Source organism: Sphingomonas sp. NPDC092440 (assembly GCF_044754985.1).
Classification (GTDB): Bacteria; Pseudomonadota; Alphaproteobacteria; order Sphingomonadales; family Sphingomonadaceae; genus Sphingomonas.
The window spans coordinates 174,932-230,670 of the sequence record NZ_JBIVQA010000003.1 but is presented as its reverse complement, the minus strand read 5'-3'; the positions used below and the strand labels follow the sequence as shown (position 1 = coordinate 230,670).

The window sequence follows — 55,739 nt, the reverse complement described above, 5'->3', positions numbered from 1 at the left end:
CGGCATTGCCCCCGGAAAGGATCACGAGCAAGCCCGGCTTCACGTCCAGCTTGCCCGCGAGCAGCGCCGCCAGCGCCACTGCCCCGCCCGGCTCCACCACCACCCGCAGCTTCGCCGCGGCCCAGCGCTGCGCCACGCGCACTTCCGCCTCGCTCACCGCCAGCCCGGTCGCGCCGCGCCGCGACAGCACGTCGAAGGTGAGCGGCGAGACGCGTGTGGTCTGCAGCGCGTCGCACGCCGTGGGCGGCGGATTCTCTCCCACCGGCTCGATCCATCCCGCATCGAGGCTGCGGCGCATATCGTCCCAGCCCTCGGGCTCGACGGTGACGATCTCCGCATCGGGCAGCGCGAGCGCCAGGCCCGCCGCCAGCCCGCCGCCGCCGCAGGGCACCAGCACATGCGTGAAGTCGGGCAGCCGGGCCTCGACGATCTGGGTCATCGCCTCGATCCCGGCGCTCCCCTGCCCCTCGATGATCCAGGGATCGTCGAAGCTCGGCACCAAGGTGGCGCCACGGGCATGGGCGAGATGCGCGGCGATCTTCTCGCGGCTCTCGGTCATCCGGTCATAGGACACGATCTCCGCCCCCATCGCCAGCGTCGCGTCGCGCTTCACCCTGGGCGCGTCCGCGGGCATCACGATCACCGCCGGGATGCCCAGCCGCTTCGCCGCCCAGGCGACTCCCTGCGCATGATTGCCCGAAGAAAAGGCGACCACGCCCCGCTCGCGTGCCGGATCGTCCAGCGCGGTGAGCCGATGCCAGGCACCGCGGATCTTGAATGCACCGATCGGCTGCAGGCACTCGGCCTTGAAGCACACCGGCACCCCGCGAATTTCCTGAACGAACAAAGGGGTTTGCGGAAGGATTTCGGCGACCTTGGAAGCCGCGTCGCGAACGCCCGCGCGTGTCGGTTGTCGCACAATTGTCACAATTCACCCCCGCCGTGAAATTCCAGGCCTCGAATCACTTTACACCCCGATCCAACGTCCTTATGTGCCGCCTTCCGCTGCCCCATGGGACTTCCAACCGCAAGGCAGCTTTTGTCAACGATCGCCGTAAGGCACTTGGAGGTCCCTTGAGTTGCACCAGCATCATCGCGCGCTGGGGTTAGCGCCCCTCTCGACCGCCGGCTCCTCCGTGACCGGCATCGACATCGCCAGGCAGGGTCCGGTTCAGCCGGTCACGCTCGTCCGTCCGCATGCCGCGGCACGGGCCGCCCAGTTCTTCGTCGAGAAGTTCCCGGGCAAGGCCATGTATGCCGTGAAGGCGAATCCTTCGCCCGAACTGCTGCAGATCCTGTGGGACAACGGCATCACCACCTATGACGTGGCGTCGATCGGCGAAGTGCGCCTGGTCGCGCGCACGCTGCCCGAAGCCACGCTCTGCTTCATGCACCCGGTCAAGGCCGAGGAAGCGATCGAAGAGGCGTACTTCACCCACGGCGTCCGCACCTTCTCGCTCGACAGCATCGAGGAGCTGGAGAAGATCGTCCGCGCCACCAGCCGCGATGGCGTGCCCGCGACCGACCTCACGCTGTGCGTCCGCATGCGCGTTTCGTCGGATCATTCGAAGCTCAGCCTCGCCTCGAAATTCGGCGTCGGCCCGGGTGAATCGAAGGAGCTGCTGATGGCGGCCCGCCAGGTGGCGGACGCGCTCGGCATCTGCTTCCATGTCGGCTCGCAGGCGATGTCGCCGGATGCGTATTCCAATGCGATGGAGCGCGTGCGCGCGGCGATCGTCGAGGCCGGCGTGACCGTGGACGTGATCGACGTCGGCGGCGGCTTCCCCTCGACCTATCCGGGCATGGAGCCGCCGCCGCTCGAACTGTATTTCGAGACGATCCACCGCGCGTTCGAGAGCCTGCCGATCTCCTATTCGGCCGAGCTCTGGGCCGAGCCGGGCCGTGCGCTGTGCGCCGAGTACAGCTCGATCGTGGTGCGCGTGGAGCGCCGCCGCGGCGCCGAGCTGTACATCAATGACGGTGCCTATGGCGCGCTGTTCGACGCCGCGCATATCGACTGGAAGTTCCCGGTCGAGCTGCTGCGCGAGCCCGAATCGAACGCCAAGCATGTCGAGTTCAGCTTCTACGGCCCGACCTGCGACGATCTCGATTACATGAAGGGCCCGTTCCTTCTGCCGGCCGACACCCGTTCGGGCGATTATTTCGAGATCGGCATGCTCGGCGCCTATGGCTCGGCGATGCGCACCGCGTTCAACGGCTTCGGCACCGACGCGACCGTCATCGTCTCGGACGAACCGATGGCCTCGATGTATGTCGAGCTTTCGGAACGCCAGCCGGCCTGGAACGTCGTCAAGCTGTAACGCAACGCACGCTACTACCTCGTCGCCCCGGCCTTGAGCCAGGGTCCCGCTGCCTTTACAGGCGCCGATAAGCGGGACCCCGGCTCAGGGCCGGGGTGACGAATGCTTTGGGTTTCCGCGTCCCCTTTTCGAAATGACGGCGGCCAAGAAGATGGGAGCAACCCCATGACCGACACCAACACGCTCAACAAGCAGGCGAGCGCCAACGCCCCGATCAATGACACCCGCAAGGCGGAACTGCTGTCTAAGCAGGTCAAGCACATCGACATCACGTCGTTCGATGCGCGCCCGATCGTCGACGCGATGGCGGACATGAGCTTCACCAGCCGCGACCTTGGCCGCGCCACCAAGATCTACAACGAGATGCTGGCCGACAAGGACTGCACCGTCGTCCTGGTGATCGCGGGCTCGACCTCGGCCGGCGGCTGCATGGACCTCTATGCCGAGCTGGTACGCAACAACATGGTCGACGTGATCGTCGCCACCGGCGCCACCATCGTCGACATGGATTTCTTCGAGGGCCTGGGCCACAAGCATTATCAGGCGCTCGAGATCCCCGACGACGACACGCTGCGCTCGCTCTACATCGACCGCATCTACGACACCTATATCGACGAGGAGCAGCTCCAGGACTGCGACCACACGATCAACGTGATCGCGGAATCGCTCGAGCCCAAGCCCTATTCGTCGCGCGCGTTCATCCGCGAGATGGGCAAGTATCTCGTCGAGCATGGCAAGAAGGACAACAGCCTGGTCAAGCTCGCCTATGAGCATGACGTGCCGATCTTCTGCCCGGCCTTCGTCGACTCGTCGGCCGGCTTCGGCCTGGTGAAGCACCAGGTGGACGCCGCCAAGGAAGGCCGCCCCTATATGGTGCTCGACGCCATCGCCGACTTCCGCGAGCTGACCGAGATCAAGATCCAGGCGGGCACCACCGGCCTGCTGATGATCGGCGGCGGCGTGCCGAAGAACTTCATCCAGGACACCGTCGTCTGCGCCGAGATCCTCGGCCATGAGGACGTCGAGGTGCACAAATACGCCGTGCAGATCACCGTCGCCGACGTGCGTGACGGCGCCTGCTCGTCCTCGACTCTCCAGGAGGCCGCCTCGTGGGGCAAGGTCAACACCGGCATCGAGCAGATGGTGTTCGCGGAAGCGGGCTCGGTCATGCCGCTGCTGGCGTCGGACGCCTATCACCGCGGTCACTGGCGCGAGCGCGTCAAGCGCGGCTGGGCGAAGCTGTTCGCCTGATCCTTCGGGCGATCGGAACGGAAAACAGGGCGGCCGGGACATCCCCGGCCGCCCTTTTCCTTTGCGCTCAACGCACGAAGAAGGCGGTGCGCGCGACGCCCGCATTGTTGGTCGGCCCCATCCAGGCGCGGACCTCGATTTCGTAGAGGCCGGGCGCCATGGCCGGGATGCTCGCGCCGAAACTGGCCGAAACGGCGTCGAACTGCAGCTTGTACGGGCCGGCGGGGGCACCGTTGACGGCGACATGGGCCTCGACCTCGGCATCGCTCGCCCGCCACGGGCCGCTCTCCGAGAGCGCGCAGCCGCACAACATCGTCACGCCGGCGCGCAACCGCACGGTCTCGCCCCGCTTTACCCACTGATAGGCCACAGGATCGGCGATATCGACGATCAGCCCGGGCAGCTCGATCAGCCAGCCATCCCCGGCGGTCAAATGATGCCCGGGCAGGATCCATTGCGTGCTGGTCGCAGTCGTCGTCGCCTGGGGCTGGCTCAGCGGACCGGTTACCTGCACCGTCACCCTGCGCGGGCGGTCGATGTCCAGCCGGGCCCGGAAGACGGCGGAATCCGCATCGGACTTCCTGGCACCCCGCTCCCCCGCCATGATCCGCTGGGTATCGCCCGTCGTGCCCGACGTCGTGCCTCTTGCGAGCGTCTCGCCGGTATCGGCATCGGTCATGACGATCCTGACGGGCGCGGCATAGCCGCCGAGGAACTTGGCGCCGCGCGCGATCACGCGGACGTCCACATCGGTCGGATCGGCCATCGCCGGCTGGGCCAGGAGAACGGCCGCGTACATCGCGAGGCCTGGGAGTGAACGCATCGTCATGCTCCTTGAAGAAGAAGGATTGAATCGCATCAGTTGGCGGCGGATGGAGACGCCAGATCGCTGACGATCGCCTTGATGCGCGCATTGCCCGGATCGAGCGTCAAGGCACGCGCATAGCTCGCGCGCGCCGCCTCGATCCGTCCCGCCGCGCGATAAGCTTCGCCAAGGCTGTCCTGCGCGTTCGAGGAACCGGGAAACCGCTGGACGTTCCATTCGAACGGAGTCAGCGCGGCTTCGGCGTCGAGGATCTGCATGGCGTCATAGCCGACGCGATTGACGACGGCCTCGACCACCTCCGGCGGTGCCGCCGCGTCCAGGGAGGCGATCGCCTGGCGCCAGCGCCCGGAAGCGAGGCCGCGAAACAGCATCTCCTCCTGAAGCTCGGCCGCGCGCGCGGCGCCGGGCATCACCAGATCGGCCAGCAACGTCACGAGCCGGTGCCGGTCGAAGGTCGAGCGGCCGCCATTGTCGAAATAGATCACGGTCGCGCAATCGTCCGGATCCGCCGTCCGGAAGAAGTGCCGCCAGACCAGCCGGACGTCGCCGCCATGCCCGACGATGGTGACGTCGCCGTGCCGGTAATATTCCCAGCCATGGCTGTGCCAGGCCGCCGCGCCGCCGGGCATCGGAAAGGGCACCCAGGACGCGCGCAGCACCCCAAGCGGCAGCAGGTCGCCGCGCAGCAGCGCCTGGCTCCACCGCACCATGTCCGCCATCGTCGTGAAGACGCCCGAGGAGCCGAAGCTATAGGCCGGCATCACGGGCAGCACGAACCGTGCCGGCGGCCGATCGCGTCCAGGGACGGGCCGATAGCTCGATACCAGGCCGGGCAGCTGCACCGCGGCGTCCGGATAGCCGGTGTGATAGCCGGTGCGTCGCATCCCGGCGGCCCGGAACTGGCGGGCCGCCAGCGTGGTGAGCGGGGTGCCGGTCGCCTGCTCCAGCGCCAGGCGCGCGAACAGCATGTTGGTCTGGTTATAGTCGTTGCGAGTTCCCACCGCGAAGCGCAGCGGCTTGCCGCGGATCGCGGCCAGCGCCTGTTCCTCGGTCGGCGCGACGAAATCCGGGATATAGTCCGGCAAGCCCGAGACATGGGCGAGCGCCTGCGCCAGGGTAATCCCGCGCCAGGCATCGGGCAGCCCGTCGCGGATCCGGGCGAGCGGCATCGACAGGTCGAGCGCACCGTGCCCGGCGGCCTTCAGCAGCTCGACGATGAGGAACAGCTTGGACACGGAGAAGATGGGATAGACGGATCGAGCCGTGATCCGCGTGCCGGTATCGCGATCCGCCAGTCCCGCGTGGCGAAGATGGACGAGCTTGCCGCGCCGCAGCACCGCCACGGAATAGCCGACCGTGCCATAGCCCGATGCCGTGGCATCGAGCAGATCGTCCAGCCGCGCCGCCACCGACGCGCCAGCGAACGCGCCCGCCGCCGGCACCGGGAGCGCCGACGCCGCCATCCCCGCCAGGCCGAGACCCAGGACGCGGCGCCGGTCGGGCAGGAAAGGGTCATTCTCTGTCAGCATTTGGCGATTCCCTTGCGTGATGCGTGTCGATCGGGAATCGGCTATCCTCTCCGGTCGAAAGGGCCGAATGACATCTCGTGACCTGATCTGACATCGGGCAACCGGACCGGCATGGGCATTTCTTTGTGGTGGACGATGTGATGCTTCGCTTCGACGATTTCCGCCTGGATCCTGCCGCGTTGCAGCTATTCCGGGGAGATGACCGGCTCGATGCGCCGCCCCAGGCGGTGGAAGTCCTGGGCTATCTGATCGACAATCGCGGGCGGACCGTCAGCCGGCAGGAACTGCTCGATCGGTTCTGGCCCCGGGCCGGCACGGGTGGCGACGCTTCGCTCAACACCTGCATCCGCCGCATTCGGGCATTGCTCGGCGACGAGGCCGATGCGCCGCGGCACATCCAGACGCGGCCACGATCGGGCTATCGCTTCATCGGCACGGTGCACGCCGCACCGGCGGCCGGGGCGCCCCGCCGCTCGCGCCGCCTCGCCATGGCGGGCGGCCTGCTCGCCACGCTCGCCGTCAGCGGCGCCGTCTGGGCGCAGGGCGCCGTCTTCCGGCCCCAGCACCGTATTGCCATCGAGCGGGTCCAGGGCCTGTGCGAATATGTGCTCTTCCCGAAGTTCGACGCGGGCCTGCGCGAAAGCTTCGTGGCCGAGGTCAGCAACACCCTGCCCAAGGGCTATAGCATCGCCGCGCCGGGCAGCGGCGACGGCGCCGATCTCCTCGCCCGCATCAGCGTGCGGCAGACCCCGCGACAGACGGTAGTGGTGGTCAATCTCGTCGATCGCGGCGGCGGGCGCCTCCTGTGGTCGGGGCAGTTCGTCGGGGCGACGGACACCAACGACTATCTCCCCCTGCAGCGCGCATTGGCGCAGCACATGGCGCGTGGGCTTCGCAAGGCCCTGGCCGAACACGCCTGAGGCGCATCCCGCCGCCCGGGAGGAACCGCGCGCCACCCTCCGCCCCCGGGCTCCGTCGCTGCAACATGCCGGCATCAATCCGGATGCAGTGCACCGGTTGACGCAGCAGTGAGAGATGAATGCCCCGTCTGACCGAAGCGACGGCCGCCAAGCGGCGCATGCACATATTGGACGCGACCGCCCACTGCCTGTTCGAGCGCGGGCTGCTCGCCACTTCGATCGATGATGTCTGCACCCGGGCGGGAATCAGCAAGGGCGCCTTCTACAGCCATTTCCCGAGCCGCGACGCGCTGATCCACGCCGTGACGGACATGCTCGCCGCCGAACTCGGCCCGATCGACGACAGCAGCATCGCCGCGCTGGCCGACTCGCTGTTCGCTCACCAGATCGCCCCTGCCCTCTCCCCGGCCCATGCCCGGTTCGGCATCGAGATCACTGCCGCCAGCACGGGCGATCCTGGCCTGCGCGAGCGCAACTCCACCAATCTCGAGCGGCTGCGCCACGCAGTGGAAGCCGCAGCCCGCAGCCTGATCGCGGCCGGCAAGGCACGCGCCGATGCCGATGCGGCGGCGACAGGCTGGCTGGTCCAGGCGCATGTGATGGGCGTGCTCTGCCGCAACGCGGTCTGGCCGGCGCAGGACGAGGCCGCGTTGCGCCGCTCGACGCACCTGCTCCTCGAAAGCCTGCTCGCCCCGGTTTAGTTGCATTTGCGAACCGATTGGGCCAGCCTCCCGGCTTCACAGCTATGGGAGGGGCTGCAATGCATAGTCAAATCCTGGCGCCGGTGGTGGTGCTTGTCGCCTGGACGCTCGTCATGCTGGTCTGGACGATCGTCACGCGCGTTCCCGCGATGAAGGCGGCCGGCATCGACATGGGCAAGCTGGTCGGCAGCAAGGGCACCGATGCCGACAAGGTGCTGCCGCCCGCGGTCCAGTGGAAGGCGCACAACTACAACCATCTCCACGAGCAGCCCACGCTGTTCTACGCGATCGCGCTGACGCTCGCCCTGCTCGGCCAGGGCGACGGCCCCAATCTGTGGCTCGCCTGGGCCTATGTCCTCCTGCGCATCGGGCACAGCCTGGTGCAGGCGACCTTCAACAAGGTCTCGGTCCGCTTCCTGTTCTTCCTGCTCTCCACCCTGGCGCTGGTGGCGCTGACGGCGAGCGCGGGGATGGCGATTATGCTCAACCGCTAGGCCTAGAATCCTCCCCCGAAGGGGGAGGATTTGAGGACTATCCGAACAGCCGGTTCAAACTCCGCTCCAGCATCAGCAGCTGCCACAGGGTGCGGCCATGCTCCGCCCGCCCCGCCTTGTGGTCGGCGGCCAGCTTCTCGATCGCATGCAGGTCGAACCACCCGGTGCTGGCGAGCAGCCGCGAGCGGCCCAGCGCGGCCGCCTCCTCCGCCAGCGCCTTGCGGAACCAGGCGCTGATCGGCGTCACGAAGCCCATTTTCGGCCGGTAGAGCACGTCCTTGGGCAGATAGGGCTCCAGCGCCTTCTTCATCAGCCACTTGCCTTGCCCCGCCCGGATCCGCAGCGACGGGGGCAGCGTCGCCATGAACTGGACCAGCCGATAGTCGAGCAGCGGCTCGCGCGCCTCCAGGCTCACTGCCATGCTCGCGCGGTCGACCTTGGTGAGGATGTCGCCCGGCAGCCAGTGCCGGATATCGGCATATTGGGCCCGGTCCAGCCCGTCGCGCGCCGGAGCCTGGCGCATCGTGTCGATATAGCGCTGCTCGGCCGTGTGCCCGGCCAGCGCCTTGCGCATCGCATCCGAATAGAGCGCCTGGCGCAACGCCGGCCCGGTGACGCCCACCGCCTTCGGATAGGCGAACTCGCCCCCCTCGGCCAGCGCCAGCAACGTGGTCTTGGCGCGGAACGGGCGCGGCGCCCAGTCCGCCTTGGGATAGAGCCGGCCGAGCGTGCCGAACACGCGCTCGCGCAGCCCCTGCGGCAAGAGCGCCCGCGCGCGCTCCTCGGCGGCGAAGAACCGGTAGCGGCGATAGCCGGCCAGCGCCTCGTCCGCGCCGTCGCCCGACAGCGCCACCGTCACGCTCTCGCGCGCCAGCTGGCACACCCGGTAGGTCGGCAGCGCCGAGGCATCGGCAAAGGGCTCGTCGAACGCGCCCACCAGCGTGTCGATCAGCGCGAAATCGTCCGCCGCCACCTTGCGCGTCCGATGCGCGGTGGCGAAACGCTCGGCGACCATCCGCGCATAGGCGGTCTCGTCATGATCCGCCTCGTCGAAGCCGATCGTGCAGGTCTTCACCGCCGCCTTGCTCGCCTCGGCCATCAGCGCGACCACGGCCGAGCTGTCGACGCCGCCCGACAGGAACGCGCCGAGCGGCACATCGGCGATCATCCGCGCGCGCACCGCGCTCCGCATCAGGTCGATCAGCTCGGCCTCGAGGTCGCGCAGCTTGCCGCTCGCGCGCTGCGAGAAGTCGATGTCCCACCAGCGCTGCGGCTGCGGCACCGGCTTGCCGCGCTCGATCAGCAGGAAATGCCCCGCCGGCAGCTTGCGCACGCCCGCCAGGATCGAGGCATCGTCGGGCACATAGCCGAGCCCCAGATAGTCCTCGACTGCCTTGAAGTCCGGCGTGCGCCGGAACAGCGGATGCGCCAGCAGCCCCTTCAGCTCGGAGGCAAAGGCCAGGGCCCCGTCCGACAGCTCGGCATAATGGAGCGGCTTCACGCCGAACCGGTCGCGCGCCAGGAACAGGCTCTGCGCCCCGGCGTCATAGAGCGCGAAGGCGAACATGCCGTTCAGCCGGTCGAGCATCCTGGGCCCCCAGGCCCGCCAGCCGTGCAGCAGCACCTCGGTATCGCTGTCGGTGGCGAAGCGGGCGCCCTTGGCCTCCAGTTCGGCGCGCACTTCCTGGAAATTGTAGATCTCGCCATTATAGGTGACGACCACGCCCTGGTCGGGCGTGGCCATCGGCTGGATGCCCCCCTCGAGGTCGATGATCGCCAGGCGCCGATGGCCCAGCCCCACGCCCGCGCTGGTCCACACGCCCGAGCCGTCCGGCCCGCGATGAACCAGCGCATCGGTCATCTGCACGATCCGCGCGGGGTCCACCGGCTTGGCCAGCGCGGGATAGTAAAGGCCGGCGATGCCGCACATTCAGCGAAGATTCCTCATATGCCCGGGCTTAGCCCGCCTCCCTTACTTCGTCATCCCCGCCTTCGCGGGGATGACGGAAAGAGGGAAGTCAGCGCACCCCCGTCATGCGATCGGCGAGGTTCTCGACGGGACCAAGCGCGCCCAGGAAATCCTGGATCGCCGCATGGGCGCCATTGTCGCTCCCCTGCTCGGCCGAGAGCAGCACCGCCACGCCCGCCTGGCTGCCGCCGAGCAGCTTGGTCTTCAGCGTCTCCAGCTTCACGCGCTTGTCGCTGCCGGTCAGGACGCCGCCGATCCGGTACCAGGTGACCACCTCGCGCTCGACGCGGCCGGGGCCGGTCATGCGCAGCGCCGCGCCGCGGCGGATGGGGCCCAGGTCCTCGATCTTCACCCAGCGGTCATTCTCGCGGATCGCGCCGATGCCGAATCCGACCAGCTCGCGCCCCTCGTGCTGCGTGGCATAGACCGCCACCGCCAGATCGACGCTGCGTCCCGTCGCATCGGCATAGCGGCCGATCAGGAAATGGTCCGCGCCCGGGAAATTGGGCGACCAGGCCGCGCGGATGCTCGAGGGCGCGCGGTGCCAGCCGGGAACCTCCGGCAGCGCCACTCGTGCCGGCACGGGCGCCGCGCGCGCGTCGTTGAGGCTCGACCAGCCGAGGAACAGGCTCGCCACCAGCAGCACCAGCAGCCCCGCGACCGGCGCATCCACCCGGCGCGCCGGCACCGCCCGCAGCGCCGCGGGATCGAACCAGCGCGCATCGGGATCGCGATCGAACCATTTCCAGCCGATCGCCAGCACCGCGGCCATCACCAGCGCGAAGAACACCCAGCCATAGATGATATGGTCGAACCCCGTCGCCGCCTCCACCGAGGTCCACCAGGCGGCATAGATCGTCCCGAAGGCGCGCAGGCCGTTGGCGAGGATCGGCACCACGATCGCCGCGACCAGGAACGCCGCGCGCCGCCGCCACGAGACGTAGCAGACATTGGCCACCAGCACGCCGAACGCGATCATCGCGATCACGAACTTGGCGCCCGAACAGGCCTCGGCCACTTCGAAATAGCCGTTGGAGGTGGTGATCAGCACGCCGTCCACGCTGGCGGGCACGCCGAACAGATGCAGCATCGGCATCACCATCGCGATGGTGATGTCCTGCAGCGGCCCCTCGAGGAAATCGCCAAAGGGCACGAGGAACGCCATGTAGCAGAGCGGGAAGAGCAGCGCCCGGGTGACGTTCGGCCCCAGCACGGTCACCACCGCGCCCTGCAGCATCAGCGCCAGCCCGGCATGGCGGAACAGCGCCACGCCGGCGGCGTCGCCCACCATCCAGCCGAACCCGCCGGCCGCGACGATCACCAGGCCGGGCCACCAGCCCTGGGGCGCCACCTCGCTCAGTTCCGCACGGCGCTGCCACACCAGCCAGGCGATCACGGGCGCGATGAACAGGCAATGGCCGAAGGTAGTGTTGGTCCAGTAGATCGTCGCCAGGTCCGCGGTGTCGCGGTGGAAGATCGCCAGCAGCGCGAGCCACACGCCCGCCAGGATCGCGGCATGCCGCTTCCAGCGCGCGTCGAAAGTGACGGCGGCCCGCACCTCGCTACCGGCGTCTACGCCCGAAGGAATCGATATCTCGGCCAAACAAGATCTCCCGTCATCCCCGCGCAGGCGGGGATCCAGAGCCAAGCAGGACGTCGCTCGATACCCTGGATCCCCGCCTGCGCGGGGATGACGAAGAAATAAGCGAGAATGACGAAGAAAAGAGAAACACCGCGCGTGAAATCACGCCGCCCGCCGCGGCTTCTTCGGCACGTCCGTGATGCGGGAGACGCGCTCTTCCTTGGCAGGGCGCAGCGGCTGGCCGAGCACTTCGTCGAGCGGGCTCAACCGCGCTTCCCAGCTGTAGCGGTCGATCACGCGCTGCCGCGCCGCCTCGCCCAGCTCGGTCGCCTTGCGGCGGCTGGAGAGCAGCCGGGTGACGTGCTCCGCCATCTCCCCCACGGTCGCGCCGACCAGGATCGTGCCGCCATGGTCGATGCCCGTCGCGGCCGCCTCGGACGCCACCACCGGCCGCGCCATCGCCATGCCCTCGAGCACCTTGTTCTGGATGCCGCGCGCCAGCTTGAGCGGCGCGACCACCACCGCGGCCTGGGCCAGCCAGCCGCGCACGTCGGGCACCTCGCCGATCACCGCCACGCCCGGATGCTTGCCCAGCGCCTTCACCGCATCGGTCGGGTTGCGGCCGACGATGATGAAGCGCGCGTCGGGATGGACCAGGCGGATGTGCGGCAGGATCGTCTCGACGAACCAGGTCACCCCCTCGATATTCGGGCGATAGTCCATCTGGCCGGTGAAGACGATCGTCGATCCCATCACGTCGACGCGCTTGAAATGCGCCGAGGGATCGAAGAACTCGGTGTCGATGCCGTTCTCGATCACGTGCACCCGGTCGGCGCCGGTGCGCTGGCGGAACAGCTCCGCCTCCGCCTCGCTCACGAACAGGTTCGCATCGGCGCGCGCCGCGATCGCCTTTTCGTGCGCGAGCAGCAGCCGCGCCTCGCGGCCGAGCATCCAACCCATCGGGCCCTTGCTGCTCTTGGCATAGGCGGCGAACTTGGCCGAATCCATGTCGACAAAGTCCATGATCACGCGCTGGCGCGGCCGGGGCGGGAGATATTGCGCCATCTGGCTCGAAAAGACGTAGATCGTGTCGATCCGGTGGCGCTCGAGGATGTTCTCCACCGCCTGGCGCAGCGCGTCGTTGTCGAACGCGGTGAGCGACACCGGCCGATGCTGGACCATCGCCTGGAATCCCGCCACCAGTTGCGACTTGGCGCGCCACACGATCGAGCGGTTGCCGGTATATTTGGTCAGCCCGCCCTTCTGCTTCAGGTCGGCGGGATCGTCGGCGAAGGCGATCAGGTGGACGCGCTTCTTCGTCGAGAGATATTTCAGGATGTTGAAGCCGCGGATCTTGTCCCCCCGGTCGGGCGGATAGGGCACGCGGTGCGCAAGGAAGAGTATGTCGCCCATCAGCCAAGGCCCTTCGCGATCAGGGGACCCGCGCGATTGGCGATCCACAAGGGGAGCTTGCTCCAGACGCGCACCTGGAGCGAATATTTCGGGTTCACCGGGCTCGCGTCGCGCGCCTTGGCGCCCTCGGCCACCCGCTCGTAATAGGTCAGCGGCTGCGGATCGAAGCCCCAATTCTTCTTGAACGCCGCGGCCCCCGTGCCGGTCTTGGAGCGGCCGAAGTCGAAACGCGTGCAGCCGCGGGCGCGGGCATGGCGCATCAGCTCGAAATACATGCGATCATTGGCGCGCAGCGCGCGCGCGTCCCGGGTGCCGCCTCCCCAATAGGGATACACCGTGCCGTTCCAGTAAAGGCTCAAGACGCTCGACACTGCCACCCCGCCGTGGCGGACTATAAGCACGTCCGCCGAATTGCCAAATTCGCGTAAAACCTCGGAAAACAGAGTCCGGGGAAATACGGGCGTGCCGAGATTGCGGACCGACTCGGCATAGACGGCATAATGGGCTGCGATGTCGGCGGGGTTACAGCCGGTCGCGATGTTCAGGTCGTTCTCCAGTGCCTTGCGCACCTCGGCGCGCTGCTTGCGCGGGATGGCGGCCAGCAGCGCCGCATCGTCTTCCGCCAGCGAACGCACGAAGCCAAGATAGCGGGTGTCGTCCACCTGCCATTCCGGCCCGGGCAGCGGGCCGCCGCGCACTTCCACCACCGGGCATTTCCGCTCGACGGCGAGCGCCCAGGCCGCCTCGGCCAGCTGCGAAACGACACGCGCGTCGTGGGTCAATATGCCGCCGCCCACGCCGAACCCGGCCGAGGCCAGCACGTTGCCGAACAGCGGCGAGCGGACCTCGGTGAGCGGCATCACGCCGGCCAGGTCGCCCCGGGCATTCTCGGCGACCAGATAATGGCTCCGCTGCCCGCAGCCCCGCGCCACCGCGACGCTCCAGGCCGGCAGATGGAAGGGCGTGCCCTCCGGATGATCGTGCACGAACGCTCCGATCCGCGCCCGCTCGATCGCGTCGCCGAGATTCGCGACGCGCAGCGCGACGGGCTGGTTGCGCAGGGGAGCGTTCACGTCGCCGTCTCCGTCTCCAGGCGCGCCGCCTCGCGCGCCGCGACTTCGTCCATCCGCCCCCAGGCATGCCCCGCGATCAGCGTCTCGAGCTTGCCCGCCATCGCGCCCAGCCGGCTGTAATGGCGCAGCTTCGACTTGAACGGCGCATCCTGCACGCGCGGCTGCCCCCGATCGATCTCCCAGGGATGGAAATAGAAGATCGCCGGACGCGCCGCGTCGTTCGCCGCCCGCACCGCGCGATAAGTCACTTCGCCCGGCAGCAGGCGGAAGAAGCCGCCGCCGGTGGTCACTTCGCGGCCGAAGAAATTCGCCAGGGTGATCGGGATCTCGATCAGCCCGGCGCCCGGCACCGGCCGGAAGGCCTCGCGCGGCGCATCGTGCCAGCCATAATGGTCATGCTTCACCGGCGCGACGCTTGAGGAATAGGCATAGCCCGCCTCGGCCAGCACCTCGTGCGCCCAGGGCGTGCGGCGATCGATCGAGAAGCTCGGCGCGCGATAGCCGGTCACCCGGGTTCCGCTCGCATCCTCCAGCGCCGCCCGCGCGGTGGCGAGATCGGCGCGGAACTGCTCCGGCCCCATGGTGAAGACGCGCTGATGGTCCCAGCCATGGCTGGCGACTTCGTGCCCCGCATCGGCGATGCGGCGGATCAGCGCGGGATAGCGCTCCGCCACCCAGCCGAGCGTGAAGAAGGTCGCCTTCACGCCGCCCGCTTCGAACAGGGCCAGCACCTTGTCGGTGTTCGCCTCGACCCGGTGCTCGAGCGAATCCCAATCGTCGCGCCGGATCGTGTTCTCGAAGGCACCGACCTGGAACCAGTCCTCGACATCGACCGAGAGGGCGTTGACCACCATGCGGATCAGGCCGCGTTCCCGCGGATGGCGGAAAGGTCGGGGCGGCGCCCCTGCCCTTCGCCCTGCTCCACCCAGTCGACCAGCAGCCCCAGCACGCGGCGCAGCGCCTCGTCCTGGTCGCGCACCTGGCTCTCCAGCTCGGTGATGCGGCGTTGCAGCGCCGGATCGTTCGCGGGCGCTACGGCCTCGGGGCGCAGCGGCACCGGATCGGCGGGGTGCGGCGGCGGCACCGGCGCGCCCATCGGCATCGGCGCCACGTCGGTCAGTTCATAGGGCTCCGGCTGCCGTGCCGGCGCGGGCATGGGCGCGGGTGCCGATACAGGCGCAAACCCGGGCGCCGGTGCCTGAACCGGTGCCTGTACCGGCGCCGGTGCCGGCGTCGCCACCGGCGCGGGCCGATAGCCCGAGACCGGCGTGTCGTCGTTCAGGTCCGCGATCACCGCGGCCAGCTCCTGCGCGCCGAACGTCTCCATCTCCTCGACCGCGCCGAACAGCAGCACGCGGCTGGCGAGCTGGTTGATGCGGCGCGGGCTGCCGCCCGACCAGCGATGGATCGCCGCCACCGCATCGTTGGTGAAGCGCGGCTTGCCCCGCCAGCCGACGCAGGAGAGGCGGTGGATCAGATAGGGCTCGACTTCGTCCGCCTGCATCGGATCGAGATGGTGCATTGCGATCACGCGCTGGCGCAATTGTTCGAGACGGGGATCGCTCAGCTTGAGACGGAATTCGGGCTGGCCGAGCAGGAAGATCTGCAGCAGCGGATAGCCGCCCGCCTGGAAGTTGGAGAGCATGCGCAGCTCCTCCAGGCTCTCGATCGGCAGCGACTGCGCCTCGTCGACCACCACCAGCGTGCGCCGGCCGGTGCGTGCGACGGCATGCAGCCCGCGCTCGATCTCGCCCAGCATCTCGGCCTTGTTCAGGCCGGAGCTGTCGATCCCCAGCCCCTGGCAGACCAGCCGCAACAGGTCCTCGGGGCGGAGCTGGGTCGACACGATCTTGATCACGTTCAGCCGCTCGCGGTCGATCTCGCCGAGCAGATGGCCCATCAGCGTGGTCTTGCCCACGCCGGGATCGCCGGTGATCACGACGAAGCCCTCGCCCTGGCTCAGGCCATAGCCGAGATAGGCCATGGCCTTGCGGTGCGTGGCCGTGTCGAACCAGAATTTCGGATCCGGGGTCAGCTGGAAGGGCCGGCCGCTCAATCCGTAATGGTCGTCGTACATCTGTTTCGTCCCGACGCTTAGAAACCGTAACGCAATCCCACCAACGCCTGCGCGCTGGCCGAGCTCTGGCCCTCCCGCTCGAAGCCGAACACGCCCGCGGAAAGGGTCGCGCCCAGCCGCCCGAAGCGATGGGTATAGGCCGTATTCGCTCCCCAACCGTAAATGCCGTCATTCCCCGGGATGTCGCTGTTGTAATAGCTGCCGAGGATGCTGCCCTGAAGCGCCCCGTTCGGGCCGACATCGGTGGAAGCGAAGAGCTGGGCGTAGATGCTGGTGTCGCTGGTGCCGTTGGTGGTGAAGGCGGTGCCGCCCGCCGGCGCGATGAAGTCGCGCCGCGCCCAGCCGCCGCCGATGCCGAAGCGGGTGCCCCCGCGACCGGCCACCGCCACCGCGGTCACGCCGCGCGCGCGATAGGCCGAAGTCGCCGCCGAGGCGAAGACCCCGTTCATGCAGCCGCCCGCCGCCGCGCCCGTGGTGCCGTAGATGCAGCCCGAAAACTGGTTGCCGAACGGATCGGTGGTGCTGGCCAGCGCGGTCGGCAGCGTTGCGAGCTGGCCGTTCAGCTGCTGGCCGAAGGTCTGGACCGTGTCGTAGACGCCGATCTGGATGCCGCTGCCCGGGCTCGCCTGATAGCTGAGCGAGCCGGTATAGCTCATCGATCCGTAGCGCCGGCCGACCCGCGCCTCGAGGAAGGTGCGCCGGCTGGGCTTCCAGATCACGCCCGCATCCCAGAACACGCCGTCCAGGTCATAGGCGATGCGGCGCGGCGAGTTGGGATCGGTCTTGAAGCGGCCCGCCCCGTCGACCACCGGGTTGCCGGCGGTGTCGCGCAGCGGATCGCGCTGGGTGATCTTGATCTGCTCATAGCCGACGCCGCCGGCCACCGCGAGGCCCTGCGCCACCGGCAGCACCACGTCGCCGCGACCATATTTGCCTTCGAAGCGCTGGTCGAGCTGGCCGGCATCCTCGCGCGTGTAGGATCCGCTGGCGGTGATGCCGACGGGCAGCACCGTGCCCGATTTCACACCGACGCTGGCGGTGGCGACATGCACCTTCGAATCGTCGTAATTGTCGAGCCGGGGCTGGCCCGGCGCCACGCCGGTCTGCCCGGGCGCCTCGACCTTGGTATAGCCGAAGCGATAGGCGCCGTTGACGAACATCGGCCCCAGATGCGTCGCCACGTTCGGCCCGATATAGCCCGAGAAGACCTGGGCCGAATTGCTGAAATTGCCGACATTGCTGGTCTGCACGTCGCCGCGGATGTCCGATCGGGTGCGGGTCGCGATGCCGCCCGCCTCGATCGAGAAGCCCGGTGCCACCTTCGCCTTCACGGTCGCCAGGCCGCTATGCGTGTGATCGTTGTTCAGCTTGTTCTGATAGTCGAACCGGCGCTCGTAGCGATAGCTCACCTGCACCTCGACCCGGCGCGACTGGACCGACGCGTCGATCCCCGCCCCGATCGTCGAATAGGTCAGCACGTCGCCGCCGTTGAGATCGGCCGCGACCACCTGGCTCGCATCGATATACGGCGTGATGCGCGCGCGCTGCGCACTGGCCGGAGTGACGGCCATGGCGGCGGCAAACGCCGCGCCCGTGACGATGAGCCGCTTCACCGGCTTTCCTCCCCATATTCGTAATAGCTGCCGAACCGCCGCCCGCCCGGCTGGAACGACACGGAATTGAGCACGAGCTGGATATGCTCGCAGCCATCGAGCGTGTTCACCGCGGCGCGCAGGTCCCCTTCGCTGGTCCTGTCGGCGCGCACGACGAGCATCACCTGCCCCACGTGCAATGCCAGCACCGATGCCGGCGAAGCGGCCAGCGCGGGCGGCGAATCGAAGATCACGATGCGGCGCGGATTGGCCTGGGCCAGCCCGTCGAGCAGCGCGCGGGCACGGTCGCTCGCCAGCAGCTCGGTGTCGCTGATCGAGCGCGCGCCGGCCGGCAGCACCGAAAGCTGCGGCACGTCGGTGTCGATGATGCACTCCTCGACGCTCGCCACCGAACCCGCCAGCACGTCAAGCAGGCCGGGGCCGGACGGCAGGCCCAGGCGGGGCAGCAGGTCGGGCTTGGGGAAATCGGCATCGACCAGCAGCACCTCGACGTCCTTCTCCGTCGCCATCGAGAGCGCAAGGTTGATCGCACAGAAGGTCTTGCCATCGCTCGGCTGGGCCGAGCAGACGAGGATCATGCGGGCGCGGTCGGCGGCCTTGGCGGTATCCTTGGCGGCGACGGCGCGGGCAGTGAGCAGCAGCTGGCGCTTCACCATGCGGAATTCCTCGGCCAGCGGCGTGATCGCCGCGCCGGGCATCAGCATCCCGCCCTGTTCCAGCACTTCGCGGTCGAGCGGCGCCGTGCGGCGGCCGGCCGGGCGCGCCGTGGCGATCTGCGGCTCGGGCTCGGCGGGGATGCCGCGCGCGAGCGCCGGCTGCACCGGTTCCGGTTCCGGAGCGGGCTCCGGCTCCGGCACGACGATGGGTTCGGGCACCTGCTGCACCGGGGCCGGCTCGGGCTGCGGCGGCGCGAGTGCCGGCTCGACCTGCACTTCGGGCGGCGGCACCGGGGCCTGCGGTACCAGCGGCGGGATCACCATCGCGGGTTGCGCCACCGGCGCCGCGGCGCGCTTGCGCACCGGCGGCGGCGTTGGCGCTTCCTCGGGCGGCTCGACCGGCGGGGGCGCATAATGGAACGAGGGCGCCGCCCGTTCGAGCAGCGACCCCTTGAGCCGGCGGGGAGTCTGGTCGTTCATCTCAGGCTCCCATGCCGCGCTGGAGGAATTCGACGCCGATCAGCCCGACATAGGCGAAGCACAAGGCGGCCAGCCCGCCGGCGAACAACACCAGCTTTCTGCGGCGCATCGCGGTCTGCGCCGCGGTCACCACTTCGCCGATCGAGCCGATCACCGGCATGCCGCTCGCCTTTTCGAGCTTGGCGGCGGTCGGGAAGGTCGTGGTCAGCTTGCCCAGCGCGAAGGCGGCGGCCAGCCCGGCGCCCAGTCCGGCGATCAGCACGCCGGTGAGCAGCAGCGGCCGGTTGGGCGAGCTTGGCGCGCGCGGCTGGGTCGGCGGATCGACCACGTTGAACTTGTCGGCATCGGCGACATTCTGCGCCTGGCTCGCGATCTTCATCTGCTCGCGCTGGGCGAGCAGCGTGTCATACTGGCCCTTGAGCACCTGATATTGGCGCTCGATCTCGCCCTGTTCGGCGGCCACGCCCGGCGCTTCGGCCATCTTGGCCTGGAGCAGGTTGAGGTCGCCCTCGATCTGCGCCTTGCGCTGGATCAGCGCGGCGACGGTCGCCTGCTTGTCCGCCCGCATCGATTGCAGGCCGATATAGACCGGGTTGGAGGCGCCGGCCGATGCGCCGCTCACCACCGGCTCGCGCGCCGCCGCGCTCTGCGCCGCGGCAAGCTGGTTCTTCAGCGCGATCACATCGGGATGGCTGTCGGTATAGCCCTTGGCCCGTGCATCGGCGAGCTGGCCCTGGATCGCCGTGAGCCGCGCCCGCGCCGGACCGGTCACCGCGCCGCCACCGGCGCCGGCGATATTGGCCGGGGTGCTCGCCATCTGGGCGTTGACGACGTTGAGACTCGATTGCGCCGCCGCCAGGTCCGACTGGATCTGGGCGAGCTGGGTGCGCGCGGCGGAAACGCGATCGTCGATCGATCCGGTGCCGGGCAGCGAGCCGAGATAGCGGTTCTGGAAGTCCGCCCGCTTCGCCTCGGCATCGGCGAGCTGCTTCTGCCGCGCATCGAGCTGCTGGTCCATGAAGTCGAGCGACTGGCTCGACTGGTCGCGATTGTCCGACAGATTCGCCTCGACGAAGATGTCGATCAGCTTCTGGGTGATCTGGCGGGCAAGCTTGCCGCTCGGTGCGGTGACCGCGATCTCGAACAGATTGTCCTGCTGCGCGGTCAGCTTGATCGCCTTCTGGAGGCCGGCCACCCGGTCCGCCACGTCGCGGTCGGTCGCGACGGTACGGGCCAGGTCGGTGCCGCGCACGACTTTCTCCAGGTTGACCGCCGCAGTGAGGGTCTGGCGGATGCGGTCGAGGTCCTTCTGCTGGTTGAGGGCCGCCGTCCCGTCGGTGGGGATGATCTGGCGCAGCTGCACGAAGATGCGCGCGCGCGATTCATAGTTGTTGGGCATCTGCGACACCACCAGCCAGCCCGCCAGGCAAATGCCCCAGGCCACCGCCAGCGCCACCCAGCGCCGCTGCCAGATCGCGTGCAGTGCGCCGCGCAGCTCGTCGTAGAGGCTCCCCACCCGCGCTACCTCAGAACATGCTCGTGGGGATGATGATCACGTCGCCCGGCTCGAGCTTGACGTTCGCCTTGATGTCGCCATTCTTCAGCAGATCGCCCAGGCGCACCTTGTATTCGGTCTGCTTGCCGGTCTGCCGGTCGTAGCGCACCAGCCGCGCGCGGTTGCCCGCGGCGAACTCGCTCAGGCCGCCCACCGCGATCATCGCGTCGAGCAGGGTCATGTTGGCGCGGTACGGGATCGAGGCCGGCTTCTCGGTCGCGCCGACGACGCGGACCTGCTGGCTGTACGTCCCGTTGAAATTCTCGACGATCACCGAGACGATCGGATCCTTGATATACTCGCTCAGCGCGAATTTCAGGTCGTCCGCCAGCATCGCCGGGGTCTTGCCCACCGCCGGCATGTCGCTGATCAGCGGCACGGTGATGCGGCCGTCGGGGCGCACCTGCACCTTCGCCGACAGCTCGGGATTGCGCCACACGAAGATCTGAAGCTGGTCCATCGGGCCGATGACATATTCATCGCTCGGCACTTCGCGCTGCGTCACCGCCGCCGCGGGCGGCAGCTCCGGACGGCCACCGCCGCCCCCGCATCCCGCCAGCAGCGCCGCCGCCGCGCCGAGAGCCAGAAATGTCCTGCCGAAACCGATGAAACGCATGCCGAGCTCCTTTCCCGGCGGGCAGGCGCGCCGCCGACGTCTCGGCAGCAACCCGCACAGGATCACGCTCAGCTATGGAGGCGAGAGGTAAATATCGGGTTAGGCCTTGCGGACCGTTCGTCGCTCTATCCCGATGGGACACGCGATCCCGGCGTGGGACATGTCGAACGCGAGGGAATGGGCGCCGATGGCCCGCCCGGATCGATGGGCGATTGCTTCACCAACTCGTCCTCCCGCTTGCTTTCGTCACCCCCGCCTGCGCGGGGATGACGGTTGAAGGGATGGCGGGGATGACGCTGGAGAATATGAGTCCCCAACCTAGCGTTGGAACCAATCCCGCAAACCCGCGTTCAGGCACGGATTGTGTTGCGTTCGCGCAACAATGCGCAACTCCATTTTTCCCCGCGCCAAACTTTCCTTTGTACCAATTCCTAGTGAGTTGATAGAGATTTTGCTCACCATAAGAAAAGGTGGGCCCTCCATGCGTTTCCGTTCCTCGTCGCTCCTCGCCATCGCCACCACCCTGGCGTTTGCCGTGCCGCCTGCCTTCGCGCAGGACACCGCCGAGCCGCAGGCCGATCAGGGCCCGGCGTCCGAAGACACCCAGATCATCGTCACCGGCACGCGCGCCCAGGGCCGCTCGCGGCTCGACACTGCCTCGCCGGTCGACGTGCTGAGCGGCACCGCGCTGCGCAACCAGGGCACCACCGAGCTCGGCGCCGCGCTTGCCGCCATCGCCCCCTCGATCGACTTCCCGCGCCCCTCGGCCGTGGACGGCACGGACGCGATCCGCCCGGCCACGCTGCGCGGCCTCTCCCCGGACCAGACGCTCGTCCTGATCAACGGCGTGCGCGCGAACGCCTCGGCGCTGCTGAACATCAACGGCTCGGTCGGCCGCGGTTCGGCAGCCGTCGATCTCAACACCATTCCCGCCACCGCGCTCGAGCGGATCGAAGTGCTGCGCGACGGCGCTTCGGCCCAATATGGCTCGGACGCCATCGCCGGCGTGATCAACGTCCGCCTGCGCGAGGCGCGCTCGGGCGGCGGCGCCACCGCCACCTATGGCTTCTATGCCACCGACATCGACACGGCGCGCGGCAGCCGCTCGATCACCGGCGAGCCTGCCTTCACTGCCTCGGCCTGGCAGGGCATCGGCTTTGGCGAGGACGGCTATGTCACGCTCTCCGGCGAGTATCTGAACCGCGAGGCGACCAACCGCGCCGATTTCGATCCGCGCGTCACGCCCAGCCGCGTCACCGGCCGCTTCGGCGATCCCGCGGTCGAGCAATATACCGGCTATATCAACGCCGGCACCGGCATCGGCGACAATTTCAAGCTCTATGGCTGGTTCGGCTATCAGGACCGCGACAGCCGCAGCGCCGCCTTCCCGCGCCTGCCCAGCGCCGCCGGCGCCGTCTCGGGCATCTACCCGAACGGCTTCCTGCCGATCATCAACACCAAATCGACCAACGCGAACGGCGCACTCGGCATCAAGGGCGATCTTGCCGGCTGGGACGTCGACCTCAACGTCGCATATGGTCGCAACAAGATCGCCTATTACACGCGCAATTCGGCGAACTATGCCTATGGCAACGCCTCGCCCACCAGCTTCTACGACGGCGCGCTGATCTACGACCAGTGGGTCGCGGGGCTCGACGTGTCGCGCAAGTTCGACGTGTTCCAGTCGCTGAACGTCGCCTTCGGCATCGAGGGGCGCCGCGAGGGCTTCAAGATCACGCCGGGCGAGCCGGCTTCCTGGAATTATCCCACCACGGGCGCCGTGCCCGGCCAGGCGCCGGGCGCGCAGGGCTTTGGCGGCTTCTCCCCGCTCAACGCCATCGAGCGCAGCCGCAAGAATGTCTCGGGCTATATCGATCTCGAAGCCCAGATCACCGACAAGCTGCTGATCGGCCTGGCCGGCCGCGGCGAGCATTATACCGATTTCGGCGACACGGCGACCGGCAAGGTCTCGCTGCGCTATGATTTCGCGCCCTGGTTCGCGCTGCGCGGCACTGCCTCGACCGGCTTCCGCGCGCCGAGCCTGCAGCAGCAATATTTCACTTCGATCGCCTCGGTGGTCCAGAACGGATCGCCGGTCCTCACCGGCACCTTCCCCTCGGTCAGCGCCGTCGGCGCGGCGCTGGGCGGCCTGCCGCTCGAGCCCGAGCGCTCGACCAACCTCTCGGTCGGCACGGTGATCCGCTCGGGCGGGTTCGACCTGACGATCGACGCCTATCAGATCCGCCTGCGCAACCAGCTCGCGCTGTCGGAGAATATCCAGGCGAGTTTCAGCCCCCAGGTCGCGGCGCTGCTCGCCAGCACCAACACCGGCGCCCAGGCCGCGCGCTTCTTCATCAACGGCCTGCGCTCGCGCGTCCGCGGCATCGACGCGGTGGCGCATTACCGCCTGCCCACGGATGCCGCCGGCACCTTCGACTTCACGATCGCGGGCAACCTCAACCAGACCAAGGTCGACCGCAGCAGCATCCCCACCTCGACCGGCACGATCAACCCCGCCCCGATCCTCTTCGCCCGCAGCCGCATCCTGACGATCGAGCAGGGCACGCCGGGCCAGAAGGTGACGGGCTCGATCGACTGGTCGCTGGACAAGCTCGCGATCACCGCGCGGGCGAGCTATTATGGCGACGTCAACCAGCCCGGCACCACCCCGGCGGCGGACATCCATAGCGGCCGCCACACCATCACCGATCTGGAATTGCGTTATCAGGCACTTAAGGGCGCACAGTTCGCACTCGGCGTGAACAATCTGTTCGACGTCTATCCGGACTACACCATCGCCGCGAACAACAGCACCGGCGTGGTCGGCTTCCCCTATTACTCGCCCTTCGGCTTTGGCGGGCGCTATGTCTATGCGCGGCTCGGCCTGAGCTGGTAGCTTTGTTGGGGAGCGGTCTTCGGGCTGCTCCCCGGTCTCCGGAGTGGCGGAGCCGGCGCATTGACGCATGGTCCAGGGAGCCTATTTTCCGGCCATGCTGCACGATCTCCCCGTGGGCAGGGCGCTGCGCCGCTTCCGCATCCTCAACGGAATCAAGCAGGGTCATGTCGCCGAGCACCTGGCCGTTACCCAGGCCAGCGTGTCGCGCTGGGAAAGCGGCGCGCACGCGCCCGAGGCTGCAATGCGCGAGCGCATCCTGGCGATGATCGCCGCCAATGCCGGCAACGACGCGGACGTCGCGCTGAAACGCCTCGTCGAGTCTTCGAGCGCGCCGGTGCATCTCGTATGCGACGCCACCCATCGCCTGCTCGCCGCCTCGCCCAGCCGGACGAAAGCCTGGGCGGACAGCGCCGACAGTTTTCTGAACCGCTCGCTCTGGAGCTTTGCCAGCCCGGAGATCGTCGCCGCCGAAGCGGGGCTCGCCGATCGCGGCTGGTATGATCGCCCGTTTCAGCGGCTGGAATTCCACACCGGCCATAATGGCAGCGCCGTGATCGCGGTGCTGCCCGGCATGATGCGCTGGGAGACGGTGCCGCTCGCCGACGGCCGGATCGGCCGCATCACCACCACCATCGCATCCTGCCCTTAGGTTGGGAACCCAAACAAATATCTGATCTTTCACCGTTATCCCGGCCTTGCGCCGGGATCCCGCTTCTTCCCGCGCTGGCGAGATAGCGGGACCCCGGCGCAAGGCCGGGGTGACAGAGGAAGAATATGGGTCCCCGACCCAGGATCATGACCCAATCAGCAAACCGCGTCATCCCCACTTTCACGGGGATGACGATAGATGGAATGGGACGCCGCATCCCGGCCCCCCGTATAATCTATTCGTGGCCATCGCCGGCGCCTGCTCCTAGCAGGGCGGCATGCGCACGCCCTGGCCCCGAATCATCACGCTCTGGCTGGTCGGAATCCTCGCTGCCGCGCAGCTCGCCAAGATCTCCGCCATCGCGCCGATCCTGCGCGAGAGCTTCCATTTGTCGCTACCCCAGATCGCGCTGCTGATCTCGCTGCTCGAAGTGGGCGGCGCGCTGTTCGGCTTCATTGCCGGCCTTGGCCTCGCCCGCTTCGGCATGCGCGCCTTCCTGCTGCTCGGGAGTGCGACGCTCGCCGGCACCAGCCTGGTCGAGGCGATTGCCCCAGACCCGGCCATTCTGTTCGCCGCTCGCGCAGTGGAGGGCATCGGCTATCTCCTGATGGTGATCGTCGCGCCCACCGCCATCGCAGCGCTCGCCACCGACCGGAGCCGCGGCCGCGCGCTCGCCCTGTGGAGCACCTTCGTGCCCGTCGGCCTCGCATTGGGCAGCGCGGTCACCGCGTCGCTGGTCACGCTGGCGGGCCCGCGCGGCGTGATGCTGGTCTGGGCGGTCGCGCTGGCCGCGATTACGGCGCTGCTCACGCGCTTCCCGCTCCCCGGCGCCAGCGGCCGGCGGATCACCCTCCCGGCCCCGGCCGCCTGGATCTCCACCTTCGCCTTCGGCCTCTACACCCTGTTCGTCTGCGCCCTGCTCATGCTGCTGCCGAGCTTCCTGGTCGAGCGCAGCGGCGCCCCGATCGAGCAGGTCGGGCTGGTCACCGCGCTGGCCTCGCTTGCCGCCCTGCCCGGCTCCGCCGCCGCCATGTGGCTGATGCGGGGCGGCGCGCTGGGCCGTGGCCGGATGATGCTGGTCTCGACGCTGGCCCTGCTCGCCACCCTGCCCCTGGTCTTCTGGCTCTATCAGGGTACCGGAGCGAGCCTGGCCGAAAGCGGCGCCATCGCCATCGGGGCCACGCTCATCAGCGGCCTCGTCCCGCCGCTGATGTTCGCGCGCCTGCCCGCCCAGTCCGGCGCCACCACGCCCGACGATCCCCGGATCGCGGCGGCGAACGGCCTTATCACCCAGTTCGGCGCAGGCGGCGCGCTGTTCGGCCCGCCGCTCGCCGGCATGGTCGTCGCCACCTGGGGCTGGCCGGCGCTCGGCATCGCCCTGATCGCGCTGGTACTGGCGATGCTCGCCTGCCTGCTGTTCGCCGAAAGCCTCTGACGCGGTTTGACAACCCCCGGCCCAGGCCCCATTCTTCCCGCATGATGCTTCGCGCACCCACGCTGCGATACCGCATTCACGCGGGACAGTCCCTGGCAGGCAACTAGCCCCGGGTTCTCCTCAGGCATGTCCCGGAGATCCGGGGCCAAGCAATGCGCCGTCCGGCGCCCCGGCGGCATCGCCGCCTTTGCCTGGGAGTTCCAGAATATGAGCAAGACCCGCAAGGCGGCCAGCCGGCCGCCGATCGACATGATCGATTCCGAAGCCGAACGCCTCGCCGGCCTGGCGCTCAGCGTCGAGCGCCGCTTTCCCGCGGTCAGCGCGCTGCTGCTCCGCGAGACCGAGCGCGCCAGGCTGCACAGCGCGGCCGCCATTTCGCCCGATACGGTGACGATGGGTTCCACGGTGGAGTTCGTCGACGACAGCAACGGCACGCGGCGCACCGTCACGCTCGTCTACCCGTCCGACGCGGATATTTCCCGGGGGCGGATCTCGGTCCTCACGCCCGTAGGCGCAGCGCTGATCGGGCTGCGAACGGGCCAGTCGATCCTGTGGCCCGATCGCCACCTCACCGTGCTGGGGGTCCGCCAAGCCGCATCGGGCTGATCGCGGCTCAGACCAGCAGTTCTTCCACCGGCGGATGCCCCAGGAACGCGCTGGGGCTCGCCGTCGCGCCATAGGCTCCGGACGCGAACACCGCGATCCTGTCCCCCACTTCGGCGCGGGGCAGCGCCACGCGGTCGGCCAGCCGGTCCAGCGGCGTGCAGAGCGGCCCGACGATCGTCACCACTTCCTCGGGCGAATCCTGGATACGATTCGCCACCGCCACGGGATAGTTGCGGCGCACTACCGTGCCGAAATTGCCGGTGGCGGCGAGATGATGGTTCAAGCCGCCTTCGACCACCAGGAAGGTCTCGCCCTGGCTCTCCTTCCGCTCGATCACCCGGGCAAGGTACACGCCCGCCTCGCCCACCAGCCATCGGCCAAGCTCCACGGCATATCGGGTGTCGAGGCGCCGGATCGCCGTGCCCAGCGCCGCGCCCACCACCGCCACGTCGAGCGGTGCATCGCCCGGGAAATAGGGAATGCCGAAGCCGCCGCCCAGGTTCACCAGCGGCGGCCGCGCGCCCGCCTCGTCCGCCAGCCGCGCGGCGAGCGCCACCGTGGCGGCCTGGGTCTCGATCACCGAAGCGGCGTCCAGCGCCTGCGATCCGGCGAAGATATGGAAGCCGCGCCATTCCGCGCCGGCGTCGATCACGCGCCGCACCAGCGCCGCCGCCCGGCTCGCGTCCACGCCGAAGGGCGAGGCGCGCCCCCCCATCTTCATCCCCGATCCACGCAACTCGAAATCGGGATTGACTCGCACCGCGAGCCGCGGCGTCACGCCCAGCCGCGCGCCGATCGCGAACGCGCGCTCGGCCTCGGCCTCCGATTCGAGATTGAGCGTCACGCCCGCGCCCAGCGCCGCCTCCAGCTCGAAATCGCGCTTGCCGGGGCCGGCGAAGCTGATGTCGGCCGCCGCCATGGCGTCACGCGCCCGCGCCAGCTCGCCCGCCGAGGCAACGTCCATCCCGTCCACCAGCGGCGCGATGCGGGCGAGCAGCGGCGGGAACGGATTGGCCTTGATGGCATAATGGATGCCGATACCGGCGGGCAGCGCCGCGCGCAGCCGGGCGATGCGCGCCTCCACCACCGCAAAGTCATAGACATAGGCGGGGGTCCGGACATTCGGCCATGGAAGCTCGCGCAACGCGGCGAATTCCGGCGGGATCGGGCCATGCGGTTTTGCGGTGATGGTCATTTGTCCCCCAAGCTCGCCCTGAGCGCCGTCCGGTCAAGCTTGCCATTGGCGTTGCGCGGAAGCGCCGCGCGCCAGTCATAGCGCGCCGGCTGCAGGAAGCTCGGCAACTCGCGCCGCAGCCGCTCGCGCAGCTCGATCTCGCGGCTGCCGTCGCCGCGCGCGATCACCACGATCGCCTGGCCCAGCCTTTCGTCCGCGACGCCGAACGCCGCCGCCTCGCCAGTCTCGCCGCCCGAGAGCACGGCTTCCTCGATCTCGGTAGGACTGATGCGGTTGCCGGCCGATTTGATCATCTCGTCGTCGCGGCCGACGAAGCGGAGCAGCCCGTCCTCCCCAAGCCGCACCGTGTCGCCGGACCATACCGCCATGCCGCCGCTCCCGGCAAAGGCGGGCGCGGGGCGGAAACGCTGCGCCGTCCGCTCGGGGTCGCGCCAATAGCCCTGGGCGACCAGCGGGCCCGCATGGACCAGTTCGCCCTGGGAAGCGCGCGCGCCGTCCGGGCCGACCACGAGGATCTCGGCGAACGGAATGGCCGTTCCGATCGCATCGGGGTGCGCGTCGACCAGCCCGGGATGCAGATAGGTCGACCGGAACGCCTCGGTCAGCCCATACATCGGATAAAGGTCGGCATTGGGGAAGCGGGCGCGCAGGTCGCGCACCATCCTGGGCGTAAGCGCGCCGCCTGAATTGGTTAGGCGGCAAAGCTTGGATGCGATCTCAACCGGCCACTCCGCCTCGAGCAGTTGCACCCAAAGCGGCGGCACCCCGGCCAGGCTGGTGATGCCGAAGCGCTCCACCGCCTTTATGACGTCGCGCGCGGTCAGGTAATCGAGCGGCACCACCCGCGCGCCCGCCGCCCAGGTGGAGAAGAGCTGGTTCTGCCCATAATCGAAGCTGAGCGGCAGCACGCCCAGCACGCGATCCTCAGGTTCGATCTCAAGATAATGGGCTACGCTGATGGCCCCCAGCCATAAATTGGCATGGCTCAGCATCACGCCCTTGGGCCTGCCGGTCGATCCCGAGGTATAGAGGATCGCCGCGAGCGTATCGGCGCCGGCCGCGGAGGGCGGAAGCCTCCGCTCCGAGAAGAGTGCGCCTTCCTCCACCACCCGGCAATCGGCGCCGACATCGCCGGCTTCGAGGGCGGCGAGCCGCGCCGGTTGGGAAACCAGCGCCCGCGCGCCCGAATCGGCCAGGATGTGCGCCACCTGGGCGCGCTTGAGCACCGGGTTCACGGGCACGTGCACCAGTCCTGCCCGCACCGCCGCCAGCGGCATCAGGCACGCGGTCCGCGTCTTGGGCAGCCAGCTGGCCACCCGGTCGCCGGGCTCCAGCCCCAGCGCGCGCAGGGCATGCGCCATGCCGCCCACCGCCGCCTCGAGCTCGGCATAGGTGAGCGTGCCGGCCTTGTCCTCCAGCGCCACGGCCTCGGGCCTCCCGCGCGACGGCAGGGTATCGAGGGGCCTGGGAACGGGGTCGAGCGCTATCACCCGCACACCCTTATACTTGGCAGCGCCCGCGCCAACCCTTACGGGAGCGAAAAACCGGCAGGGGAAGTGCATTGCAACCCGATGGGTCGCTCCAAGTCGAAGATACCGTCCGCGGCGTGCTCCGCGACGTGCTGGGCCTGAGCGCGGAGCGCGTGGCCGATTTCCGCGCGGACACGCCGCTTTTCGGCGCGCTGCCCGAACTCGATTCGCTCGCCGTGGCGGGCGTCCTCACCGAGCTCGAGGACCGGCTCGGCATCCTGATCGAGGATGACGAGGTGGACGGCGAGATGCTCGAGAGCTTCGGCGCCCTCACGCGCTTCGCGACGGCCAAGGCGCTCCGGTGATCGATCACTATGACTGGGCCGGCGGGCGCGAGGCGATGCTGCGCTTCGGCCCCGCCGCCGGCCCGGTCGTGGTCGCGGCGCCGCCGCTGTTCGAGGAAGCCAACCGCACCCGGGCCTTCCTGGTCACGATCCTGCGCCTGCTCGCGCAGCGCGGCATCGCCGGGGCGCTGCCCGACCTGCCCGGCCAGGGCGAGAGCCTGGTGCCGACCGACCGATCCTCGATCCTCAAGATGCGGGACGCCTTCAACTTCGCCTGCGACAAGTTCGATCGCGAGGGGCGCAACTGCTACGCGCTGGGCGTGCGCAGCGGCGCGCTGCTCGACACGCTCGCGCCCGTCGCCGGCCGCTGGCATTTCGCTCCCATGCCCGGAGACAAGCTCCTGCGCGAGCTGAAGCGGGCCGCGATCGCCGCCGACCCGCAGCGCCATGACCTGGATTCGCCGGTTCTGGGAGGTTCGACGCCGATCGAGATCGCCGGCAATCCGCTCGCCCCGGCGCTGCTGGCGGAACTTGTCACCGCCCGGCCCGCGCCGGACGCGCGGGTAGTCCGCCTTGCCTCCGACCCCGCCGATGCCATCCGGCGGGTGGACGGCGCGCCGCTCTGGCGCCGCGCCGAGCCGGACAATGATCCCGCGCTCGCCGCCCTGCTCGCCGAAGACATCGCCGTCTGGATCCGTGCATGCGAAAGCTGATCGCATTTCCGTGCGCCGGCGAGACCTTGCTCGGCACGCTGGACGAAGCAGCCGAGACCACGGGCCTGCTGATCGTCTCGGGCGGCAACGAGATCCGCATCGGCGCGCATCGCGGCATGGCGTTGCTGGCGGAGCGGGTCGCCCGTGCCGACTATCCCGTCCTGCGCTTCGATCGCCGCGGCATCGGCGATTCGACCGGCGAGAATCGCGGGTTCGAGTCGAGCGCCGAGGATATCGCCGCCGCCGCCCGCGCCTTTCGCGAGACCGGGGTCGAGCGGATCATCGCCTATGGCAATTGCGACGCCGCCACCGCGCTGGCCTTCTTCCACGCCCAGGCGGGCATCGACGCACTCGTGCTCGCCAATCCCTGGACCGTCGAGGCCGAGGACGCGATGCCTCCCCCCGCCGCGATCCGCGCGCATTATGCGGCCCGGCTGCGCGATCCGCGGGAGTGGCTGCGGCTGCTGCGCGGCGGCGTGAACGTCGCCAAGCTGCTCAAGGGCCTGCGCAAGGCCTCGCGCCAGCCGCCTCGGGCCGCTGGCGGCCTCCCCACCCGCCTCGCCGCCGCGCTGGCGGAAGCGAAGGTGCCGGTGGCGATCCTGCTGGCGAAAGGCGACAATACCGCGATCGCCTTTGCCGATGCCTTCAGGGCTCCTGCCTTCGATGCGGCGCGGGGGAAAGTAGCAGTCGAGCAGCTCGACAGCGCCAGCCACAGCTTCGCCGGCGCGAGCGACAAGGACTGGCTGCTGGCGAAGGTGCTGGATCAACTCGTCATCCCAGCAAAGGCCGGGAGCTCGGTCGACTAGGTTGAGAACCCAAACAAGTATCTGATATTTCACCGTCATCCCGGCCTTGAGCCGGGATCCCGCTTCTTCCTGTGCTGGCGAGATAGCGGGACCCCGGCTCAAGGCCGGGGTGACGATGGAAGGTATGAGGCCTCAACCTAGGGTGAGGACCCATATTCTCCAGCGCCATCTCCGCGATCCCTTGAACCGTCATCCCGCGCAGGCGGGGATCCCGGGCCAAGGGCAAGGACGGCGAGGCTCGCCTTGCCGTTTCCGGCAAGCATCCGCGTGATCCCCTGGATCGCCCCCTGCTACCCTGGATCCCCGCCTGCGCGGGGATGACGAGGGAGGGATAGCGGGGATAACGCTGGAGAATATTGAGTCCCCAACCCAAGGTTGAGAACCCAAGCAAGTATCTGATTTACTACCGTCACCCCGGCCTTGCGCCGGGATCCCGCTTCTTTTGCCTTCAGCAGGACAGCGGGACCCCGGCGCAAGGCCGGGGTGACGATGGAAGGTATGAGGCCCCAACCTGGCGCTTGTGGCACGAGAACCCGGCGTTCGCCGGGATGACGGCACCCCTCACTCCGCCGCGTGCTGGACCACCGTCTCGAAATCCGCCTCGGCCAGGAAGCGCTCGGCGTCGAGCGCCGCCATGCAGCCGGTGCCGGCGGCGGTGACCGCCTGGCGATACTGCTTGTCCATCACGTCGCCACAGGCGAACACGCCGGGCACGCTGGTCTTGGTCGTGCCCGTCTCGACCCGGATATAGCCATCGTCGTCAAGATCGATATGGCCGCGGAACAGCTCGGTCGCCGGATGATGCCCGATCGCGACGAAGCCGCCATCGACGTCGATCTGCGAAAGCTCCCCGGTCTCCATGTCCTTCAGCTCGATCCCCACCAGTCCCTCGGGCTGGCCGCCGGCGATGAAGCGCTCGACCTTCTTGTTCCACAGCACGTTGATCCGCTCATTGGCGAACAGGCGCTGCTGCAGGATCTTCTCGGCGCGGAACGAGTCGCGACGGTGGATCACCGTCACGTCGTGGCTGTGGTTGGTGAGATAGAGCGCCTCTTCCACCGCGGTGTTGCCGCCGCCGATCACCGCGACCTTCTTGCCGCGGAAGAAGAAGCCGTCGCAGGTGGCGCAGGCGCTCACGCCCTTGCCCTGGAGCAGCCGCTCCGAATCCAGGCCCAGCCACTTGGCCTGGGCGCCGGTGGCGATCACCAGCACATCGCCCAGATAGACGGTGCCGCTGTCGCCCACCATGCGGAACGGACGCTGCGAGACGTCGACCTCGACGATCGTGTCCCACATCATCTGCGCGCCGACATGCTCGGCCTGGGCCTGCATCTCCTGCATCAGCCAGGGGCCCTGGATCACGTCGCGGAAGCCGGGATAATTCTCGACATCGGTGGTGGTCATCAGCTGGCCGCCAGGCTGGATGCCCTGCACCACGATCGGCGACAGGCCGGCGCGCGCGCCATAGATGGCGGCGGTCAGGCCGGCCGGGCCGGAACCGAGGATCAGCATGCGTGTCGAATGGGTGGCGGTCATCATGGTTTCCGAAATGGCTGAGCCCCGCATCTAGGGGCTCGGCAAGGGTCGAGGCAACATGGGTAGTGTGGCACCGTCCGCAATGACTGTGGACAACAGCAAGCCTATCCCCTTCCCAAGCCCGGCTAGCCGCCCACCGGTTGGATCGGCCCGGTCGCGATCTTCGCATCCGCCGCGGTGTCGGCGAGCCGGAGGCAATCAGCGAATGCCGATCCCGCCCCTCCGATTGCCGTTGCAATGTTGGATTTCGATTGTTCTATATTTGTTCTCAACCGCCCGTTGAAAAAGAACATATCATAGCAAGGGTATCACATCATGGCAGCGTCCCTCAGCTTCTCCACTATCGCGGATCTGATCGCGTCCTCGACCACCGGTCTCTCGGACGGGCAAACCGCAAATGTCAGCGACACCAGGCGGGGCGGCATCTTCCGCTTCGAGTCCGCAGCAAGCGCCACCGTCAACAACGGCACCGTTTTCGCGGCGTCCGGCGGCGGGCGCTGGCTCCGCGTCGATGCCCAGCCTCTCAGCGTGCTGTGGTTCGGCGCTGCCGGCGACGGCATCGCCGATGATCATGCCGCCTTCATGGCCGCGCATGATGCGCTCCTCCCCGAAGGCGGGACGATCAATATCCCCAAGGGATATTACCGGCTCTCGAAAACGATCAACCAGCATTGCGCGATCACCTGGCAGGGCGACGGCAATAGCGCAGCCTATGCCAACCGAACCATCGGCAGCTTCACGATGAATGCGCAGGGATCGGTTCTGCTGACCGACTCGGGCATCCAGGCGTTCATCATCAACGCTTCCAACACCGACGGCACCGGGACCGCGCCCGACGGCACCTATCCCAACGGCGCCAGCTCCGCACTTCGCGACCTCTATATTCGCTCGAACGGCGGGGGCTCGGGCGTGGACGGCATCTGGATGCGGGCGACCACGGCGATCGAGAATGTGACGATCCGCGGCTTTTCGGGCAGGGGCCTGCGGATCGAAGCCTCGATCAGCGCCGGCAATCCAGTCAAGGGCAACGCGAACTTGTGGACGCTGACCAACGTCAGCCTGATCGCGAATGGAAGCCACGGGCTGCACGTCAAGAGCAACGATGCCAATGCGGGCGTCGCCGCCCGACTCGACTGCACCGGCAATGGCGGATGGGGCGTCCTCGACGAGAGCCTGATCGGCAACACCTATATCGGCTGTCATCAGGCGAACAACATACTGGGTGCGATCAAGACGATCGACACCGCCCCCAATACGGTGATCGGCGACTATATCGAGATCGGCGCGGCCGGCGACAATGCGGATTTCGGCGACGGGACGACGGTGATTGGTGATCTCGCGGGCCAGAGCCCCTCGTCCTCCGCGAGCAGCCGCGCCTTCGTGATGACGGCGGGTCTTTCCGTGGCCGCGCCCTATCGTCACCTCAATCGCCGCGCGACGCCCAATATCGTCAGCGTGCTCGGCTCGCTGCAACCCAATTACGGTGCGATTGGCTGGGGCTCCAGCAACGACGTGATCGGCGCTGCCAACCAGGCGGACTGGCAAATCCAGTACAACACGTCGTCGCAGTGGTGGGACTTCCAATATCAGAGCGGCGGCAACCCCTTCACGGTGATGCGCTTCCCGACCGGCTCGACGCTTGCGAATCCGAGGAAGTTCGCGGCCGACTTCCCCAATGGCCACTTCCTCGGCGGCCTGTTCCGAGGCGTCGGATCGGCTGCTCCGACGACGGGGGCATGGCTGCAGGGCGACGTCATCCAGAACAGCGTTCCGACCGCCGGCGGGAGTGCGGGCTGGATCTGCACCACGGCGGGCTCGCCGGGGACCTGGAAGTCCTTCGGCACGATCGCCGCATAAATCGACCCATGTTTCCGAGGGGGGGGTTTCGGCCCCTCCCCGACCAGGGTGCGGTGAAATACGAGACGATAGGGCGGCCCGGCGCCATGCGTCGGCGGCGCGATCCCGAATGGAGCTGGCACAGGCTTCGACAACATCCCGCATCGGCATTACCGATCCCCATCGCCCCCTCACAGCCGATGGAGAACCATCCATGTCGCATGCCCCGGAAACCTACGGCCTGGCTGCCTATGCCTATCTGCGCGCGCTGGTGGCAGAGCTGCGGGAGGCGGAGCCGGGCCTGCATGCGCGCGCCTTGGAGCGGGCGATCGCCAGCTATGGCGACAAGCCGCGCCTGGGCGACCGGCCGATCATCCAGGCATTGAAGGAACTGGAATAGGCGGCTGCATCCTCGCCCTTCGGCCCAATCCGGGATCGGTTTTTTCGGCCGCCGCCTGAAACCGATCGCCGCCTTGCGATTTCAGATAGTCTAGGGCCGGATGGCTGCCGGGCATGGCGGGGGAGATGGGGTTCTGGACGTTTTCGACCTGACCAGGCAGCCCGATCTGATCCGTCCGGCCTATGCGTTCGACCTGCTCTTCCTGGCGATCGGCCTGGGCATGATCGGCGAGGTGCTGTATTTTTGCTGGCGCCGGCAGTGGAAGATCCTGTTCTACCTCCCGATCGCACTGGCCTGGACGGCCGGGGCGGTGTGGATGACCTGGCACGACATCCGGCACAGCCAGGCCGTGAGAGCACTGGTCCAGAGCGGCCGGTTCGCCAGCGTCGAAGGGTGCCTGGATCAGTTCCATCCGGGATTGGCCAACCCGAACGAGGCGGATTCCGGCCTCGAGCGCTGGAATGTCGCAGGCCAGGAATTCCTCTATGCCGCGGACGAGGTGCGGCTCGGCTATCATCGGGTCGAACCGGGAGGCGGCCTGGTCCATGCCGATTCCTGGGTCCGGGTCGGCTATGTCCGTGACCATATGCGCGGGCACAACGACATTGTCCGGCTCGAGGTGAAACAACATGCCTGCCCGACGGCGCCGGACCTCTGGCCGAAATGACCCCCGCAAACCCGCATCAAGCATGGGAGTATCGATGCTTCGCACCCTTTTCGTCACCCCGATCCTGTGGGGAACCCTCTTCGCCGCACCTGCATCGGCGGACCCGTTCTACGAGGCCGCGCTCTGCAAGCCGCCCTATACGACGGATACGGCCACGGCACTCTATGAGGCCGCCGAGAAGCTCGCCAAGCCCGATACGTCGATGCTGGGTGCCTATGTCTATCGGCTGCCGCGCGCACTCGGGCAGGACGGTTTCGCCAGCAGCGAAGTCATCTTCGCGGGCACGGCGGTCGGCGTCCTGATCGAAGGCGCGCGGGCCGATGCGCTGGCCGAGCGCTATGGGCTGACGAAGGAGCGCTCCACGCTGCTCGGCACCGCCACCAAGGGCTATTCCCGGGCCCTGCCCCAGGACCAGCAGCCTCAGCCCGATCTGGGCATTGTCTCGATCGTCGCACGCGAGAGCCCCGCGCTGCCCGGCAAGACGCTGCTCGCATGCGAGTTGGTCTTCAAGGCGGATCAAGAAGCGCTCGATCGCTACGAGAAGTCCCGCACGCCATAGCGCTGCCGCACGACATCCGGCGCCGGCTCCCTCTTCCCGCCAAGGACTGCCATGGTCATCCTCTCGGCAATTTCATACTTCCTCACCCACCACCCCTTCTGGGCCTGGCCGGTGATCGTCCTGGTAGGGGCGCTGCTGGCCCATCTGCTGGCAAAATGGCGCGGAAGCAGTGGCTGGTACGGGCTGATCCTGGCCTTCTTCATCTATGGCCAGATCAACCTCTTCACCGCGCATATCTTCAATGCGCTGTTCCTCGAGGCATTCGGGGTCAACGGCACGGCGGTGATCACCCAGTCCGAGGAAACCAGCTCCACCCTGAACGACCAGAATATCTGGGCCTATGACGCGGTGGTGAAGACGGCGGACGGCAAGGACGTGGTGACGCGATTCGATACCATGTCCGCCAGCATCTATCCCATCACGAACGCCATCATGGTCCCGCCCAGGGGCGAGAGGTTCGCGATCAGATATATTCCGGGGTTTCCGCGCAATTTCGTCATCATGCGCGACCTGTCGCCCTATGGGAGGGAATATCTGCTCGAGGAGGATCGCAAGCCGGTCGAGAAGGCCGCAGCCCAATTCGCGACCAGTCCGGGCAACAAGGCCTTCATCGCGGAATACCGGCAGGCGCTGGCCGCGTTCATCGCCAGGCATCGCGACGATGCCGATCCGGCCCTGATCGCGAACTACCATGCGCAGCTCGATGCGCTGCCCCGGACGGACTGAGGCGGCGCGCCGGGGCCGGCGCGGCAGTCGCAATATCCGAAGATCGAGAATGGTAGCGGAGGAGGGACTTGAACCCCCGACACGCGGATTATGATTCCGCTGCTCTAACCAGCTGAGCTACTCCGCCCCAAGAGGCTGTCGCCGAAGCGAGGGGGCCCAATAGGTCCGCCCTCTCCCCAGGTCAAGCGAACATGTGACGCGAGTGCGTTTCCCAGGGTCCGCCGCGATAATGCCAGCTCGCCAGGCCCGCGATTTCAACTTCCCGGGCCGTGAAATCGCGCGCCAACGCGGCCAGCACCGCCTTGGCGAGCACCGGCCGGACCTTGTTCTGGATGGTGACGTGCGGGCGCCAGCGGCCGGCATCCTGGGGCGTGAGCAGCCCGGCGAACGCATCGACGAGCCCCTCGCGAATCGCCATCAGCTCAGGCGCCTCGATTCGATAGGCGACGCCGCCGCCCAGCGACATCAGCCCCGTCACCTTCGCCCGCGGCGCGCGCACGCCGCGGGTCTCCACCGAAAGCCGGTGCTTGAGCTCCTCCGCCACCGAGGGCGGCAGCTGATGGAACAGCGTCAGATGCGCGTCGAGCAGGTTCCGCTCGGGCGGGTAATGCTCGCGGCGCAGCGCGTTGAACCAGGCCTGGTCCTGGCGCCCGAGCAGCGCCGTGACGATCAGCGGCGCGGCACGCTCGGTCAAATCTCGACCTGGCTGCCCAGCTCGACCACGCGGTTGGTGGGCAGGCGGAAGAATTCCATCGCGCTTTCGGCGTTGCGCAGCATCCAGGCGAACAGCTTCTCGCGCCAGATCATCATCCCCGGGCGCGACGACGGCAGCAGGGTCTGGCGCGCCAGGAAGAAGCTCGTCTCCATCATCTTGAACTCGGCCCCGCAGGCGTTGACCGACTTCAGCGCCGCAGGAACATCGGCCTCCTGCATGAAGCCATAGGCCAGGATCATGCGGTGGAAGCCCTTGCCCAGATCCTCGATCATCATCCGGTTCTCGTCGGAGACATAGGGCACGTCCTTGATCTTCACGGTGAGGAGGATCACCCGGTCGTGCAGCACCTTGTTGTGCTTGAGGTTGTGCAGCAGCGCGTGCGGCACACCCTCGGGCGTGGAGGTCATGAACACCGCGGTGCCCGGCACCCGCGTGGCCGTGGTGGCGGCCGAAGTGATGAAGATCTTGATCGGCATCGCGCTCTCGCGCAGCCGGTTGATCATCAGCTGGCGCCCCTTCGACCAGGTCGTCAGCAGCGTGAACACCACGAAGCCGACGAACAGCGGGAACCAGCCGCCATCCGGCACCTTGGTCAGGTTCGCGGCGAAATAGGCCAGGTCGACCGTGAAGAACACCGCGAGCAGCGGGATCGCGTAGCGCTTCTTCCACTTCCAGAGCCCGAACAGCACGACCGCGAGCAGGCAGTTGTCGATGAACATCGCGCCGGTGACGGCGATGCCATAGGCCGCGGTGAGGTTCGACGAGGTCTGGAACACCAGCACCAGCAGGATCACCATGATCATCAGCGCCCAGTTGATGAGCGGAATGTAGATCTGGCCCGCGGTGGCTGCGCTGGTGTGCTCGATTCGCAGGCGCGGCACGAAGCCGAGCTGGATCGCCTGCTGCGTGACCGAGAAGGCGCCCGAGATCACTGCCTGCGAGGCGATCACGGCGGCCATGGTCGCCAGGATGACCAGCGGAAACTGCAGCACTTCCGGCGCGAGCATGTAGAAGGGGCTGCGCAGCGCGGCATGCCCCTCGCGCATCAGCAGCGCGCCCTGCCCCATATAGTTGAGGATCAGCGCCGGCAGCACGAACCACAGCCAGGAGATGCGAATGGGCTTGCGCCCGAAATGGCCCATATCGGCATAGAGCGCCTCGGCACCGGTCACCGCCAGCACGACCGAGCCGAGCGCCAGGAACGCCCGCACCGGATCCTCGGCAAAGAACAGGAAGGCATGATGCGGCAGCAGCGCGTTCAGGATCGTCGGCGTCTGGACGAGGCTGAGCGTGCCGAGCGTCGCGATCGTCAGGAAATAGAGGAGCATGATCGGCCCGAACAGCGTGCCGACCCGCGAGGTGCCGGTCCGCTGGATCGAGAAGAGCAGCACCAGGATCACCACCGCGATCGGCAGCACCAGCCTGCTAAAGCCCGGCGCGGCGACGGCGAGCCCCTCCACCGCGGACAGCACCGACACCGCCGGCGTGATCATCGAATCGCCATAGAAGAGCGCGGTTGCGAACACGCCGAGCAGCACGATCCCCTGCGTCCAGCGCTTGGGATTGCCGCTGCTGCGCGAGATCAGCGCCAGCAGCGCCAGGCTGCCGCCCTCGCCCTTGTTGTCCGCCCGCATGATGATCGTGACGTATTTCAGCGTCACCACCACCATCATCGACCAGAACATCAGGCTGATCACGCCCATAATGTGGAGCGTGTCGAGCGCCAGCTTGTGGTGCCCGTCGAACGTCTCGCGAAAGGCGTAGAGCGGGCTGGTGCCGATATCGCCGAAGACGATGCCGATCGCGCCGATGGCCAGCTTCCACGTCGCGTCATGGCTGTGCGCATGCGCGGCGGGCACGTCGATCTGTGCCGGAGCCGACTCGGCGGCTCCCTCGGAAGGGGTGTTCACGGGCGCGGGTGTCGCGTCAGAGAGGAAGCGGACCTGGTCATGCGACCTGCGTTCTCGATCTTCAAAGTGCGCGGGCGGTTAGCACGCGCAGCATCTGCAATCAACGAATGTCGTTACGCGAAGGGCGACGTGCAAGGGGGCGGAAGGCTCCGGGAAGACACCCCGGAACCGGGCCCGGGAGGCGGCCGGGGCAGTCTCGCAAGCCGCCCTACCGCCCGCCCCCGAACAGCGCCTCCGCCTCGCTGCGGGTCGGCACGGCACGCAGCACGAAGCTGGAATTGATCGTCACCACGCCGGGCAGCCGTCCCAGATGCTCGCGGTGCAGCCGCTCATAATCGTCCAGGTCTCGCGCCAGGATCTTCAGGCGATAATCCTGCCCGCCCGAGACCAGCGCGCATTCCACCACGCCGTCGATCTGCGCCACCGCAGCCTCGAAGCGCGCGAGATCCTCCTCCACCTGGGTGCCCAGCGTGATGTCGACCAGCGCGGTGATCCGGAAGCCGAGCCGGCGGTGCCCGAGTCGCGCGCCATAGCCCTGGACATGGCCCGACGCCTCGAGCGCCTGGATCCGGCGCGTGCAGGCCGATTGCGACAGCCCCACCTGCGCGGCGATGGCGCTCACCGGTGCCCGCGCATCGGCGGCGAGCGACTTGAGGATAGCTGCATCAATCCTGTCCATGTTGCATGGATAGCCGATTTCCATGTTCATTGCAGCGATTCCATGCGCGCAGTGCCTATCCTTGTCATATCTTTGCAAGGATTCCCGGCACGCCATGCTATATTCTCCGCGCCAATCACATTCACGGAGAGGTTCCCATGCGCATTGGCGTTCCCAAGGAAATCAAGAATCACGAATATCGCGTCGGCCTGACCCCGGCTTCGGTCGCCGAGCTGGTCCATGCCGGCCATGAGGTGCTGGTCGAGACCAAGGCCGGCACCGGCATCGATTTCGACGACGAGGCCTATGTCAGGGTCGGGGCGAAGATCGCGCCGGATGCCGCCGCGGTGTTCGCCGGCTCGGACATGATCGTGAAGGTCAAGGAGCCGCAGCCCCAGGAGATCGCGCTGCTCGAGCCGCGCCACATCCTCTTCACCTATCTCCACCTGGCCGCCGACAAGCCCCAGGCCGAGGGCCTCATGGCCTCGGGCGCGACGTGCATCGCCTATGAGACGGTGACGTCGAACTCGGGTGCCCTGCCCCTGCTCAAGCCGATGTCGGAAGTCGCCGGCCGCATGTCGATCCAGGTCGCGTCGCACTATCTCGAGAAGGAGCAGGGCGGCCGCGGCGAGCTGCTCGGCGGCGTGCCGGGCGTGGCGCCGTGCAAGGTCGCGATCCTGGGCGGCGGCGTCTCGGGCATCAACGCCGCGCAGATGGCCACCGGCCAGCGCGCCGACGTGACCATCTACGACATCAACAACGAGCGCCTGGCCGAGCTCGACATGCATTTCGGCAGCCAGATCAAGACCGCCTATGCCAGCAAGGCCGCGATCGCCGAGGCGGTGAAGACCGCGCAGGTCGTGATCGGCGCGGTGCTGGTGCCGGGCGCCGCGGCGCCGAAGCTGGTGACGAAGGACATGCTCAAGACGATGATGCGCGGCTCGGTGCTGGTCGACATCGCGATCGACCAGGGCGGCTGCTTCGAGACCAGCCACGCCACCACCCACGACAACCCGGTCTACGAGGTGGACGGCGTGATCCACTATTGCGTCGCCAACATGCCGGGCGCAGTCGCCCGCACCTCGGCCTTCGCGCTCAACAACGCGACGCTGCCGTTCGTGCTCAAGCTGGCGAACCTCGGCGCCGAAGGCGCGATGCAGGCGGACCGGCACCTCGCCAACGGCCTCAACGTCTACAAGGGCAAGATCGCGTTCAAGGCGGTCGCCGACGATCTCGACCTGCCCTACCAGGCCTGGGCGGGCTGATCGCGCGTCGAACAGGATCGCGAGCCGGGAAACGACCGTCGTTTCCCGGCTCGTTTCATTCGGGCACGGTATCCCGGCCGGGATCGAACTGCTTCACGTAGAGAATGGTCGTGAAGCCGCTGTCCCATTCCTCGTCCGGATAGCGGGCCTGCTCGGCATAGCCGCGGCCGAGATAGAATGCCTGGCTGGCGACATTGAAGCTGTCGGTCTCGAGGCGCGCCGCGGCGAAGCCCTCCGCCGCCATGGCGCGCTCGGCGCAATCCATCAGCAGCGTGCCGACTCCGTGGCGCCGATAGTCCCCATGAACATGGAGACCTTCGACGAAATCGCCCTGCCAATGCACGAAGCCGGCGACGACACCCGCGATCTCCGCAACCCGGAATGCGGCGAGGCTGGCCTCGACATAGCGCGCGCCGCGATCCTCGGCGCGATAGCTCTCTGCGGCGGCCGGGGTCAGAACCGGCAGCCAGGTGCCCTCGAAACTATATTGGAATATCGCCTCGAGGCGGGCCGCATCCGCGGCATGCGCGCGGCGAATCCGGATGGGCTGGCTGGTGCTCATGCCGTCCAGCTAGCGCGGTCCGGAACCGGGATCGAGTCCATGCCCCAGGTTGAGGACTCCTATTCTTCTTTCGTCGCCCCGGCCTTGAGCCGGGGTCCCGCTGCCTTACGGACGGAAGAAGAAGCCGGATCCCGGCGCAAGGCCGGGGCGACGGCAGAAAATCAAATACTTGTTTGGATTTTCAACCTAGCGGGCCGGGCCGGGCATCGGCCGCCCCTCCCGCCGCGCCTGCTCCTGCAGGAACACCTCCAGCATGAGCAGCCGCGCCATCAGCGCCTGGCGATAGCTCGCCTTTTCGGGCGTGAGCGCCACCGCCTTCTCCCACCAGGGCTCGGCTTCGGCAAAACGGTTCGCGCGGACCAGCGCGAGCCCATAGAAAAAGGGCGGCCCCGGATGCTCGGGGGCCAGCGCGAACGCCTTGTCGAAGGCGAATTGCGCGGCCGGCGATATCTGGTTGCCGTCATATTCGGCGAGCGCCGAGCCGAAGCCGGTCCACAGCGCGACGTCCTCGGGCACCTGCCGCACCGCGCCCTGCCACACCTTCACCGCCCGCTCGCGATCGCCCTGGCGGAGCATGGCGTCGGCCAGATTGCCGTAGCTCCAGGCATAGGTGCCATATTTCCCGAACATCGCGTCGCGCAGGTCGATCAGGCCCTGGTCCACCTCGACTCGCTGCCCGCCCGGCGCGACCGGGTGGCCGGGAAGGCCGGGGCTGCCCTGCCAGGCATAGCCCGCTGCACCGAGCATGATCGCGGTAGCGGGGACGGTCCACAGCCGGCGCGGATAGCGCAGCAATGCGAGCGCCAGCACCGCGACGACGGCAACCGTGGCAAGCATCCCCCAGCCCATCACGCCGCTCCCTTGCGGAACAGGCGCCGCGCCAGCAACAGGCCGATGGCGAGCAGCAGCACCGGCGCGATCCAGAGCGGCGCGGTCACCCAGCTGAACGGCGGATCATAGGTGACGTAATCGCCATAGCGCTGGATCAGATACTCGCGGATCGCCGCCGGCCGCTCGCCACGGGCGATCCGCTCGCGCACCAGCGCGCGCATGTCCCCCGCCATCTCGGCATCGCTGTCGGCGATCGACTGGCCCTGGCAGACCAGGCAGCGTAGCGTCTCCATCAGCGCCCTGGCCCTGGCCTCCTGCGCCGCATCGGGCAGCTGGGAATAGGCCAGCGCCGCCGGCGGCCGGTTCGAGTCCGCCGCCGCGGGCCCCGCCAGGAGCAGGGCGAGGATGAGGGCGGCACGCTTCATTTCGCCGCCTCGAGCTTGCGCAATATCGCGGGAATGTCTTCCGCCCGGATGTCGCCGACGTGCTGGTCGACGATCTCGCCCCGGCCATTGATCAGGAACGTCTCGGGCACCCCCGACGAGCCGAGCGCGATCTGGGCCTTGCCGGTCGGATCGTCGCCGATCCGGGCATAGGGATCGCCGTTCCGCGCCAGAAAGGCCCGCACCGCGTCCGGCGTGTCGCGGATCGCGATCGCGTCGATCTCCACGCCCGCCTGCTTGAGCTTCAGCAGCTGCGGCGCCTCGGCGATGCAGGGAATGCACCAGCTGGCGAACACATTGAGCAGTCGCGGCTTGCCGGTCGCGAAGTCGGCGCTCGCGATGCCGGGCCGGTCGGAAAGCAGCGGCTTCATCGCGAGCGCAGGCAGCGGCTTGCCGACCATCGCCGAGCGGATCGTCCGGTCCGCCGGCTTGATCAGCCCGCCGGCAACCAGCCCGAAGATCAGGGCGAACAGCGCCAGCGGCGCCCAGATCAGCAGCCGCCTCATGCGCCATCCTCCGCATCGCGCCGTTCCCGCCGCACCCGGCCGATCAGCGAGAGCAGCCCGCCCAGCGCGATCATCGCGCCGCCCGCCCAGATCAGCGTGACGAAGGGCTTCCACCATGCCCGGATCTGCCAGCGCCCCTCGCCGTCGCCCTGGCCGATCACGGTATAGAGCTGGCCGTCCAGCTCGGTCGCGATCGCGGCTTCGTTGGTGTTGGTCGGCGGGTTGGCGAAGAAGCGCTGCTGCGGGAACAGGTCGAACGGCACGCCCCCGGCGCGCCTCGCCTTGAGATGCGCCTCGAGCGCGGACCAGTTGGGCCCCACCGCCGGCCGCACCTCGAGCAGCTCCACGCGATACGGGCCGACCGTGACGTTCTGCCCCACCGAGATCGCCGCCAGCCGCTCGACCTTGAAGGTGCTGTCCGCCGCCATGCCCGCGATGCTCACCGCGATGCCGAGATGCGCGACGACCATGCCGTAGATGTGCAGCGGCGTGCGGCGCAGGTTGCGGCGGATGAGCGGGATGACGCTGGCGACGGCGAGCCCGGCGGCCAGGCCGAGCACCAGCGCCGGCAGCCACTGCGCCCCGCCCAGCGCGAAGACCAGTGCGAAGGCGATGCCCGCCACGCCGACGGGCATGAGCAGCTTGCCGAACAGCGCGTTCCACTGGTCGCGGCGCCATTTGAGCAGCGGCCCCGCCGCCGTGGCGGCGACGAGCGCGAGCGCGACGGGAACCGCCGCCTTCTCGAAGAAGGGCGCGCCGATCGAGAGCTGGACGCCGGCGGCCTGAGCGACGAGCGGATAGAGCGTGCCGATGAAGACGACGCCGAGGATCACCGAGAGCAGCAGGTTGTTGAGCACCAGCGCGCCCTCGCGGCTGACCAGCTCGAAGGTGGTGCCCTGCTTCACCGTGCCGATCCGCGCGCCGAACAGTGCCAGCGCCCCGCCGATATAGAGGCCGAGCAGGGCGAGGATGAAGCCGCCCCGGGTAGGATCGACGGCAAAGGCATGGACGCTGATCAGGATGCCCGAGCGGACCAGGAAGGTGCCGATCATCGACATCGAGAACGCGACCACCGCGAGCATCACCGTCCAGGCGCGCAGCCCGTCGCGCGTGGCGAGCACGCTCACCGAATGGAGCAGCGCCGTCGCCGCCAGCCAGGGCATCAGCGAAGCATTCTCCACCGGATCCCAGAACCACCAGCCGCCCCAGCCGAGCTCGTAATAGGCCCAATAGCTGCCGGCGGTGATGCCGATGGTGAGGAATATCCAGGCCGCCAGCACCCAGGGCCGCATCGCCCGGGCAAAGGCGGGGCCGACGTCGCGCATCAACAGGGCGCCCACCGCGAAGCTGAACGCCACCGACAGGCCGACATAGCCGAGATAGAGCGTCGGCGGGTGGAAGGCGAGCCCGGGATCCTGCAGCAGCGGGTTGAGCCCGCGCCCGTCGAGCGGCGGCGGGCTCACCCGGACGAACGGGTTGGAGGCGAAGGCGAGAAAGGCGTAGAAGCCGATCGCGATCGCCGCCTGGGCACCCAGCGTCGCGGCGAGCGTGCCCTGGGGCAGCCGCTTCTCGAACAGCGCCACGCCCGCCCCCGATATCGCCAGCACGGTGACCCACAGCAGCATCGAGCCTTCGTGATTCCCCCAGGCCCCGGCGATCTTGTAGATCAGCGGCTTCATCGAATGGCTGTTCTCGACGACCAGCAGCACCGACATGTCCGACCGGACGAACAGCACGACCAGCAGCACGAAGGCGGCAAGCGCCAGCAGCCCCTGGACGATCGCGACGCGGCGGAGCGCCGTCATCACCATCGGCGCGCCGGCGCTCGCCTGGCCGGCGCCCTTGGCCGCGCCCCAGGCGAGCAGCACCTGCACGAGCGCGAAGCCCGTCGCGAGCCATAGCGCGGCGAGACCGGCTTCGGCGATCACTGCCCATCCCTCATTTGGCTAGCGTCTTCGTCTCGTGCATGTTGCCGGCGGCCTGGGGCGGCATGTAGCGCTCGTCATGCTTGGCCAGGATATTGTCCGCGACGAAGCTGCCGTCGGGCTGGAACCGCCCCTCCGCCACCACGCCCGATCCTTCCTTGAACAGATCGGGCGTCACGCCCTTGAACGCGACCGGGACCGCCGCCTGGCCGTCGGTCACCATGAAACGGATCGAAACGCCGTCGGCCGCGCGCCGGATCGAGCCCTTCTCGACCATGCCGCCCAGGCGGACGTGCCGGTCGAGCGGCAGCGGCTTGCCCTTCACGTCGCCCGGCGCATAGAAGAACGCCGCCTGGTCGCGAAGCGCCGACATGGCGAGCGCCGACGCGCCGAGGATCGCGCCCAGCGCGAGCAGCACGAGGACAAGCCGTTGATGCTTGGGCTTCATTCGCGGCCGCCCCGCAACGCCGCGGCCGCGGCTTCGGCGCGGCGCATCGCCGCATAGCTGAACGCCGCCAGCCCGCCGGTGCCGAGCAGGACCACCAGATAGGCAGCAGTGATGAACGGCCAATGGTTCATGCCGCCGCCATCCGCCGCAACCGCGCCTCGACCTTCTGCGTCGCCAGGATCGCGCGCATCCGCATCAGCACCACCCCGGCAAAGACCAGCGTGAAGCCGCCCAGGGTGAAGAAGAGCGGCCAGAGCAGCGACGGATGGATCTTCCCCGCCAGCACGCTTTCGCCCTGGTGGAGCGTGTTCCACCAGACCACCGAATAATGGACGATCGGCAGCAGCGCGCTGCCGGCCACGCCGAACAGCGCCGGCACGCGTCCGTCGCCCGCCCGCTCGGCGTCGGCGCGGTCCAGCGCGATCCAGGCGATATAGACGAAGAAGAGCAGCAACATGCTAGTCAGCCGCCCGTCCCACTCCCACCAGGTGCCCCAGGTCGGGCGCCCCCAGATCGAGCCGGTGAGCAGGCAGAGCGCCGCGAAGGTCGCGCCCGCCGGGGCGATCGCCCGCGCCGCGACGCTGGCCAGCGGATGTCGCCAGACGAGATAGCTCAGGCACGCGATCGCCAGCCCGCTCCATCCGCCCATGCCCAGCCAGGCGCTGGGCACATGGATGTAGAGGATGCGCGCGCTTTCCCTCTGCACCGCATCGGGCGGCGTGAGCGCCAGCCCCGCCCAGCAGCCGAACGCCACCAGCGCCGCGCCGAGCCAGAAGAGGATCGGCGTCAGCGGCCGCGCAATCTTGAGGAAGCGCGCGGGATTGGCGAAGGCATGCAAGACGGGCACGCGCGATGACTAGCGAGGTTCCGGGCGGGAATCCATGGCCTCCCGACATCCAACGACAGGCGCCCGGCCGCGGAGCGAAACGTCGCGAACGTCGCCCATGGGGAGAGATGAGTTCCCCATCAATTTTCCCTGATTTCCCGCGAACCGCGCGCATCGCGCAACTTCCTTGCGCGCGCGTGATCCTATTTCCCCAACCGGTCAAAGAGCGGCCGGAGCGATCCGGCCGGGTGAGGGAAACAGACGAAATCCTACATTGCAAGCAGGATGCCCCGATATCGTCACCCGAACCCGCCTTGCCCGCTCAGAGATGATCGGCCGAAAGCGCGCCGGACAGAGCCGCATCGGCAATCTGGCACAACGGCCCCGTCAGGACGCCATGCGGAACGGGGGCATAATCGCTCGCAGCCGCCCTGCCGAAGGTAATCGCATGAAAATGATGCACCGATCCCTGGCTATGCTCATAAGTCACCACCCAGGAATATCTGCCCTCCACGGCGCCGACGAACCGTCGCGTCGGCAAGCCGGCCTGCTCGATCACATCGCCCCTCTGGAATTTTGCGCCGGCAGGAGCAAGATCGGGCACCATCCGCTTCACTTGCCCCTGGATCGATTGCGGCAGCCCACCCATTGCCGCGACGATCGCCGACGATCGCAGGGAGGAGCAGGCCGACAGCGGGGAGGACGAACCCGAATTGCCGGGCAGAGCGATGGCAAGGGCGCCGAGCACAAAGACGATCATATCCCATTCCTCACACAGAAAAGGCTAGGTCCCGCAGGTTGGCCGCACGGTACCCAGATCGAAGGTCGTGCTGTCGGTATTGGCGACCAGATAGGCACTCCCCTCCTCGGAAGTCGCGCCGCGATTGGCGCCATAGCGCGTACCGGTATTGGCGTTCAATTCGCGAGCCAGATCGATGCGGAATTTCACACCATGAAGTTAAAATCACTATTGATTTCAATTACCTACATGGAAAAGTAAAGTCACTCTGTGACGCCATCATGAACCGAACATGGGTTCCGCCATTTTGGGTATAATTCCTGGCGAACCATCAGGTACGTCGCGCGGGCCCCGATCATTGACTCACTACAGGATGGGTAACGGCTGTCGGGCAAGCACTTGCGGCCGGATCGGCGCCGCTGCCGAATGGCCCGGAAGCCTATCCCGCTTGCGCAATATCCTCCGCCCAGATCCCCGCCTGCGCGGGAAGACCGGAGGAGGAGCAGCGGGAATCACGGTTGATGCAATATGAGTCCCCAACCTAGGTTGAGAACCCAAACAAGTATCTGATTTTCCACCGTCATCCCGGCCTTGAGCCGGGATCCCGCTTCTTCTTCCGTCAGCAAGGCAGCGGGACCCCGGCTCAAGGCCGGGGTGACGAAGGAGGAATATGAGTCCTCAACCTAATGCACCGCCCCCAGATGCCCGAGCTTGTCCGGATTGCGCATCACATAGATGCCGACGATCCGCCCCTCCTCGATCGCCAGCGCGGTGGTCTGCAGCACCCCGCCCGGCTCGATCGTGACGAAGCCCGGCAGGCCGTTGATCATGCCGTAGCGCACCACGCGCGACATCTCCTTGGCGAAGAAGCGCGCGAGCGAGCTGTGGAGCTTGATCATGTCCTCGATGCCATGGATCGGCTTCAGGCCCGCGGGCACCTTGCCGCCGCCGTCCGACCAGAGCGAGACATCGGCCGCCAGCAGGCCGCGCAGCGCCCCCATGTCGCCGCTGCGCGACGCGGCGAAGAAGGCGGCGGCGATCTCCAGCCCCTTCTCCTTCGGCAGGTCGTAGCGCGGCCGGGCGGCGCGGACATGGGTGCGCGCCCGGCTGGCGAGCTGGCGCGCGGCGGCGGGATCGCGGCCGATCGTCTCGCCCACTTCGTCGAAGCTCACGCCGAACACGTCGTGGAGCAGGAAGGCCGCACGCTCCAGCGGCGAGAGGCGCTCGAGCGCCATCAAGAGCGGCAAGGTGACGTCCTCCACTTCCTCAGCGCCCTCGACCACGGGCTCGGGCAGCCAGGGCCCGACATAGGTCTCGCGCCGGGCCCGCGCCGACTTGAGCTGATCGAGGCACAGGCGCGTCACCACCCGGCGCAGGAACGCCTCGGGCTCGCATATCCGGTCGCGATCGGTGGCGAGCCAGCGCAGGAACGCGTCCTGCACCACGTCTTCCGCATCCGCGACCGAACCGAGCATGCGATAGGCGATGCGCGCCAGCCGCGGACGCAGCGGATCGAAGCTCGCCGCCGCGTCCGCGCCGCTCACGCCGCCGCCACCGCAGGCTTGCCCTCGTAGAAGAGGTTGAAGGCCACGGCGAGGCGGTTCCAGCCGTTGATCGTGTTGATCATCAGGGTCAATTGCACCTGCTCCTCCGCGTTGAATTCGAAGGCGAGCTCCCGATAGAGATCCTCGGGCGCCCGCGCAGTGGATACCAGCGTGAGCGCATCGGTCCATGCCAATGCGGCGCGCTCGCGCGGGGTGTAGCACGGCGCCTCGTGCCAGGCGCTGAGCAGATAGATGCGCTGCTCGGTCTCGCCGGCCTTGCGCGCATCCGCGGTGTGCATGTTGAGGCAGTTGGCGCAGCCGTTGATCTGCGAAGCCCGGATCTTCACCAGCTCGAGCAGGCTGTGCTCGAGCTTGGGCGCGATCTTGAGCGACATCTCGTACCACGCCTTCATCTCGGCGGGGGCGGCGGCGAACAGGTCGAGTCGGGCAGTCATCATGCATCTCCTTGGTTGGACGCATGCATGACGAGATGGCCGCGCCGGATGTGACATGCGGCGCGAAATTATTTCGAGCCGGATGCGGGCCGCCCGCGCGCCGCTGGCGGACGGGCGGCCCATGGACCCGCTCAGGGCGTCGTCCAGGCCTGGCCCTTGTAGAGCCGGGTCGCGCTGTTGGTGTTGGTCAGATCGATCTCGACGGCCCGCGAGCGCGCCGTGCTGAACATCGTAGAAGTGCTGATATCCTGCTGGAACCAGACAAGCACCGTGTCGATGGGCGTCAGCTGCGCCTCGCCCGTGACGATCGCCCTGGGCGCGACATAGAGCGGCGTCACCTGGCGCACCCCGTTGAGCACCGATATCTGGCTGAGCGCGGGGTGGATCGCGTCATAGTCGTTGTTCAGGGTGATGCTCGTCGGCGGCCCGCCGGTGCTGGCCGGCCCCAGGATGCCATTCTCGTCCAGCGTGCACTGTTCCCCGAGACCGACGGTCTGCTGGTTGGTCTGGGCGGTCACGGTGACATTGTCGGCGAAGATGTTGGTGCCGAACAATGAATATTGCGGGGTCCAGGAAAAGCTCGTCTGGGCGAGATAGCGCGTGAGCGACTGCCAGACGACGTTGTAGCTGCCCTCGCCCGAACCCGAAGCCACCTTCTTCGCGAAGCAAAGCGCGTAGTCGTTGGTCTTCAGGAAAGCGAGGTCGTCGAGATCGATCATGATCGAGACGTTCTTGGAAACGCTTTCCAGCGCCGCATAGAAGCCGGCCAGGTTCTGCAGGGCAATTTCACGCTCCTGCATCAGCAGCGCATTCCCGGCGCTTACCGTGAAGGTCGCCACCTTGCCGTGCACCCCGGAGCAGTCGCAGAGCGTGCCGGTGGGCGATTGCCCCTTGCGCACGTCGTAGGTGTTACCCCTGGATACGCTGCCGTTCGTGATCGTAATATCGAATGGATCATTCTTATCCACTTCGCCGTCCCCGTCGGCGACTTTCGACCAGATCTTTCCGATCTTCTTGTAGATATGTAGCTTGGCCATAGTCATTCTCCTATATTTATCGAGAAACAACGCACGGCGACCGATATATTATTGAGAGCGAGCAATATCCCTGGAGGAATACATGAACACTCCGAGGATATATTTGCATTCCCCGGAAACACTGTCCCATGGCGGGCGTCCCAGAAACTTGTCGATGCGTTCCAGGAGAAGGACGCGCATCACGCAAGCGTCAGTTCGCGAAGCCATTGGTCGAGCAGGTTCCCGCCGCCCGCCGATGGCATCAGCCAATGCGCCTCCCCCCTGCGCGCCGCCGCTCGCGCGGCGCGCGGCGACAGCCCGAAGCTTTCGCGGAAGATGCGACTGAAATGCGCCTCGTCGGTAAAGCCCAGCGAATAGGCAATGTCGCTGATCCGGCGCGGGGAGGCTTCGCGCCGGCTGACCAGCTCGAGCGCGCGACGAAGGCGCCGCCCCCGGATGTAACGATGGACGCCGCCCTGGCGCTCGAACAGCCGGTAGAGCTGGCTGCGCGATAGATGGAACGCCTCGGCCAGGGTTGCGGGGCTCAGGCGCGGATCGTGGAGATTGGCCTCGATATGATTGCGGGCCTGCCGCCCGACAATGCCGCCAAGCGCGCCGCTGGCGGAGGCGGCGGACATGCGCGCGCCTCCTGCGGCCAGGCAGGCGGCGGCGAGGTGCGCGGCCGCCTCGGCATGTCCAAGCACATCCCCGATGCGCATGGCGGAAGCATGGCGCGCCAAGGCGAGCAGATGCCGCCCGAGCAAGGCGCCGGCCGGCGTATCCCTGCGGAGATAACGGCCGTGCAACCCCTCGGCATCCTCGATCAGCGGCGCCAGACGCGCACGTGGCAGGATCAGGCTGATCCCGCGCCCCGCCCCCACCGAGACATCGAACGGCGTCGCCAGATCGGCGATCGCGATATCGAGACGGCGCAATCGATATGCCACTTCGGACGCAATGAACGTCGCCCCGCCCGACTTCGGCATATACAAAATATAATGATCCAGATCATCCGTCTGGATCTTTATAGATGACCTGACATATCGCGCACGACCGCTGTCAGTCACTATAAGTAAAGCACCTATAAGATTGTAAACCATTGCCTGAGCACGGAATTTACATTCCAGAGCGCATGGTATCCTTTTTACATCCAGCAATGGGTGAACGAAGTTTTTCCATGAGTCCTCGGCACCATGGATCATGGTCGCCGACATATAATCGGCATGACTGAATGTTCTTGCACAATCTTGAGATATTTCGGGGCATGAATCTGTAGAATTCATCCGATCCCCGGCAACATCAATCAGGCAATTTACTATTATCCATAAAATAACATGCAAGACATTATGCAAGCATCCAATCTGATCCAATATTTCACCGGGGTCCGCATCGATCCATGAATCCCTCAACCGATCGCGCGGGCCATTCGGGAAGCGCCACACGACCACCTCCCGCGCGGATCGCGGAAGGGCCAGGCGCTCGCGCGGTTCGGAAATGCAGTGGGAGGCGCGTGGGTACGCGCCTTCGAAACGGGTATCCGGCAAGGCCCCGCGCCGGCGTGGCGGACGGGCGAATCTCGCGCGCGATCCCCCGGGGCCGGCCCCCGGCTTTCGCCGGGGAACCGGTAATCCCTAGCCCTTGCTCGGCCGGCTCAGCCCCGGCCGATCAGCCGCTGGGCGATGCGATCGGCGACTTCGCTCTGCGGATCGCCGGTGCGGGCGCTCTCGTCCCACACTTCGATCAGGCGCTCGGGGATCTTCTCCACGCGCGCCATCACTTCGGCCATGTTGCCCTGCCCCAGATATTCCAGGCCGACATTGATGATCCCGCCCGCGTTGATCACATAATCGGGAGCATAGAGGATCCCGCGATCATGGAGCCGCTGGCCGTCCACCCGGGTGGCGAGCTGGTTGTTCGCGCCGCCGGCCACCACATTGGTCCTGAGCGCCGCGATCGTCTGCTCGGTGAAGATCGCGCCCAGCGCATTGGGGCTGAGAATGTCGGTCTCGATGCCGAGGATGTCCGCCGCATCGATCGCTTCGCCGCCAAGCTCCGCCGCCAGCGCCTTGGCGCGTTCCGCATTGACGTCGGCCAGGGTCAGCTTCGCGCCGTCCCTGGCGAGCAGCCGGGCAACGCCGCCACCCACCGAGCCGACGCCCTGGATCGCCACGCGCACGCCGGCCATCGAATCGGCGCCCAGGCCACGCTTCGCCGCCGCCTTCACGCCCAGATAGACGCCGCGCGCGGTGATCGGGCCAGGATCGCCACCCGCCCCGCCCTCGGCCACCGGCAGGCCGGAGACGTGGCGCGTCTGGGTCGCGACCACCTTCATCCGCGCTTCGGACATGCCGACATCCTCGGCGGTGACGTAGCGGCCACCCAGCGATTCGACCGCGCGGCCGAACGCCTCCAGCTGCGCGGTAGTGACAGTCGCGCCCGGCTCGCTCGCCAGGATCACGCCCTTGCCGCCGCCGAGCGGCAGATTGGCCATCGCATTCTTGTAGCTCATGCCGCGCGACAGGCGCAGCGCGTCGGTGATCGCGGCGCGGGTGTCGGCATAGTGCCAGAAACGCACCCCGCCGGCCGCCGGGCCGAGCTTGGTCGAATGGACTGCGATGATTGCGCTCAGCCCCGACTCGCGGTCGCTGAACAGATGGACGCCCTCATGGTCGTCGAAATCGGGGAAGCCCCAGTCGGTGATCACGCGCTACATTCCTGCGGAAGGTGCCGCACGTCTATGTGCCGCGCGCGGTCACTAGGGGAAGAAATGGGGCGGATGACGGGACTTGAACCCGCGACCCTCGGTACCACAAACCGATGCTCTAACCAACTGAGCTACAACCGCCGTGAAGAAGGCGCGCTTAGCCGGGGCCGATGCGAAGCGCAAGATAATTGCGGGCAATTATCCGCGTGAAATTCGCACGGCCTCTTCCGGCGTAGTCAGCCCCTCGCGCGCCAGCGCCCGCGCGGCCGATCCCAGATTGGGCGCACGGAGGAAGGCGTGGCGGGCGAGAATGGCCTCGTCGCCGCCGTCGTTGATCAGCCGGCGGATCGCCCCGTCCGCGACGATCGCCTCGAACACGCCGGTCTCGCCCGCGAAACCCGTGCCGTTGCAGCTCTCGCACCCCGTCGGCGCGAAGACGATCGCTCCCGAATCGAAGCCGAGCAGCGCCGAGATCGACCCCTGGGCCTGAACCGGACGGCGGCACTCTGCGCAGAGCCGCTGGACAAGGCGCTGGGCGAGCACCGCGGCAATGGTGGACGCCAGGCGGAAGGGCTCGACTCGCCAGTCGCGCATCCGGCGAATCGCCGAGACGGCATCGGGCGCATCGAGCGCGGCGAGGACGAGATGCCCGCTCTCCGCCGCTTCCGCCGCGGCCGCGGCCGCTTCTCGCCCATCGAGGCCGTCGAGCGCGATCACGTCCGGATCCTGCTCCAGCGCGGCGCGGACCGCGGCCGCGCCCACGCATCCCTCGATGCGCGTCGCGCCCTCGACGGGCAAGGTGCCGATCGTCGCGATGTGGCGCGTCGAGCCCGCGAAATGCCGGAGCAGCGTCGCTATCGTGGTGCTGCGGCCCGATCCCGCCGGACCGGCGACGAGCATCAGCCCACCCCCGCGCAGCGCCGGCAGCAGCGCGTCGACGAGCGCGCGGCTCATCCCGATCGCCTCGAGCGCCTGCTCGCGCCGCTCGCCGCCGTCCAGGCGCAGCACGATGCGCTCCGTCTCTCCCTGCGCGAGCACCGATGCCCCGGGGAGGCCACGGCAATCGGCGGCGAACACGGGATCGGCGTGATGATGGCGCGGCTCCGTGAGCTGGCCCGCGATGCGCATCCGCACCACGGCGCCGGCAGGGCCGATCTCGACATGGATATGCGAGGCACGGCGGCGCAGCCCCTCGGCGATCAGCGCCTCCACCGGAGACTCGCCGCCGGAGCCCGGAAAGTGCGGCGGCTGGGGCGTGTCCGCCACCGGCGCCGGCGCTTTGGTTTCCATCTCCATAGGGCCCCCTTTGCGGAGCATCATGCGCTAGGCATATCCTGTGACGCGATGCTTGCGTTTTTATGACTATTTTGCGTCACACCCGCACTCCGGCACAAGGCCCGCACTGCGGCACGAGGCCGGCGCCACGAGCCGGATGATATGGCAGGATACTGGCGTCGCGGCATGGCTTTTGGCAGAAAGCCGCGATGCAGGATCTCGCCTCCCCTCTCCGCAACCTCGGCTCCGGCCATCCGTCCGAACCGGTCGTCGACCATATGATGCACTGGCCGGGGGTGCAGCGCGTGCCCCATCCCAAGATCGCGATGTTCATCGTCAAGAATTTCCTCGAGCCGGAGCTCTGCCAGCTCCTCAGGATCAAGATCGATGCGGAGCGGCGCCCCTCGACCATTGCCGACGCCAATGACGACTATGCCTTCCGCACCAGCGAGACCTGCGATTTCAATACGAACGACCCGGTGGTGATGGAGCTCAAGCGGCGGATGACGGCGTTCACCGGGCTCGACCCCACCCATGGCGAGCCGATGCAGGGCCAGCGCTACGATATCGGCCAGGAGTTCAAGGCGCACACCGATTATTTCGAGCCGCAGGGCCACGATTTCGAGAAATACTGCGCGGTCTCGGGCCAGCGGACCTGGACGGTGATGCTCTATCTCAACGAGGTCGAGGCGGGCGGCGCGACGCGGTTCAAGGCCGTCGACAAGATCATCCAGCCCGAAACCGGCAAGGTGGTCGCCTGGAACAATCTGCGCCCGGACGGCTCCCCCAATCCCTCCACCATCCATCACGCGATGAAGGTGCGGGCAGGACTGAAATATGTCGTCACCCAATGGTATCGCGAGCGCCCCTGGGGCTGGTGAACCGCACGGGCTGCGCGGGAAGCGGAACGCGGGAAGCGGAACGCGGGAAGCGGAACGCGGGAAGCGGAACGCGGGAAGCGGAACGCGGGAAGCGGAACGCGGGAAGCGGAACGCGGGAAGCGG

The 55,739-nt window shown here is 67.8% G+C and carries 54 protein-coding genes and 2 tRNA genes (1 of these 56 cut by a window edge); 19 read left to right on the top strand and 37 right to left on the bottom strand.

Annotated features, from left to right (window positions below; all coding sequences use genetic code 11):
* On the bottom strand, positions 1–928 hold the 5' portion of the coding sequence (locus ACIQCS_RS06425; RefSeq protein WP_345851200.1) for a pyridoxal-phosphate dependent enzyme. Its footprint begins 41 nt before the window's first position; the window shows 928 of its 969 coding nt (coding positions 1–928); it begins with the start codon at positions 926–928; its stop codon lies off the left edge, out of view.
* A 151-nt stretch (positions 929–1,079) separates the two neighbouring features.
* Between ACIQCS_RS06425 and ACIQCS_RS06420 the strand changes: the two genes are divergently transcribed.
* On the top strand, positions 1,080–2,321 hold the full coding sequence (locus ACIQCS_RS06420; RefSeq protein WP_345851199.1) for a type III PLP-dependent enzyme: 1,242 nt from the start codon (positions 1,080–1,082) through the stop codon (positions 2,319–2,321).
* A 165-nt stretch (positions 2,322–2,486) separates the two neighbouring features.
* Entirely contained in the window at positions 2,487–3,572 is a 1,086-nt protein-coding gene (locus ACIQCS_RS06415) for a 1,9-bis(guanidino)-5-aza-nonane synthase (protein WP_345851198.1), read from the top strand.
* 67 nt (positions 3,573–3,639) lie between these two features.
* Here the strand turns inward: ACIQCS_RS06415 and ACIQCS_RS06410 are convergent, their stop codons facing one another.
* Entirely contained in the window at positions 3,640–4,395 is a 756-nt protein-coding gene (locus ACIQCS_RS06410) for a hypothetical protein (protein WP_345851196.1), read from the bottom strand.
* 35 nt (positions 4,396–4,430) lie between these two features.
* Positions 4,431–5,927 (bottom strand): serine hydrolase, encoded by a 1,497-nt coding sequence (locus tag ACIQCS_RS06405; RefSeq protein ID WP_345851195.1) that lies wholly within the window; start codon positions 5,925–5,927, stop codon positions 4,431–4,433.
* A 140-nt stretch (positions 5,928–6,067) separates the two neighbouring features.
* Between ACIQCS_RS06405 and ACIQCS_RS06400 the strand changes: the two genes are divergently transcribed.
* The 3 genes from ACIQCS_RS06400 to ACIQCS_RS06390 all read left to right on the top strand — a co-directional run bounded on the left by ACIQCS_RS06400 (position 6,068) and on the right by ACIQCS_RS06390 (position 8,042).
* Positions 6,068–6,847, top strand: a complete 780-nt coding sequence (locus ACIQCS_RS06400) for a winged helix-turn-helix domain-containing protein (protein WP_345851193.1) — start codon at positions 6,068–6,070, stop codon at positions 6,845–6,847.
* A gap of 119 nt (positions 6,848–6,966) precedes the next feature.
* A complete protein-coding gene (locus ACIQCS_RS06395) occupies positions 6,967–7,548 on the top strand; it encodes a TetR/AcrR family transcriptional regulator (protein WP_345851191.1) in 582 nt (193 codons plus the stop codon).
* 59 nt (positions 7,549–7,607) lie between these two features.
* Positions 7,608–8,042, top strand: coding sequence for an MAPEG family protein (locus ACIQCS_RS06390; RefSeq protein WP_345851190.1), 435 nt, complete (start codon positions 7,608–7,610; stop codon positions 8,040–8,042).
* 37 nt (positions 8,043–8,079) lie between these two features.
* Here the strand turns inward: ACIQCS_RS06390 and ACIQCS_RS06385 are convergent, their stop codons facing one another.
* The 10 genes from ACIQCS_RS06385 to ACIQCS_RS06340 all read right to left on the bottom strand — a co-directional run bounded on the left by ACIQCS_RS06385 (position 8,080) and on the right by ACIQCS_RS06340 (position 21,076).
* Positions 8,080–9,972, bottom strand: coding sequence for an XrtA/PEP-CTERM system amidotransferase (locus tag ACIQCS_RS06385; protein WP_345851189.1), 1,893 nt, complete (start codon positions 9,970–9,972; stop codon positions 8,080–8,082).
* 88 nt (positions 9,973–10,060) lie between these two features.
* Positions 10,061–11,614 (bottom strand): exosortase A, encoded by a 1,554-nt coding sequence (gene xrtA / locus ACIQCS_RS06380; protein ID WP_345851188.1) that lies wholly within the window; start codon positions 11,612–11,614, stop codon positions 10,061–10,063.
* A 141-nt stretch (positions 11,615–11,755) separates the two neighbouring features.
* Positions 11,756–13,006, bottom strand: coding sequence for a TIGR03087 family PEP-CTERM/XrtA system glycosyltransferase (locus ACIQCS_RS06375; RefSeq protein ID WP_345851187.1), 1,251 nt, complete (start codon positions 13,004–13,006; stop codon positions 11,756–11,758).
* Complete coding sequence (locus ACIQCS_RS06370; protein ID WP_345851186.1) at positions 13,006–14,079, bottom strand: FemAB family XrtA/PEP-CTERM system-associated protein; 1,074 nt, start codon at positions 14,077–14,079, stop codon at positions 13,006–13,008. The genes ACIQCS_RS06375 and ACIQCS_RS06370 overlap by 1 nt, the downstream gene beginning before the upstream one ends.
* Positions 14,076–14,930 carry an XrtA system polysaccharide deacetylase gene (locus ACIQCS_RS06365; RefSeq protein ID WP_345852083.1) on the bottom strand — a complete coding sequence of 285 codons (855 nt, stop codon included), beginning with the start codon at positions 14,928–14,930 and terminating at the stop codon, positions 14,076–14,078. The genes ACIQCS_RS06370 and ACIQCS_RS06365 overlap by 4 nt, the downstream gene beginning before the upstream one ends.
* An 8-nt stretch (positions 14,931–14,938) precedes the next feature.
* Positions 14,939–16,156 carry an AAA family ATPase gene (locus ACIQCS_RS06360; RefSeq protein ID WP_345851185.1) on the bottom strand — a complete coding sequence of 406 codons (1,218 nt, stop codon included), beginning with the start codon at positions 16,154–16,156 and terminating at the stop codon, positions 14,939–14,941.
* 17 nt (positions 16,157–16,173) lie between these two features.
* On the bottom strand, positions 16,174–17,769 hold the full coding sequence (locus ACIQCS_RS06355) for a hypothetical protein (RefSeq protein WP_345851184.1): 1,596 nt from the start codon (positions 17,767–17,769) through the stop codon (positions 16,174–16,176).
* Positions 17,766–18,905, bottom strand: a complete 1,140-nt coding sequence (locus ACIQCS_RS06350) for an AAA family ATPase (RefSeq protein WP_345851183.1) — start codon at positions 18,903–18,905, stop codon at positions 17,766–17,768. Before ACIQCS_RS06350 ends, ACIQCS_RS06355 begins: the two co-directional genes overlap by 4 nt.
* A 1-nt stretch (position 18,906) precedes the next feature.
* Positions 18,907–20,421, bottom strand: coding sequence for an XrtA system polysaccharide chain length determinant (locus ACIQCS_RS06345; RefSeq protein ID WP_345851182.1), 1,515 nt, complete (start codon positions 20,419–20,421; stop codon positions 18,907–18,909).
* Between the two features lie 10 nt (positions 20,422–20,431).
* Entirely contained in the window at positions 20,432–21,076 is a 645-nt protein-coding gene (locus tag ACIQCS_RS06340; protein ID WP_345851180.1) for an XrtA/PEP-CTERM system exopolysaccharide export protein, read from the bottom strand.
* A gap of 481 nt (positions 21,077–21,557) precedes the next feature.
* On the opposite strand from ACIQCS_RS06340, the gene ACIQCS_RS06335 reads away from it, so the two are divergent.
* The 4 genes from ACIQCS_RS06335 to rnk all read left to right on the top strand — a co-directional run bounded on the left by ACIQCS_RS06335 (position 21,558) and on the right by rnk (position 26,662).
* Complete coding sequence (locus ACIQCS_RS06335) at positions 21,558–23,972, top strand: TonB-dependent receptor (RefSeq protein ID WP_345851179.1); 2,415 nt, start codon at positions 21,558–21,560, stop codon at positions 23,970–23,972.
* A gap of 94 nt (positions 23,973–24,066) precedes the next feature.
* The gene (locus ACIQCS_RS06330) at positions 24,067–24,621 is read left to right on the top strand and encodes a helix-turn-helix transcriptional regulator (protein WP_345851178.1); all 555 of its coding nucleotides are present in this window, start codon (positions 24,067–24,069) and stop codon (positions 24,619–24,621) included.
* A gap of 277 nt (positions 24,622–24,898) precedes the next feature.
* Positions 24,899–26,056, top strand: a complete 1,158-nt coding sequence (locus ACIQCS_RS06325) for an MFS transporter (RefSeq protein WP_345851177.1) — start codon at positions 24,899–24,901, stop codon at positions 26,054–26,056.
* A 207-nt stretch (positions 26,057–26,263) separates the two neighbouring features.
* Positions 26,264–26,662 (top strand): nucleoside diphosphate kinase regulator, encoded by a 399-nt coding sequence (rnk, locus tag ACIQCS_RS06320; RefSeq protein WP_401530346.1) that lies wholly within the window; start codon positions 26,264–26,266, stop codon positions 26,660–26,662.
* A gap of 7 nt (positions 26,663–26,669) precedes the next feature.
* Here rnk and ACIQCS_RS06315 read toward each other — a convergent pair whose 3' ends face one another.
* Both ACIQCS_RS06315 and ACIQCS_RS06310 read right to left on the bottom strand, forming a co-directional pair.
* On the bottom strand, positions 26,670–27,857 hold the full coding sequence (locus ACIQCS_RS06315) for a pyridoxal-dependent decarboxylase, exosortase A system-associated (RefSeq protein ID WP_401530344.1): 1,188 nt from the start codon (positions 27,855–27,857) through the stop codon (positions 26,670–26,672).
* A complete protein-coding gene (locus tag ACIQCS_RS06310) occupies positions 27,854–29,347 on the bottom strand; it encodes an AMP-binding protein (protein WP_345851174.1) in 1,494 nt (497 codons plus the stop codon). The genes ACIQCS_RS06315 and ACIQCS_RS06310 overlap by 4 nt, the downstream gene beginning before the upstream one ends.
* Positions 29,348–29,418: 71 nt before the next feature.
* Between ACIQCS_RS06310 and ACIQCS_RS06305 the strand changes: the two genes are divergently transcribed.
* From ACIQCS_RS06305 to ACIQCS_RS06295, 3 genes are read left to right on the top strand one after another with little or no spacing between them, the layout of a single operon-like run.
* A complete protein-coding gene (locus ACIQCS_RS06305) occupies positions 29,419–29,691 on the top strand; it encodes an acyl carrier protein (protein ID WP_345851173.1) in 273 nt (90 codons plus the stop codon).
* Complete coding sequence (locus tag ACIQCS_RS06300; RefSeq protein ID WP_294051914.1) at positions 29,688–30,383, top strand: hypothetical protein; 696 nt, start codon at positions 29,688–29,690, stop codon at positions 30,381–30,383. The genes ACIQCS_RS06305 and ACIQCS_RS06300 overlap by 4 nt, the downstream gene beginning before the upstream one ends.
* Positions 30,371–31,189, top strand: coding sequence for a hydrolase 1, exosortase A system-associated (locus ACIQCS_RS06295; RefSeq protein ID WP_345851172.1), 819 nt, complete (start codon positions 30,371–30,373; stop codon positions 31,187–31,189). Before ACIQCS_RS06300 ends, ACIQCS_RS06295 begins: the two co-directional genes overlap by 13 nt.
* A gap of 561 nt (positions 31,190–31,750) precedes the next feature.
* Here ACIQCS_RS06295 and trxB read toward each other — a convergent pair.
* Complete coding sequence (gene trxB, locus ACIQCS_RS06290; protein ID WP_345851170.1) at positions 31,751–32,725, bottom strand: thioredoxin-disulfide reductase; 975 nt, start codon at positions 32,723–32,725, stop codon at positions 31,751–31,753.
* A 315-nt stretch (positions 32,726–33,040) separates the two neighbouring features.
* Between trxB and ACIQCS_RS06285 the strand changes: the two genes are divergently transcribed.
* The 5 genes from ACIQCS_RS06285 to ACIQCS_RS06265 all read left to right on the top strand — a co-directional run bounded on the left by ACIQCS_RS06285 (position 33,041) and on the right by ACIQCS_RS06265 (position 36,913).
* Positions 33,041–34,582: a glycosyl hydrolase family 28-related protein gene (locus ACIQCS_RS06285; RefSeq protein WP_345851169.1), complete on the top strand. Its 1,542-nt coding sequence runs from the start codon at positions 33,041–33,043 to the stop codon at positions 34,580–34,582.
* Between the two features lie 193 nt (positions 34,583–34,775).
* Positions 34,776–34,961, top strand: coding sequence for a hypothetical protein (locus ACIQCS_RS06280; protein ID WP_322261031.1), 186 nt, complete (start codon positions 34,776–34,778; stop codon positions 34,959–34,961).
* 100 nt (positions 34,962–35,061) lie between these two features.
* Positions 35,062–35,628: a hypothetical protein gene (locus ACIQCS_RS06275; RefSeq protein ID WP_345851165.1), complete on the top strand. Its 567-nt coding sequence runs from the start codon at positions 35,062–35,064 to the stop codon at positions 35,626–35,628.
* Between the two features lie 34 nt (positions 35,629–35,662).
* Positions 35,663–36,187 (top strand): hypothetical protein, encoded by a 525-nt coding sequence (locus tag ACIQCS_RS06270; RefSeq protein ID WP_345851164.1) that lies wholly within the window; start codon positions 35,663–35,665, stop codon positions 36,185–36,187.
* Between the two features lie 51 nt (positions 36,188–36,238).
* On the top strand, positions 36,239–36,913 hold the full coding sequence (locus ACIQCS_RS06265; protein ID WP_345851163.1) for a hypothetical protein: 675 nt from the start codon (positions 36,239–36,241) through the stop codon (positions 36,911–36,913).
* Between the two features lie 50 nt (positions 36,914–36,963).
* Here the strand turns inward: ACIQCS_RS06265 and ACIQCS_RS06260 are convergent.
* The 4 genes from ACIQCS_RS06260 to ACIQCS_RS06245 form a co-directional block, all read right to left on the bottom strand.
* Positions 36,964–37,040: transfer RNA gene (locus ACIQCS_RS06260), tRNA-Met, on the bottom strand.
* A gap of 54 nt (positions 37,041–37,094) precedes the next feature.
* Positions 37,095–37,607 (bottom strand): 2'-5' RNA ligase family protein, encoded by a 513-nt coding sequence (locus ACIQCS_RS06255; RefSeq protein ID WP_280278527.1) that lies wholly within the window; start codon positions 37,605–37,607, stop codon positions 37,095–37,097.
* Positions 37,604–39,487, bottom strand: coding sequence for a potassium transporter Kup (locus ACIQCS_RS06250; protein WP_345852079.1), 1,884 nt, complete (start codon positions 39,485–39,487; stop codon positions 37,604–37,606). Before ACIQCS_RS06250 ends, ACIQCS_RS06255 begins: the two co-directional genes overlap by 4 nt.
* A 259-nt stretch (positions 39,488–39,746) precedes the next feature.
* Positions 39,747–40,247: an Lrp/AsnC family transcriptional regulator gene (locus ACIQCS_RS06245; protein WP_401530337.1), complete on the bottom strand. Its 501-nt coding sequence runs from the start codon at positions 40,245–40,247 to the stop codon at positions 39,747–39,749.
* A 107-nt stretch (positions 40,248–40,354) separates the two neighbouring features.
* Here ACIQCS_RS06245 and ald point away from each other — a divergent pair, with 107 nt between their 5' ends.
* Complete coding sequence (gene ald, locus ACIQCS_RS06240) at positions 40,355–41,461, top strand: alanine dehydrogenase (protein ID WP_345851161.1); 1,107 nt, start codon at positions 40,355–40,357, stop codon at positions 41,459–41,461.
* A gap of 55 nt (positions 41,462–41,516) precedes the next feature.
* Here ald and ACIQCS_RS06235 read toward each other — a convergent pair whose 3' ends face one another.
* From ACIQCS_RS06235 to ACIQCS_RS06155, 17 genes are all read right to left on the bottom strand, one after another.
* Positions 41,517–42,023: a GNAT family N-acetyltransferase gene (locus ACIQCS_RS06235; protein WP_345851159.1), complete on the bottom strand. Its 507-nt coding sequence runs from the start codon at positions 42,021–42,023 to the stop codon at positions 41,517–41,519.
* 186 nt (positions 42,024–42,209) lie between these two features.
* On the bottom strand, positions 42,210–42,872 hold the full coding sequence (locus tag ACIQCS_RS06230) for a tetratricopeptide repeat protein (RefSeq protein WP_345851157.1): 663 nt from the start codon (positions 42,870–42,872) through the stop codon (positions 42,210–42,212).
* Positions 42,872–43,279, bottom strand: coding sequence for a cytochrome c-type biogenesis protein (locus ACIQCS_RS06225; RefSeq protein WP_345851156.1), 408 nt, complete (start codon positions 43,277–43,279; stop codon positions 42,872–42,874). Before ACIQCS_RS06225 ends, ACIQCS_RS06230 begins: the two co-directional genes overlap by 1 nt.
* Positions 43,276–43,803 (bottom strand): DsbE family thiol:disulfide interchange protein, encoded by a 528-nt coding sequence (locus ACIQCS_RS06220; protein ID WP_345851155.1) that lies wholly within the window; start codon positions 43,801–43,803, stop codon positions 43,276–43,278. Before ACIQCS_RS06220 ends, ACIQCS_RS06225 begins: the two co-directional genes overlap by 4 nt.
* Complete coding sequence (locus tag ACIQCS_RS06215; protein ID WP_345851154.1) at positions 43,800–45,731, bottom strand: heme lyase CcmF/NrfE family subunit; 1,932 nt, start codon at positions 45,729–45,731, stop codon at positions 43,800–43,802. The genes ACIQCS_RS06220 and ACIQCS_RS06215 overlap by 4 nt, the downstream gene beginning before the upstream one ends.
* Positions 45,732–45,741: 10 nt before the next feature.
* A complete protein-coding gene (gene ccmE / locus ACIQCS_RS06210) occupies positions 45,742–46,176 on the bottom strand; it encodes a cytochrome c maturation protein CcmE (protein ID WP_345851153.1) in 435 nt (144 codons plus the stop codon).
* A complete protein-coding gene (locus ACIQCS_RS06205) occupies positions 46,173–46,307 on the bottom strand; it encodes a hypothetical protein (protein ID WP_280278518.1) in 135 nt (44 codons plus the stop codon). The genes ccmE and ACIQCS_RS06205 overlap by 4 nt, the downstream gene beginning before the upstream one ends.
* Entirely contained in the window at positions 46,304–47,023 is a 720-nt protein-coding gene (gene ccmC, locus ACIQCS_RS06200) for a heme ABC transporter permease CcmC (protein WP_345851152.1), read from the bottom strand. Before ccmC ends, ACIQCS_RS06205 begins: the two co-directional genes overlap by 4 nt.
* A gap of 301 nt (positions 47,024–47,324) precedes the next feature.
* Positions 47,325–47,762: a hypothetical protein gene (locus tag ACIQCS_RS06195; protein ID WP_345851151.1), complete on the bottom strand. Its 438-nt coding sequence runs from the start codon at positions 47,760–47,762 to the stop codon at positions 47,325–47,327.
* A gap of 24 nt (positions 47,763–47,786) precedes the next feature.
* Positions 47,787–47,921 carry a hypothetical protein gene (locus tag ACIQCS_RS06190; protein ID WP_401530330.1) on the bottom strand — a complete coding sequence of 45 codons (135 nt, stop codon included), beginning with the start codon at positions 47,919–47,921 and terminating at the stop codon, positions 47,787–47,789.
* 503 nt (positions 47,922–48,424) lie between these two features.
* Positions 48,425–49,285 (bottom strand): sigma-70 family RNA polymerase sigma factor, encoded by an 861-nt coding sequence (locus tag ACIQCS_RS06185; RefSeq protein ID WP_345851149.1) that lies wholly within the window; start codon positions 49,283–49,285, stop codon positions 48,425–48,427.
* Positions 49,282–49,740 carry a carboxymuconolactone decarboxylase family protein gene (locus ACIQCS_RS06180; protein ID WP_345851147.1) on the bottom strand — a complete coding sequence of 153 codons (459 nt, stop codon included), beginning with the start codon at positions 49,738–49,740 and terminating at the stop codon, positions 49,282–49,284. Before ACIQCS_RS06180 ends, ACIQCS_RS06185 begins: the two co-directional genes overlap by 4 nt.
* A 131-nt stretch (positions 49,741–49,871) precedes the next feature.
* Complete coding sequence (locus tag ACIQCS_RS06175; RefSeq protein ID WP_345851146.1) at positions 49,872–50,777, bottom strand: hypothetical protein; 906 nt, start codon at positions 50,775–50,777, stop codon at positions 49,872–49,874.
* A 179-nt stretch (positions 50,778–50,956) separates the two neighbouring features.
* Positions 50,957–52,300 (bottom strand): helix-turn-helix domain-containing protein, encoded by a 1,344-nt coding sequence (locus ACIQCS_RS06170; RefSeq protein WP_401530326.1) that lies wholly within the window; start codon positions 52,298–52,300, stop codon positions 50,957–50,959.
* A 107-nt stretch (positions 52,301–52,407) separates the two neighbouring features.
* Positions 52,408–53,460: a Glu/Leu/Phe/Val dehydrogenase dimerization domain-containing protein gene (locus ACIQCS_RS06165; protein WP_345851143.1), complete on the bottom strand. Its 1,053-nt coding sequence runs from the start codon at positions 53,458–53,460 to the stop codon at positions 52,408–52,410.
* Positions 53,461–53,524: 64 nt separating this feature from the next.
* Positions 53,525–53,601: transfer RNA gene (locus ACIQCS_RS06160), tRNA-His, on the bottom strand.
* 57 nt (positions 53,602–53,658) lie between these two features.
* Positions 53,659–54,750, bottom strand: a complete 1,092-nt coding sequence (locus tag ACIQCS_RS06155) for an ATPase, T2SS/T4P/T4SS family (RefSeq protein ID WP_345851142.1) — start codon at positions 54,748–54,750, stop codon at positions 53,659–53,661.
* 194 nt (positions 54,751–54,944) lie between these two features.
* Here ACIQCS_RS06155 and ACIQCS_RS06150 point away from each other — a divergent pair, with 194 nt between their 5' ends.
* Positions 54,945–55,616: a 2OG-Fe(II) oxygenase gene (locus ACIQCS_RS06150; protein ID WP_345851141.1), complete on the top strand. Its 672-nt coding sequence runs from the start codon at positions 54,945–54,947 to the stop codon at positions 55,614–55,616.
* Positions 55,617–55,739 lie beyond the last annotated feature (123 nt).

What these genes read in the sequence shown, in the direction of transcription:
- ACIQCS_RS06175 (WP_345851146.1), bottom strand. Translation starts at nt 50,777, where the DNA reads ATGGCCAAGCTACATATCTACAAGAAGATCGGAAAGATCTGGTCGAAA.
- ACIQCS_RS06340 (WP_345851180.1), bottom strand. Translation starts at nt 21,076, where the DNA reads ATGCGTTTCATCGGTTTCGGCAGGACATTTCTGGCTCTCGGCGCGGCG.
- ACIQCS_RS06245 (WP_401530337.1), bottom strand. Translation starts at nt 40,247, where the DNA reads ATGAACATGGAAATCGGCTATCCATGCAACATGGACAGGATTGATGCA.
- ACIQCS_RS06205 (WP_280278518.1), bottom strand. Translation starts at nt 46,307, where the DNA reads ATGAACCATTGGCCGTTCATCACTGCTGCCTATCTGGTGGTCCTGCTC.
- ACIQCS_RS06360 (WP_345851185.1), bottom strand. Translation starts at nt 16,156, where the DNA reads ATGTACGACGACCATTACGGATTGAGCGGCCGGCCCTTCCAGCTGACC.
- ACIQCS_RS06325 (WP_345851177.1), top strand. Translation starts at nt 24,899, where the DNA reads ATGCGCACGCCCTGGCCCCGAATCATCACGCTCTGGCTGGTCGGAATC.
- ACIQCS_RS06400 (WP_345851193.1), top strand. Translation starts at nt 6,068, where the DNA reads ATGCTTCGCTTCGACGATTTCCGCCTGGATCCTGCCGCGTTGCAGCTA.
- ccmE (WP_345851153.1), bottom strand. Translation starts at nt 46,176, where the DNA reads ATGAAGCCCAAGCATCAACGGCTTGTCCTCGTGCTGCTCGCGCTGGGC.
- ACIQCS_RS06235 (WP_345851159.1), bottom strand. Translation starts at nt 42,023, where the DNA reads ATGAGCACCAGCCAGCCCATCCGGATTCGCCGCGCGCATGCCGCGGAT.
- ACIQCS_RS06295 (WP_345851172.1), top strand. Translation starts at nt 30,371, where the DNA reads ATGCGAAAGCTGATCGCATTTCCGTGCGCCGGCGAGACCTTGCTCGGC.
- ACIQCS_RS06285 (WP_345851169.1), top strand. Translation starts at nt 33,041, where the DNA reads ATGGCAGCGTCCCTCAGCTTCTCCACTATCGCGGATCTGATCGCGTCC.
- ACIQCS_RS06335 (WP_345851179.1), top strand. Translation starts at nt 21,558, where the DNA reads ATGCGTTTCCGTTCCTCGTCGCTCCTCGCCATCGCCACCACCCTGGCG.
- rnk (WP_401530346.1), top strand. Translation starts at nt 26,264, where the DNA reads ATGAGCAAGACCCGCAAGGCGGCCAGCCGGCCGCCGATCGACATGATC.
- ACIQCS_RS06275 (WP_345851165.1), top strand. Translation starts at nt 35,062, where the DNA reads ATGGCTGCCGGGCATGGCGGGGGAGATGGGGTTCTGGACGTTTTCGAC.
- ACIQCS_RS06155 (WP_345851142.1), bottom strand. Translation starts at nt 54,750, where the DNA reads ATGGAAACCAAAGCGCCGGCGCCGGTGGCGGACACGCCCCAGCCGCCG.
- ACIQCS_RS06280 (WP_322261031.1), top strand. Translation starts at nt 34,776, where the DNA reads ATGTCGCATGCCCCGGAAACCTACGGCCTGGCTGCCTATGCCTATCTG.
- ACIQCS_RS06415 (WP_345851198.1), top strand. Translation starts at nt 2,487, where the DNA reads ATGACCGACACCAACACGCTCAACAAGCAGGCGAGCGCCAACGCCCCG.
- ACIQCS_RS06195 (WP_345851151.1), bottom strand. Translation starts at nt 47,762, where the DNA reads ATGATCGTCTTTGTGCTCGGCGCCCTTGCCATCGCTCTGCCCGGCAAT.
- trxB (WP_345851170.1), bottom strand. Translation starts at nt 32,725, where the DNA reads ATGACCGCCACCCATTCGACACGCATGCTGATCCTCGGTTCCGGCCCG.
- ACIQCS_RS06150 (WP_345851141.1), top strand. Translation starts at nt 54,945, where the DNA reads ATGCAGGATCTCGCCTCCCCTCTCCGCAACCTCGGCTCCGGCCATCCG.
- ACIQCS_RS06230 (WP_345851157.1), bottom strand. Translation starts at nt 42,872, where the DNA reads ATGGGCTGGGGGATGCTTGCCACGGTTGCCGTCGTCGCGGTGCTGGCG.
- ACIQCS_RS06225 (WP_345851156.1), bottom strand. Translation starts at nt 43,279, where the DNA reads ATGAAGCGTGCCGCCCTCATCCTCGCCCTGCTCCTGGCGGGGCCCGCG.
- ACIQCS_RS06385 (WP_345851189.1), bottom strand. Translation starts at nt 9,972, where the DNA reads ATGTGCGGCATCGCCGGCCTTTACTATCCCGCGCTGGCCAAGCCGGTG.
- ACIQCS_RS06395 (WP_345851191.1), top strand. Translation starts at nt 6,967, where the DNA reads ATGCCCCGTCTGACCGAAGCGACGGCCGCCAAGCGGCGCATGCACATA.
- ACIQCS_RS06405 (WP_345851195.1), bottom strand. Translation starts at nt 5,927, where the DNA reads ATGCTGACAGAGAATGACCCTTTCCTGCCCGACCGGCGCCGCGTCCTG.
- ACIQCS_RS06350 (WP_345851183.1), bottom strand. Translation starts at nt 18,905, where the DNA reads ATGAACGACCAGACTCCCCGCCGGCTCAAGGGGTCGCTGCTCGAACGG.
- ACIQCS_RS06315 (WP_401530344.1), bottom strand. Translation starts at nt 27,857, where the DNA reads ATGACCATCACCGCAAAACCGCATGGCCCGATCCCGCCGGAATTCGCC.
- ACIQCS_RS06330 (WP_345851178.1), top strand. Translation starts at nt 24,067, where the DNA reads ATGCTGCACGATCTCCCCGTGGGCAGGGCGCTGCGCCGCTTCCGCATC.
- ACIQCS_RS06265 (WP_345851163.1), top strand. Translation starts at nt 36,239, where the DNA reads ATGGTCATCCTCTCGGCAATTTCATACTTCCTCACCCACCACCCCTTC.
- ald (WP_345851161.1), top strand. Translation starts at nt 40,355, where the DNA reads ATGCGCATTGGCGTTCCCAAGGAAATCAAGAATCACGAATATCGCGTC.
- ACIQCS_RS06390 (WP_345851190.1), top strand. Translation starts at nt 7,608, where the DNA reads ATGCATAGTCAAATCCTGGCGCCGGTGGTGGTGCTTGTCGCCTGGACG.
- ACIQCS_RS06375 (WP_345851187.1), bottom strand. Translation starts at nt 13,006, where the DNA reads ATGGGCGACATACTCTTCCTTGCGCACCGCGTGCCCTATCCGCCCGAC.
- ACIQCS_RS06410 (WP_345851196.1), bottom strand. Translation starts at nt 4,395, where the DNA reads ATGCGTTCACTCCCAGGCCTCGCGATGTACGCGGCCGTTCTCCTGGCC.
- ACIQCS_RS06220 (WP_345851155.1), bottom strand. Translation starts at nt 43,803, where the DNA reads ATGAGGCGGCTGCTGATCTGGGCGCCGCTGGCGCTGTTCGCCCTGATC.
- ACIQCS_RS06270 (WP_345851164.1), top strand. Translation starts at nt 35,663, where the DNA reads ATGCTTCGCACCCTTTTCGTCACCCCGATCCTGTGGGGAACCCTCTTC.
- ACIQCS_RS06180 (WP_345851147.1), bottom strand. Translation starts at nt 49,740, where the DNA reads ATGACTGCCCGACTCGACCTGTTCGCCGCCGCCCCCGCCGAGATGAAG.